Here is a 52610-nt window from a genome sequence, read left to right on the forward strand (position 1 = left end):
TTCTCCGGATGCGCGCTGTTGAAAGCCGGGCGATGCTCGCCTGTGCTCGAAGCCTTCGGCTGACCTCGCAAGCCAGGGTCGACCCCAAAACTGCCGGCCGCGCTCGCCGCAATGGAATACTGCCTAGTTTTTACGACTTCGAGCAAAAAGATGAGTTCTTCGATGACTGATGGGCTTGAAAGGCCGGGGTTCCAGCGCACGCCGAACCTTCCTCCGAGGGGCTTTCTGAAACCCGGTGAGAAGGCGGACGGCTCGCACCTCGATCCTGTCGATCGGGATGCACTGGAGAGGTCGATCGAAATGGCGAGCCAGTATGGGCACCCGGGCCGAGCGGAGCAGATCCAGTGGATGATCGCCAACAATGGTGGAGGCTGGTTCGAGGCCGCAATATTCGCCAGCTATTGCTGCCAGATAAAGGCGTTGCGGCTGAAGCCGTGGGAAAGCCCGCCGGTTCATGGCCGCAAAGAAGACCCTCAATCGTGGCGCCTTCTGCAGCGGATGTTGAAGGCAGGCATTTCACAATTCGAGCCAGACCCGCCAGCAGCATTGAGGGTCAAGCGATGACGGGCGAGCTTTACGGAGGGCTCGGCTAATGGGCTATAGGGGCGGCCACAAGGTTGCCCAGACGTTCAATCGCGATGTCGGCGGTGGTAACTACGAATACGCCCGATGCGTCGACGGTGCGGCCGCAGATACCCAGACCGTCGCTTATGCCGCCTCATGGACCGTCGACACGATGGCGATCGGGTCAGATGGCGCAGGCGGGCAACAGCTCGACCACGTCTACATCAAATCGATCACGCTCTATCCGGCGATGGACCCGGCCGACTTGCCAGCGCTGACAGCATGATCCCCTGGCTCGCTTTCGCCCTGTCCGCTGGCGTCGTGCTGGCGCTGGCTTGGTGGCCTGTGTGCGTAGACGGCCAGCTGCCGCACAGCTATGGGTGACACAGGGGAGCAGCAACCGGGCCTTCCGGGAATGGAGAACCCGGCCGTCAAAATATGCGCTCAAGCTAACGGAAGCGCAATCCGAAGCGCCCCCATCAGGCCTCGCAGCTTGAATTCGTCTATGCTAAATAAGCAATTGCGCGCATGGAGTCTCTATCCCACCAGCGCGCCTCTTAAGCGCCGGCGGGCCGTCGATCTTCCGGTAAGCCGGCGCCTTTTCACACCCAAGAACAGCCGGAGGGTTGCGGTCCGTGGGTCTTCCTTTCAGGTGACTGGTGGAGTAAAGACGCGGATCGAAACTGGGAGGGCGCGATGCACTCGACTACAGACAACGTCGCAGGCCACCGCGCGAAATACGAGCACCTCACCAGCCACATGCCGCTGGCTGAGGCGAAAAAACTGTTCGTAGGCGGAGGCGATCCTGACCTGATAGGCAGACGAGAATTGGACATTGTCGAATCGGTTCGACCGGTTGCAGGCGCTGATATAATCGATGTCGGTTGCGGTATCGGCCGACTGACGCGGCATCTCGTCAACGAACCGATTTCGTCTTACCTCGGCCTGGACATCATCGAAGAAATCCTCGACGAGGCGAGGAAGATTGCCACTGCCAATGCCCGGTTTTCATTCGCTGTGCCAAAACAATGCATAATCCCGGCCGCTGACGACACCGCCGATTTGGTCGTCGGCTTCTCCTTGATCACTCACCTCCTCAATGAAGAAATCATGGAATACTTGTGGGAGACCCGGAGGGTGTTGCGCGAAGGCGGAATAGCGATCTTTTCTTTCCTTGACCTTACCAATGAAGAGCACCGCGCGAGTTTCGCAGGCCACGCACGCCAGCATCGGCACGGACATGGTGATCTGCTCACCTTCACCACTCGAGAAACCGTTTCGATACTCGGAGGATTGGCGGGATTTAGAAGTGTTCGCTTCCTTGATGAGGCATCTTTTGGACAATCGGTCGCCGTCTTGAGTTGATCGCTTCAAGGGCACCCTGACATAACGCACGCGATAGAGCGCCCGGCTGGATTGCGGCAAGAACCCGGCGTTTGGGCTGGTTGCGGTGGCATGCCGCCACAGGCGGGCGCCTGGACGCGCGGGAGCCTTCGACGGCCTAGGAGAGCGGGCAGGCAGAACGCGCGCGGGCGGGGCTCGGTGAGGCCACCCTACAGGAGAGAAAAGTGAGAGCCGAGGAAGAGGAGGAATTGACCGGTGGTCAAGGGGATTCTCAAGATGGGCCCGTCCTCGCCCCGGTCTTGGATCGGCAAGCCTTTCACGCAAGGATGGCCGTTTAGCACGTTCTTCCAAATCGTCGGGAAATCCGTCCCCTTCGTCCTCTCGGCATTGCAGACTCGGAGGAGATCCGTAACGACTTCGGTCATCATGGGATGCGAATTTACATGCGTCGACGGGAATGAATTTGATCGGGATCAATTCGGAAAAAAGGCGGGCCGACGAGGCTGGCGACGGGGAACCTAATGCCGCCCGCCGGCTTATGGCGAGATGAGCACACGCGGCATCAACTTCCTGGACCAGTGGCTAGCGGACAACGTTCCCGAGACCACGAAAGGGGAGGTCATATCCGTTGACGAACTGACCAACCGGCTGTTGAACGACGCTGCGAGCGTTGGCATTAGGCGGATTGAGATCGATGAAGACGTGGACAGCCTCTATCGCACGATCCTCGATGCCATCGTCCACTACGACGCTGGCTTGCCGGAGTGAAACCGCTTGCCGACGCTTTCGGCGGCCCGGCAACCTTGGCGGTTGGGGGAACCAAGTACGCGCCGGGCCTAGCCGGGAGGCAAATTACTACGGGACGTCAACCCGGCTGGGAAGAATATGCGCTCCGTTGGTCATCGGCGAACCATACGAACGAATGACGGCGCAACGAGGCCCTGGGTTTATTGGCCAAAAATCAACCTTACTTTTTAGCCCTTCTTTCATGTATGCGTGGTTTCTAATCTATCTCATGACCCTCAGTTGCTTTACCCGAATTCGGCTTAGAGCGAACGGCATCTGCCGGGATCAGAACGCAAACGTCGCCACCCTCTTCGCCCTGACCTTGCCGATCGTCGTCGGCGCCGCAGGCTTCGGGGTGGAGACCTCCTACTGGTACTACAACAGCCTGAGACTGCAGGCGACCGCCGATGCTGCTGCCTATGCCGGCGCGCTCGAACAGATCTCAGGTTCCGACAAGCCGACGATTGTCGCGGCCGCAACCCAGTCGGCCGCATCAAATGGGCTGGGCTCGGGCACGATCGTCGTCAATACGCCGCCAGCATCCGGGCCGAACACGGCGAATAAGGCGGTCGAGGTGATCGTCAATCAGAACCTCGACCGGATGTTCACCTCGCTCTTCACGCAGGGCAAGGTTCCCGAACAGGCGAGGGCGGTGGCCCTCATCACCAATGCCTCGAAGGCCTGCGTGCTCGCGCTCGATCCATCCGCTTCGAAGGCGGCGCTGTTTTCCGGCAACACCAGCGTGAAGCTCACCGGTTGCTCGGTGATGGCCAATTCGATCGCCTCGGACGCCCTTAAGCTCCAAGGCTCGGCGACCCTCAAGGCCGATTGTGTGATTTCGGCCGGCGGCGTCGATCTCAGCAATCCCGTCACCACCATCTGCCCGGCCCCAATCACCCAGGCGCTGCCCGCCGCCGATCCTTTTGCCGGCCTGCCCTCGCCGGCGGCCTCGAACCCCTGCCAAAACGATAACCAAGCGACGCTGAGCGCAGGCACCTATTGCAGCGGAATGACGCTGAAGGGCAATGTCACCCTCTCGCCCGGCGTCTATGTCGTTCAGGGCAATCTCAAGATAAACGCCAACGCGGCCATCATCGGCAGCGGTGTGACCATCTTCATGTCGGGCAGTTCGACGGTCAGCATAAATGGCAATGCCTCCGTGCAGCTCAGCGCGCCGGCCTCGGGCACCTATTCCGGTGTGCTGTTCTACGGCGACAGGACCGGCAACAGCGCATCCAGCACATTCAACGGCACAGCAGATTCGCTGCTGACCGGGGCCATCTACTTCCCAAAACAGCAAGTGAGTTATCTTGGCAACTTCTCGGGCATCAGCGGCTGCACCCAGGTCGTCGCCAATACGATTCAATGGTCGGGCAATTCGAACATCAATCAGGACTGCTCGAGCCTCGGAATGCGTAACATTCCGGCCACGCAGTCGGTCCGACTCGTCGAGTAAAGCGGCCAAGGCCCAAGGCGCTGGCCTGGGCAAGGGAGATCGCCGACAAGGTTCGGGTCGAGGAGATCACGCCGAAGCCGAAGAGGCGCCAGGCTTCAGCGTGGTTTCGGTCTGTTGCTCATGTAATCTAAGGCCACGACCGCGACGAACGCCAAAACGACGATGGCCGTTCCACCTACCCAAAAAACAGACATTTTGCCTTCCCCCGAGCGGGACCATCCTACGCCCAGAGAGGTAGAGCCGCAATCCGGCCAGGAGCCCGATTTGTCCCGTAATGGGTCAATCCGACTGGCACCGCAATTGCACTGGTAGAAGTACTGTCGGGCAAACCAACACCCGGCAAGTCCCCAATTTCATCAAACCTCCCTGGGGGCGACCCGCCGCTGCCGTGAATGGAGCGGCGGGTTCTGTTTTGGAAATCTATCACCGTGAGATGATCGAAAACGCTCCTAAGATTGTCTGCCATTCATGCAGGGTGCCCCTTAGCAGCGTCAGTGAGCCGCAAGGGTCCGACCTCTTATCTTGCCCCAATTGCCGGATTTCCGAAACATACGACAACGTCATGCTTGAACTTGGCCAGCGCACTGCGGACGCACTTTCGCGCGCGCTCTACCGACCGGTTCCCTCAAGGATCTATCGTTTCGCCCTCCTCTTTTCGGCAGGAGCACACCCCAAGTCCACCAGGTCGCCCCTGATGAGCCCGACTAGTGAGTGGCGAGGATCACCGTATGCGAATGCGGGTCAGGCGGAAGAAGGATGGTCCCTCTCGTGGCTAGCACGTGGGTCTTTAGGGCCGGCAAGCCAAGGACTTCAGTCTCAATTGCGTGATCTCTAATGTAATATAGACTTATCACCAGCGAGCTTTTTCTCGTGATGGCGGCCCGGTGGTCATGGGCGGAGTTGGGGTAAGATCACCGGGCCTCACCGGCGCGGGGTTGGGGCCCGCCGGCTGGCGAATTATACGCCCTTCTCGCTTAGTCGACCATGTCCCGCAGCGATTTCTTGCGGGTCGGCGGCCGGTATTTCTCCACCAGCCTAACCTTGTCGATGGCAACCGTCACCAGCGGCCCCAGGGCGATCGTCACGCTATCCTCGTCGATACGGGTGACCTCGCCAGTCAACTCTAGCTCCTGGCCGCGCTTGACCTTGGACGAGTCGCGGATCGAATGCGGGAAATCGTAGGACGGAATCGACACGCTAACGGTGTCTTCATCGACCCGCCGTCTTACGGTAGCTGTTACCGCCACCACGTCTCCGATGCCAATGCCCCGGACCATGTAGAGGATTCTGGGGTGAACGACGGCTTAGTCAAGAGATCGCTAATTTATGTAAAAGGCGCGGAACAAAGTTTCGCATCCCTCGTTGGAAATGCCGGCCGGATGTGCGCGTTCCCCCAAATTCCTTGTCCGGCCTGTGTCCAAAGGCCCGTTGCCCGTGACCCTGGCAGCGGGCTTTTTTTGCGTCACTCGGCTGTATCCTTCAGATAGCCTTTGTCACGCAGGTACGTGGTCAGGATCTTCTCGACCATCGACGACACAGAACGCATGTCGTCCTTTGGCGAGGCCAAAGGCAGAGGGCTTTTCATATCGGTTGGTCAAGTCTACACACCATCGGTCGGGCGAAAACGCTGGTGGGGCGCCATGAAGCCGATCGCGATTGCAATTCCGTTACTCTTCCTCGTGGTGCAGGCTCAGGCGCAAGAGCGCAGGGATATCGCCGGCCTGAGTTGCGCCGAAGTTCAGGCGCTACTGAAGCAGGACGGCACCACCGTCATTCGCTACCGCTCCATATTCAACCTCAGCCTGACGCGCTACGACCTCTATGTCAGCGGGCAGAAGCAATGCGGTCCTGGCGAGGTGGCTGCTGGCGCAGGCGTGCCGACGACCGACACAGATTATTGCCCGGTCCATAAATGCATTGCGAGCAATCTCTTCGTGGCAAGGTAGCGGCCAGGTCGAGAAGCTGAAATGCACCAAGTGTGCAGAAGATTCTGGAGCGCGAGGGGCATTAGTCAAGCGCTTGCTAATATTCGACTGGAGGCGCAAACTCGCTTGCCGTCGCTCATAGCTGGACCGCGCTCGGAAAGCTCTTAGATTGAACATTTGTTTGTCAACCGATGGGAGGACTTCGATGCACAGTTTGCGTGTTGTGATCCTCCTGGCTGGCATCGTGGTCACCTCGTCATTTGCGCAGGCAGCAGGCGACAGCATCGCCGGTCAGAAAGTCATAGTGAAATGCCAAGGGTGCCACGGCACGAATGGCCTCGGCAGAGCTCTACCCACTGGTGGCGAAGCGCCCAATCTCGCCGGGCAGAAGTACGACTATCTCGTCCACTCGCTGATGGCTTACAAGGCCGGAGAGCGCAAGAGTTATATGATGTCGTTGGTCACCAAGAGCCTGAGCGATGAAGACATCGCCAATGCTGCGGCTTACTATGCCGCGATCAAGATTAACGTCGAAGCTCCGCAGTGACAGCGCAAAATAGGACCGTCAAACCTTCCTCAGCCTCACCCCGGCGCCGCCGCCATTCTCGGCGATGAACTCGACGCCGGCCACTTCCAAGGTACGGCGCACCGCTGCCACGTTGTTGGTGAGCCCAACCGCCGAAAACTCGCTCGCTTCCATTCTTCGGAGAGTTGCAACCGATATTGACGCGGCTGCCGCCAACTCGCTTTGCGCGAGCCCAAGCAAAGCCCTCGCTGCCGAGATTTGTCTGCCTGTGATTTGAGTGCTTTCGCTCATTTTGCGCCAATCCGTTGACAATCGCTTGATTTGAGCGAAAACTATCACAGTCAACTAAACCGCTCAATGGAGCAAACCAAATGCCGAAACTCACGTTTCCGGCTGCCGGCGAAGCCATGCTACAGCCGAAGTGATAGCAATCATCGGAAGGTTTTCCGGCCACATCCTGCTTGTCCAGCGGAGGCCGTCATGACCTTCGCCGCAATAGCCATGCTGCTGGCCGCGGCAGCCTTACGCACGCGCTTTGGCCGCGGCAGCCTCGCCTACCTGCTTCTGAAGACGTCCAACGTCCTGTACGACGCTGGCGCCCGCGTAATCGACAACCTGGAGGCCGACCTCCATGGATGATCTCAATCTCACCAAGAAGGGCGAAGCCTACGTTGCGGCTAATTATTCCCAGCCGGAAGAATTGCTGCCACCACTCCTCGTCGATTGTCAAAGCCGGCGCTCGATCGCCGACTCCATCGAAAAGCTGATCGACATGCTCGACGCCATGTCGCCGGATCCTGACCTTGAAGACACGGGCGACGACGAGCCATCGCTCGGCTGGGGACATCGGGGCGGGCAGCCATTCCTGTCTGGCACCGCTCCCAACCCCGCGCCCGGCGACACTTGTGATCTGGAGCTCGACAACGCTGACGACGAGGACAACGGCGACTTGGAGGGGTACTGTCCGGGAGACTACGGCGAAACAGTCATGTGGCCTGACGACATGGAATCGCAGGAAGTGCTGGTGTCGCCATGATCACTGTTCTCAATCCCAAGTATCCCGGATCGGAAGCGGTCGACGAGGTCGATCATGCGCTAGACCTGATCCGCGTCGCGCGGCTCGCGATCAACGCCTTTGAGGCCGATCCGACGACCGTGTCGGAACAGGAAATGGCCTCGATCGGCTATGTCCTGATCTACGCGATGGACATTCTCAAGCCTGTCCGCGAAATGCTCAACCGCGGCGTCGCCGAGGAAACCGAGGCCATGTTGCACACGGCCGGCCGAGCCTAATCATTCCGCACACGAAACGATCGAGCCTGCTGCTTCACGGCGGCGGGTTTTCGCTTGCTACTTTATTTCGGGAGCAGCTTCCTATTCGCGGTCACGAGTTCGATGCCGCAATTTATGAAATCAGCGTCGTGTGAGACGAGTACATACCCTTTCGCCAGGCAATGCTCTCGCACGACTATATCGGTAAGATCCATCTCACCTTTGCCGGCTTCTTCGACAATCGATTGGTAGCTGCCGCGATCAACGGCCGCTGGCTCATACTCGCAGTCGTCAAGAAAATTTAAGCAGGTGTCCCGGACCGATTCCACCATCAACCGGAAATCGCGGTTGGCTGAGCGGCGGGATTTGAACTGCCTCATCTCCGGATCATCGTCGAACATCAGCTTGTAATTGGTTTTGCATGTGCGGTTAAAAAACTCGCCAATCACATAATCGTTGATCACGATTACGTTGTCCGACTTGCAAATTTCTCCGTAAAAATCGCTGTAACAAGCTGAGGTTGGGCGCGGGTCGTTGCCGTCTATTGCAATCCAGACGTTCGTGTCGAAAAAGACTTTCCTCTTCGAAAATTTGCAGCCGGCCCGAACATCATGAATCTTTTTCATCATCTATGCCCGTACTTGCCACGTATGCCTTGTTCACACGGTCACTATCTTTGAAAAATTCTTTTGCTCGCTCAACAACAAGTTGTAGGCGGGACAGATGCCATGGCTCAGTATTGATCGGCGGCGCCAGATGGCTTTTGATGACGGACTCCGAAAATTCGCCGTACAGTTGCCCAACGGCGGCATTTAGGAAAGCCGTCGTCATTCTGGTGATTCCCGAAAACGAGAGTTGCGCGCGGTCACCGCGCACGACTACGGACTGCAATATCGCATAGACTTTTTGACCGTCCGACGCCGAGACGCAGATGCCGCTGCCAACAATCGACGAAATAGGTATGTTCACGAGTGCCATTGCGATCACCAAATGTCTTCGGGCCTAGGCGCCCGTGCAAGATCGTATTTGTTCTTATCGGAAGTCGAAATCTCGAGAATGACAGACGTGCCGGGAAAACGCTTCCTTAAGACGGATTTTTCGACGACAGAGCCATTCTGGCACCAGTAGCCGCTCCCTGACACGATGGTCAGGCGCCCGCCGTTCTTTCCAACAAACTCGCAAAGCAATTTCAGGCCAAGCCCCCCAGGAATGTCACCCTGCCGAGTCGTGTTGTTCATCGTCATCGCCCAGTTGATAGCGTCGGCCGCATTTCCATAGGGAATTCCAGCATGCTTCAGCGAGCCATCGATGCCGCGCCCGCCATCCGAAATTGAAAAAGCGAGGCGGTGGTTTCGAGGATAAAATTGGCCAGCCGCGACGACGTGAATAGGCGACTGAGAGTGCAAAGCGCAGTTCGCGAACAATTCGTCGATTGCCTCGAAAAACTTGCTCTTGAGCGGAGCAGACATAGTCGGCATCTCATTTCGAGCGAGGTGTTTTCTGGAATACTCAGCGAACGTTATCTCCTCATCAAGGCGAAAAAGCGTGACGGGAATCGAGGTGTGGAATGAGTCGTCGGCATGCTGATTAAGTAGGCGATTCTTTCGAAGGGCCAAGTGCACTTCGGGCTTCAATCCAACGAGCCTAAATGAGTTGCTACGAGATTGCCCATGCGACAAAACCGTCCTCAACGGCGCGGCGAGGTGCGCGTCGAACCAATGGAGCTTTCCGCAGTCAATTGCGATCTGCTTGGCGGAGTGGGTGTCGATCTGCTCATGAAGCGCTGCCAGCGCCTCAAAGCCGCGTGATTCTGTCCTTAGCTGGTAAGACGAGAAGGTGACCAATACGGGAGGCGGGCCTTCGGCCATCTCTTATGCTACTCCCCGTTTCCCTCATTGCTTTGCGGCAACCCAACGGACGCGGCGAGAATCAAATTGCAAGGGGGCAATTCAACTGAGTTACCCAACCTGTTACCCTCAAACCAAAAACGACCAAATCTAACGCTAGGGACTTTGGGGTTAAGTCCTTGTTTTAAAATGGTCGGAGTGGCCGGATTCGAACCGACGACCCCTTGACCCCCAGTCAAGTGCGCTACCGGGCTGCGCTACACTCCGGACCGGTCGCGATGTATCGTGATAACCCGGCCCGGGTCAACCGAAATTCGGCGACTTTCGCGCCGATGCGATCGCGGGGTGCCGGCGAACCCCTAAGCTAATCTTGGCAGTCATCGACCCATTTGGCCGCTGGTGAGATCAACCACGCGCTGCGGGCCGAGCCGCACGGCGGCGTGGTGGCGTCGGTGGCGGATAGCCGCGGGTTTCCCGCTTCGCTCTGAGGGTGCTGTAATCTGGCCCTCCCCCTCCGAGAGGGTTGTCCACCATATTAATCATGACTAATATAAAGGTCGGGAGGACCAAGGTGGAGAGGTTCTTGGCAAGCCCGTTGGCCGCGATGCTGGTAGCGTCGGCAGGACAATGCTGGTCCGAGGACGGCCCGCCTTACAAGCGTATCTCCGAAGAAACTGTGAGAGTTGTCAGCACCCAGATGTATTCCGACATTCTGAGGCGAGCTTGCTTGCAAGGTCGACGGTATCCGAGAAGCCAAATTGAGAGCGGTTTCAAAAGGCACTTCCAGGAAATGAGACTCGTGTTGGTGGAGCAAGGGTACACCATCGTGCCCAATGTCACCGAGAACAACTCGTCTTGGTCTCTGTCGGAGATGGAATTTGATACCAAACGGCGCCTTGGTCTCCCACCCCAATTTGGCTGTCTTGGTGCATACTGGCTCAACGAAAATCGGGGCTGGTGACATCTCCTCGCGCGGGAATTTGCCGGCGCGTCGAGGCCGAACCGATAGCGAGTCGAACGGAACCCACCAGCGCGCGTTTTCTGCCGCCCACTGTCCTGCAGCGCCGAAGCAGCTGCGTCGTTGGCTTCGCCAAGATCGTCCTTCAGACGGTTAAGCGGATCGGGGTTGGTTGTCCGTTCAGCTGCCGGCGCGCTTCGTCAGCGGTAACAGCTCTGCTGAACAGGAAACCCAGACCCTGCTGACAGCCCTCGTTCACGAGCATTGTTTGCTGCTGTTCGTTCTGAACACCTTCGGCGGCGACCGTCAGCCCCAGGCCAGAGCCGAGCCCGACCAGCGCGCGAACGATCGCCGCGCTCTCGGGATTCTCAGCCATCAACTGCACAAAGCTCCGATCGATCTTGATGGTGTCCAACTTGAAATTGCGCAAATGATAAAGGCTCGAATATCCCGTTCCGAAATTGTTGAGCGCGATTTTCACTCCGGTTTCGTGGATAGCGCCGAGAACGCGCTTGGCGGCTTCGAGGTCGGCAACCAAGGCGCTTTCGGTAATCTCCAATTCTAGACGGGATGCCGGCAGTCCGCTCTCCCCGAGAATGGCTACAATGCGCAGTCCAAATGTGTCGTCCTTGAGAAGCGCCGGAGGGATACCAAGGGACAGCGTGACATTCCCTCCCCAGCCGGGTGCATCCCGACAGGCGGTGCGCAGAAGGTCGTCCACAAGCGCCTGAACAAGACCCGTGGTCTCTGCGATGGCGACGAGGCGCGCCGTGTCCAACTCCCCACATTGGTCATGCATCCATCGCGCCGTGGCTTCGAAGCTGATGATCGCCCCACTCTTCAGGTCGATCCGCGGTTGGTAGACGACTTCCAGTTTGTTCGTATCGATCGCCGCACGAAGATCGCGCTCCAGGACGTCGCGCTCCCGGATACGGTGGTCCATCTCCTCCTCGAAGAAGCGGAGTGCGCTTCGACCGAGTGCCTTGGCGCGATAGAGCGCGACATCCGCTTTGCGCAGGAGCGTTTCAGCGTCCGTCCCATCGGTGGGTGCCAGCGCGATACCGATCCCGGCGCCGATCGCATGCTCACCCGCACCCGTGTGCACGGGATTTTTCAAGGCTTCGATTATCCTCAGAGCCAAGGTTGCGGCGGCCTCGGCACCAGCCAGATGGCGAGCCAGGATCGCGAACTCGTCACCGCCCAATCGCGCCACCATATCGTTGTCGCGAATTGCCCTGCGGAGGCGGATCGCTGTCTGGACCAGCGCCTCGTCACCGGTAGGATGATCATGAAGGTCGTTGATGCGCTTGAAACCGTTGAGATCGAGCATGAACACCGCATGCACGGCGTCGGCACCAGGAGGAGCCGCGAGAGCCGCGTTCAGCGCAGCGTCGAACTGGCGCCGATTGGGCAGGCCAGTCAGGGTGTCCTCGAAAGCAAGGGCGCGGGCTTGTTCTTCGGCGATGCGCCGGCGGCCAATCTCACGCCTCTGTGCGCGAAGACGCGACCATCCAAACAAGGCAAAGCCCAGCGCGCAGACGGCGAATATCTCGTCAAGCTCAAAGGTCAGATTCCGCTCGGCAGCGGATTCGTTCGGAAAGGCGTCAAATTGCCATATGCCGAACCCGGCTGCGATCACGACAGCGGCTATCATGGCGATATCGGTCAGAGTGAAGCGATACCGGATGATCATCTCCTTAAGCCAGAGCGAAAAGCGGAAATTCATGGTTGAGCTCCAGCCCGATATTGGCCTGGTTGGCTGAATGATCGCTTAACATCTTCTGGACGCAGCGGTGCAGGGCATTGCCAGATCGTTATTGGCAGACATCGACCCATTCGGCGCTGGTGAGCTCGACCATGCGCTGCGGGCCGAGCCGCACGGCGGCGTTGGTGGCGCCGGCGGCGGGCACGACCTCGTCGAATTCGCGCAGCGATACGTCGCAATAGACTGGCAGCGGCGCCGGCAGGCCGAACGGGCAGACACCGCCGACCGGGTGGCTGGTTGCTTCGACAACCTCCGCGGCGTCGAGCATGCGCGGCTTGCCGCCGAACTGGTCCTTGAACTTGCGGTTGTCCAGCCTGGCGATGCCGCTGGTCACCACCAGCATGGTGCGCTCGCCGACGCGCAGGCAGATCGTCTTGGCGATTTGCGCCGGCAGCACGCCATGTGCCTCGGCCGCCAGCGCCACCGTCGCCGAGCTCGCTTGCGTCACGATGACATCGATGTCGGGTGCCCGAGCGGCGAAGAAGGCACGAACGGATTCCAGGCTCATCTCGAAAACCCATAGTTCAGGACTTGATGGACAGCGGATCGGATCGGCGCGCGTATAAACACGTGCGACATACAAATCGGCAAGCCCCGGGTTGCGGCAGGGCGGCTGCCGCACCGCAAAAACAAACCCGCCAAGGCTAGCCTTGGCGGGTTGTCGGGCATGCCTGTTGTTGAATTATGCCAGGGATCGACCTTGCGCGGCCGGCGTGTGCACAGCCGAAGCGATCAAAGCGTCCTGGGGAAGTCGAAGCGCGGACACAATACGACGCAGCTTCGACGGATCGGTCACCTTACCGCTCTCGATATCCTCAATCTCGTCGGCAGCCAGACCGCATGTCAGGGAAAGCTTTTCCACACTGTAGCCGCGGGTCTCCCGCATCGCTCTGAGGGTGCTGTAATCCGGCCCGATCTCATTGGCTACCGATTCGGAGAGGGCTTCGCGTTTTGCAGTGTTGGGCATTGGCAACTCCGTAAGCTGAAAGAGTTTGATCAAATGACGAAGTTGCCTGAGACGATCGGGAACATGCCCGCTCGCCGGCGATTTGCCAAGTACCAATCTGACCGTCACGCTATCGTGAAGCGGCGCCTTGCGCGGTTGGCTCGCGCACACGTCACGATCAAGTTGTTTTGACCGTCCAATCGCGCTTTGTCCGGCAGTTTCGCCGCGCCCGTTCGTTATTTCCGAGTTGCTGGCCTGAAAACCATCCGGTTCCAGCCAGCCGTTCCCGGAAGGATCTCTGCAATGAACTTGAAGACACTCATCGTCGTGCTCGGCACGATTTCCAGCCTTTCCGCTGCCGCCGCGGGCAGTGCTCAAGCGGCGGACACGCTGCGCGTGCGCGGCACTGTGGCCAGTTTCGAGCCATCGCTGCTCACCGTGAAAACCCGCCAGGGTGACACCTCCGCCATCAAGCTCAATGCCGGCTGGACGATATCAGGCGTCGCCAACGCATCCGTGAAGGACATCAAGCAAGGCGATTTCCTCGGCATCGCCTCCGTTTCGAAAGCCGATGGCGGCAGCGGCGCGCTGGAGGTGGTGGTCTTTCCGGCAGCCATGAAAGGCACCGGTGAGGGCGACCGCCCTTGGGACCTGCAGCCAAACAGCCGCATGACCAACGGCACCGTGGCCGACGTCACCGATATAGACGGCCGAGCCGTCACGCTGACCTATGACAATGGGCAGACGAAGAAGATTTCGATACCCGACACCACGCCTGTCGTGACCTTCGCGCCGGCCACGCCGACCGACCTCAAGCCAGGTGCGACGGTCGTCGTCACCGCTGAGCGCGAGGCTGACGGCACGCTGAGTTCCGGCCGCGTGGTGGTCGGAAACAATGGCGTGGCCCCGCCAATGTAGGCAAAACAGGCGGAAAAGCATGGCCTTTCGGCCTTGGCGATGATGATGGTGGAAGCCCGGCTTGCGTAGAAACAGTTCAGAAACACGATTCTACAATCGGGAAATATCGAGGAAAAAAATCAGGAGCGTAATCCCATTCGCGGCGATCGGGTCATCGATCCGATCGACATGCTGAAAAAGGAAAACGACCCATGAAGAAGTCCCTCCTCTCGGCCCTCGGGCTTGCGGTTGCGCTTGCTTTCACGGCGCCAGTGATCGGCGCGACGAATGCGGATGCTGCCCCGGCCTCGATGGCAAAGCATCATCATCGTCATCACCATCATCCCTACCATCCTGTCCATCACCGGCATCACTACCATCATCACCACCACATGAAGCCGATGGTGAAGAAGGCCTAAGCATACCAGACTGCCAACGAGAAGACCGGCCTTGGCTTCTTGTTCAAGGCCGGTCTTCTCGTTGCAAGGCGATACGATTTAACGCCGGCTGAACAGCAGGCTGGCAACGAGACCGACCACCACAAGGCCGACCGCGGCGGCCGCCGCCGGATGGTCGCGCGCCGATTTCTCGATGACCCTGCCCTGCTTGCGGATGGCCGGCATCGCATCCCGTAGACGCCCTGCGAGATCGGAATAGGCGTCGAGCGCGGCGTCGCGACCGTCTTCGTAATAGGCGCCGCCCCGCCGGGACACCGCTTTCTTCAGGTTGGCCAATTCCCTGGTGAGAGCCGCGACCTGCTTGTCGAGGTCGATGTCCGAGAGGGTCGAATACGATGCCATGACGTGTTTCCTTGCATTGCTGAAAGGAAACGTAACGCCCCACGCCAAGGCGGGTTCCGGATTTCGAGAGGCCGATATTGATCTGACCGCGGTCAGCGCACCTGATCGAGCAGGCGCTTGCATTCCAGGAGGTCGAACAGCGCTTCCTGCAGCAAGGCGCGATTGTCTCGCGAGAGCTTCGAGGCGTCAGGCTGAACCGGACCGTCCTCATCGCCTTTGCCCAGGCCGAAAAAGCGGCGGCTCGGCTTGACGCGTGGCTGGCCAACCAGCTCGTCATCCATGCCGCGCGGCTGGGCCGCAGGCGTCAGCGGCACTTGATCGGCCTGCCGTCGCTGCGAGATCGCCTCGACGGCGGCCATGTCGCCATTGCCGATGGCGACCAGGAAATGATTGCCGTTCTCGCGCAGCAGCTTCTGCACGCCCTTGATGGTGTAGCCCTGGTCGTAGAGCATATGGCGGATGCCCTTGATCAGTTCGACATCCTGCGGCCGGTAGTAACGGCGGCCGCCACCGCGCTTCATCGGCTTGATCTGGTTGAAACGCGTTTCCCAGAAGCGCAGCACATGCTGCGGCAGGTCGAGATCTTCGGCCACCTCGCTGATGGTACGAAAGGCGTCGGGGCTCTTGTCCATGGGCGAATCCTCACGCTGGACGATGATCCGGCTTACCTGCCGAATCGGGCTTTATTTCAGCGGTTTGTGAAACAATATTCAAGCCCGGCGTCACGGCCCGGCGCCAGTTTTCAACCGCGCAGATGATAGAGCCTACTTGCCGCCCTTGGCCTTGCCGCTTTGATGGGACCGCAAGATGCGGCTCTTCAGCACGTTCGACGACTTGAAGGTCATCACCCGGCGCGGCAGGATCGGCACCTCTTCGCCAGTCTTGGGATTGCGGCCGATGCGCTCGTTCTTGGAACGGACGTGGAATGTCGCGAAGGACGACAGCTTCACCGTCTCGCCACGCACGATCGCTTCGCAGATCTCGTCCAGCACCGCTTCGACAAGTTCGGCCGATTCAGTGCGCGATAAGCCGACCTTCCGGTAAACAGCCTCGGCAAGGTCGGCGCGCGTAAGTGTCTTTCCCCCCATGCGACCGTCCCATCAGCTCAAAACATTAAATTCGGCACAACAACGGCAGAGCCTAAGTAATTGATCCGGCAAGGTCAAGGACCGAAACCGGACCGTTCGGCACTTACCAGCGAACCAGAACAGCACCCCAGGTGAAGCCACCACCCATGGCCTCCAGAAGCACGAGATCGCCCTTCTTGATGCGGCCGTCGGCCACGGCCACCGACAACGCCAGCGGCACGGAAGCAGCCGAGGTGTTACCGTGCAAATCGACCGTCACCACCACCTTTTGCTCGGCTATCCCGAGCTTCTTGGCGGAAGCGTCAATAATTCGTTTATTGGCCTGGTGCGGCACGAACCAGTCGAGATCATCGGCCGATATGCCGGCTTGCGAGAATGTCGCCTCGATGACGTCGGTGATCATCCCGACCGCGTGCTTGAAGACTTCGCGGCCCTCCATCCTGAGATGGCCGACCGTGCCCGTGGTCGACGGCCCGCCGTCGACAAAGAGCTTCTCCTTGTGGATACCGTCGGAACGCAGGCTGGCCGCGAGGACGCCACGATCGGCGATCGCGCCAGTCCCCTCGCCGGCCTCCAGGATCATGGCACCGGCGCCGTCGCCGAACAGCACGCAAGTCGAGCGATCGCTCCAGTCGAGGATGCGCGAGAATGTTTCCGAGCCGATCACCAGGACGCGCTTGGCCAGGCCGCCACGGATGTAGAGATCGGCGGTCGTCACCGCATAGACGAAGCCGGAGCAGACCGCCTGCATGTCGAAAGCAAAACCGTGATGCATTCCGAGCCGGTTCTGGATCTCGACGGCGGTCGCCGGAAAAGTGTTATTGGGCGTCGAGGTCGCCAGCACGATCACGTCGATGTCGGCGGGCGTCAGCCCGGCATCGGCGAGTGCGGAACGCGCCGCCGCTTCACCCAGCGAAGCCGTCGTCTCGTCATCACCGGCGATATGGCGCTGGCGGATGCCGGTGCGCTGGGCGATCCATTCGTCGGAGGTTTCCACCATGCCTTCGAAATCGGCATTCTTCATGATTCGGCGGGGCAGCGCGGCGCCCGTGCCGCGCACGACTGATCTGATCAAAGTTCTTTCCTATTCCTTTGCGTCGATAACGACGTCGGATTTCCTAGATGTCTGAGTATGCGGATTGCGCGCATGAAACAGGTCCAGATCCGCCTCGATGCGGTCGAGCAGATTGTTGCGAACCATATCGTAGGCCAGTTCGATCGCCGCGGCGAAACCATCCGAATCGGCTCCGCCGTGGCTCTTCACAACGATCCCGTTCAATCCCAGGAAAACGCCACCATTCGAGCGCCCGACATCCATCTTTTCACGCAATCGGTTGAAGGCACCCTTGGCGAAGACGTAGCCGATCCTGGCCATCAGGGTGCGGCTCATCGCGGCGCGCAGATAGCCCGCTATCTGGCGCGCCGTTCCTTCCGCCGTCTTCAAGGCGATATTGCCGGCAAAGCCCTCGGTCACCACAACGTCGACCGTGCCCTTGCCGATATCGTCGCCTTCGACAAAGCCATGATAATTCATCGAGGCCATGTTGGCCTCGCGCAGCATGCGCCCCGCTTCCTTGACTTCTTCCTGGCCCTTGATCTCCTCGACACCGACATTGAGCAGGCCAACCGTCGGTCGCGTGATGCCGAAGACCGAGCGCGCCATGCCGGTGCCGAGAATGGCGAAATCAATCAGCTGATGGGCGTCGGCACCAATAGTGGCGCCGACGTCGAGCACCACGCTTTCGCCACGCGTCGTCGGCCAAAGCGCTGCAATCGCCGGCCGTTCGATGGTGGCCATGGTGCGCAGGCAGAATTTCGACATCGCCATCAGGGCGCCGGTATTGCCGGCGGAGACACAGGCGTCCGCCGACGCTGCCTTGACAGCTTCGACAGCCTTCCACATCGACGACTTCCAGCGGCCGTGGCGCAGCGCCTGGCTAGGCTTGTCGTCCATCCTGACCGCGATCTCGCAGTGGAAGAATTCACTGATCTCGGCCAGCTTCGGGAATTTGGCCAGTTCAGGGCGCACCACCTCTTCACGTCCAAAGATGACGAAGCGGATGTCGGGACGGCGGGTCGCGACCGTCATGAGCGCCGGAATGACCACGGCTGGTCCGTGATCGCCGCCCATGGCATCGATGGAAATCCTGATCACGCGGTATTCATCTCACGGTTAGGCGGCAGATCGCTTTAGTGGTCGCGAAGGTTCGGCGAAAATAGCGGTTTTGGGCTGCCGCACAACCGACTTTTCCGTCGCGGGCGTGGTTTTCAGGATTTTCCCAGCAAGGATCGCAGTTTTTGCTGAAATTCATTCTCCGCCGGTTCGGTCTCGCCGCCGGCATCCAGAGACGCGCCCTGCTTGCGCGGATAAGGGTCGATCGCCAGTCCGAAGAACTGCTCGGCGAGCGCCCCGACATCGATGGTGTCGCCGGAAAATGTTTCGGGACCGTCCGGTCCGTCCGCGTCGAGCAGGATCTCGCCGCCGGCATCGAAACCCTGCCGTCCGAGCTTGGAGTCCTCGGGCAGCAACAGCGCTTCGACCGGCTCGTCGATATGCGCTTCGACAGGCTCGAGCGTGACGATGCAGGCCTGGGTGATGTCGGCTTCGACGCGACCGCTGACCTTCACGCCATTGCGCTTCCATGACGTCACCAGAAGCTCGGCGCGATAGGCTTCGACCGACAGCAGCCCGTGCTCCTCGGCCAGCGCCGCGCGCTGCGCCGCGTCGGCCTCGATCACCACCGGCAACCCCTTGTGCGGCAGACGGGCGATGTTTGCGCGAAACGATACCGGGCTTTGCGGGTCAATGTGTTTCATCGATCAACCTCCGTTGGCGACGGGAAACGCCACCGTGCCGGAGACAATCGATTCGGATGGCTGGGTGGCCAGCTGATCGCGGGCGGCGGTGACATAATTGGCCAGCAGCGACGCTTCCGGCCAGGCGCCGGCGTCGGGCCGGACATTGCGGGCAAGGGCCGCGGTGAGCCCGTCAAGGTCGTTTCTTTCCAGGGCATCATCGTAGGCGGCGGTTCGGCCATAGAACATCTTTGCCAGCTTTTTCATGCGTTTGGGCACGCCGACATCGCCGATGCCCAATTCCCGCAGCGAATGATCGACATCGAGGAAGAACTCGTCGATCAGCACCTGGGCAACCTCTTGCGCCACGCCGTTCTCGCCGCGCAAGCGGTGCTGGAACAGGAACATGTGCAGCGACACCATCTCGAAACGGCCAAGCGGCGTATCGGGCACATTCCAGTGGGAATAAAACACAGTCTGCCGCGCCGCCGCCACGATTTGTCCGTAAAGCGCCTCGGTGATAGCGCGGTTGGCATGGCGTTCGCGGCCAAAAAAGCGCTGGAACATTGGGGATGGTCTCCCGGGGACCGTTTGTTGAAGTGGCCTTGTTGCATCGGCCTGCAAGCTGGTTTACCGGTTTTGCGGCCCAGCGCAAGTTGCGGCCAGCTAATGGAGTTGTTGTTGCGCGCGCTGAATTTCAAGTCGACCTTCTCGTCCCGGCCCGCCGGTGCGATCTCGCTGCTGGTGATTGTTTCGGCTCTGTCCGCCTGCCACACCTCCAAGATGATCGGTGACCTCAGCCCGAGTGAAACCCTCACCCAGGGCTACGTCATCGACCAGCAGGCGATCGACCTGGTGCCGGTCGGCTCGAGCCGCGAGCAGGTGCTTTTGGCGCTCGGCACGCCATCGACGACGGCAACCTTCGACAACGAGGCGTTCTATTACATTTCGCAGACCCGCAAGCGCTACGTCGCCTTCGACAAGCCGCACCTCATTGACCAGCATGTGCTGGCGGTCTATTTCGGCCCCGACAGTCGCGTCACCCAGATCGCCAATTACGGCTTGAAGGACGGCAAGGTGTTCGACTTCATCTCGCGCACCACGCCGACGGGCGGCAAGGACCAGAACTTCCTCAGCCAGATCATCAACGGCGCCAGCAAGCTGGCCCCCGGCATCCCGGGCGGCGGCGGCACTCCCTAATCTCAGACCTGCCTTCCCCTCGAGGAGAGCAGCACCATCTCAGGCGACCAAAAACCCGTGGGAGCGATCCTGCGGGTTTTTGTTATGGACGATCGGTCAATGCAAGGCGACGGATGCTTTGCTGCAGGTCTCCTGCCGCCGAAACGTGAGCCGCGACCGCGAGGGCCCGGGCGAACAAAACCGCTGAAGAGTCGCCGTGTCATCGCCGCAACAAAAAACCCGCGGGGATCGCTCCCCGCGGGTTTTGTCTTGGGGCCAGTCGCTTAGCCGTGCGCGAGCACGGCCAGCAGCAGCAACGCGACGATGTTGGTGATCTTGATCGCCGGGTTGACGGCGGGACCGGCGGTGTCCTTGTAGGGATCGCCGACCGTGTCGCCGGTCACCGAAGCCTTGTGCGCCTCGGAACCCTTGAGATGCTTGACGCCGTCCTTGTCGACAAAGCCGTCTTCGAACGACTTCTTGGCGTTGTCCCAGGCGCCGCCGCCTGAGGTCATCGAGATGGCGACGAAGAGGCCGTTGACGATGACGCCGAGCAGCGAGGCGCCGAGGGCGGCAAAGGCTGACGCCTTCGAGCCCGAGATCAGCAGCACGCCGAAATAGACGACCAGCGGCGCCAGCACCGGCAGCAGCGACGGGATGATCATCTCGCGGATCGCCGCCTTGGTCAGCAGATCGACCGCGCGAGCGTAGTTAGGCTTCGAGGTACCGGCCATGATGCCCGGATCCTCGCGGAACTGCTTGCGCACCTCCTCGACGATGGCGCCGGCCGCACGGCCGACAGCCGTCATGGCGATGCCGCCGAACAGATACGGGATAAGGCCGCCGAAGATCAGGCCGGCAACGACGTAGGGATTGGAGAGATCGAAGGAGATCTCGCCCATGCCCTGGAAGTACGGATATTTGTCGCCATTGGCGGCAAAGAACTTCAGGTCGTTCGAGTAGGCGGCAAACAGCACCAGCGCGCCGAGACCGGCCGAACCGATGGCGTAGCCCTTGGTCACCGCCTTGGTGGTGTTGCCCACCGCGTCGAGAGCATCGGTGGAGTGGCGCACTTCCTTGGGCAGGCCGGCCATTTCGGCAATGCCGCCGGCATTGTCGGTGACCGGGCCGAAGGCGTCGAGCGCAACGATCATGCCGGCGAGGCCGAGCATCGTCGTGACCGCGATCGCCGTGCCGTAGAGGCCGGCGAGCTGATAGGTAGAGATGATGCCGGCGACGATGACGATCGCCGGCAGCGCCGTCGATTCCAGCGAGACCGCAAGGCCCTGGATGACGTTGGTGCCGTGACCGGTCACCGACGCCTGGGCGATGGAGTTGACCGGGCGCTTGTTGGTGCCGGTGTAGTATTCGGTGATCACCACGATCAAACCGGTCACCACGAGGCCGACCAGGCCGCAGATGAACAGGTTCTTGCCGGTGACGGCCATGCCGGCAACCACGCCGATCTCGCCCCAACCCAGGGTAACCGAGGTGGCGACGCCGAGGCCGACGATGGACAACAGGCCGGTGACGATCAGGCCCTTGTAGAGTGCGCCCATGATCGAGCCGTTGGAGCCCAGCTTGACGAAGAAGGTGCCGACGATCGAGGTCAGGATGCAGGCGCCGCAGATGGCGAGCGGATAGAGCATCGCCGCCCCCAGAACGGCGGTGCCGCCGAAGAAGATGGCGCCTAGGACCATGGTGGCGACGACGGTCACCGCATAGGTCTCGAACAGGTCGGCGGCCATGCCGGCGCAGTCGCCGACATTGTCGCCGACATTGTCGGCGATGGTGGCCGGGTTGCGCGGATCGTCTTCGGGAATACCGGCTTCGACCTTGCCGACCAGATCGCCGCCGACGTCGGCGCCCTTGGTGAAAATACCGCCGCCGAGACGGGCGAAGATCGAGATCAGCGAAGCGCCGAAGCCGAGCGAAACCAGCGAGTCGATGACGATGCGGTCATTGGGCTGAAGGCCCATGAAATGGGTGAGGATGAGGTAGTAGATCGACACGCCGAGCAGCGCCAGGCCAGCGACCAGCATGCCGGTGATGGCGCCCGACTTGAAAGCGATGTCGAGACCAGCGGCGAGGCTGTTGGAGGCCGCCTGCGCGGTGCGCACATTGGCCCGCACCGAAACGTGCATGCCGATGAAACCGGCGGCGCCCGACAGGACGGCGCCGATCAGGAAGCCAACCGCGGCGGTGATGGAAAGCAGCCACCAGGCGAGTATGAGCACGACGACGCCGACGAGGGCGATCGTGGTGTACTGGCGCGCCAGATAGGCCTGCGCGCCCTCGCGGATAGCCGCGGAGATTTCCTGCATGCGTGCATTGCCCTGATCGGCCGCGAGGACCGAACGTGTCGCCCAGATGGCGTAGAGGACAGAAAGCAGACCGCAGGCGATGACGGCGGAAATAATTGTCATTGCCGGATTTTCCTCGATTGATGGCCCAAAAGAACCCCTCCCTGGGCCGTTGAGACAAAGACGGACCCCGTGCACGGAATCCGCCTCTTCGCAGCGGTGTATGCGAAACAGGGCTGCGAACGTCAAGATATTGTTCGGTTTTTGCCCGGCTTTCGCCCAAAAGGCATAGGGCCACGAGACGGCGGCCATCGGCATTGTCCTATTAGATCGATTGAAATCGATCTAGACGTAGCGCGTGGCTACTCGACTTCGCGGCCCATGCGGCGGGCCGTGTAGCGTTCGACCGCCGAAAGACCGTCATAGATCAGCACGGCAAGGGCTGCCACGATCAGGCCGCCCTGCAGGATGAAGGCGAGGTTGTTGGACAACAGGCCAGCGATGATGACCTCGCCCAGCGTCTTGGCGGCGACGGTCGAGCCGATGGTGGCGGTGGCAAGGCTGATCACCACCGACAGCCTGATGCCGCCAAGGATGATCGGGGCGCTGAGCGGCAGTTCGACCTTGGTGAGCCTTTGCCAACCGGTCATGCCGGCACCGCGCGCCGCCTCCATGACATTGGCCGGCAATGTCGTCAGGCCGGTCAACGCATTCTCGAAGATCGGCAACAGGCCATAGAGAAACAGCGCGATCAGCGTTGGTTTTTCGCCGAAGCCAACCGCCGGCACGGCAAGCGCCAGCACCGCCACCGGCGGAAAGGTCTGGCCGATGTTGACCAGGCTGCGCGACAGCGGCAGGAACTCGGCGCCGGCCGGCCTCGTCACCAGGATGGCCAGTGCGACCGCGACGACGGTCGCAGCCACCGTGGCGATCAGCACGATGCGCAAATGCAGCAATGTCAGCGTCAGCAAGCTGCCCTGATTGTAGATCACCGGCGCATTGTTCTCGGTCAGCGGCTTCAGCAGCGGCTCGAACCACCCGGGACTGGTGACGAAGGCAACCAACAGCACCACCAAAGCCAGCCTGAGCAGCGATGGAAACCAGGCCTTCACGCCGGCCTCGCCGCGCGCTTGACCAGACCGTCGACGGTGACGCGGCCAAGTGGCTTGCCGTCGGCGCCCTTGACCGGCAGCGCCGGCCTGCCCGACCACAACAATTCGGCCAGCGCATCGCGCTGGCTGGCATCGCCCGGGATCGCCTCGCCTTCGGCGGAGCCGTTCTCGACGGCGTCGCGCACGCGGCCGAGCGACAAGAGCCGGAACGGCCTTTCGCTGGCGCCGACCAGGGTCTCGACGAAGTCACTGGCCGGATTTGCCAGGATCTCCGCGGGTTTGGCGTATTGCACAAGCTTGCCGGCATCCATGACGGCGATCTTGTCGCCCATATGGACGGCCTCTTCCATGTCGTGGGTGACGAGAATGATGGTGGTGCCGAAGCGCTTCTGGATCGCCAGCAGATCTTCCTGCGCCTTGTTGCGGATGATCGGATCGAGCGCGCCGAACGGTTCGTCCATCAACAGCACGTTGGGCTCGGCGGCGAGCGCGCGGGCAACGCCGACGCGCTGCTGCTGGCCGCCGGACAGTTCGTGCGGGTAGCGCGGCCCGAACGCTTCGGGATCGAGCTGGTAGAGCGTCATCAACTCGTCGACGCGGGCCTTGATGCGGGCCTTGTCCCAGCCGAGCAGCACCGGCACGGTGGCTATGTTCTGCGCCACCGTTCTATGTGGAAACAGGCCGTGGCCCTGGATGGCGTAGCCGATGCTGCGGCGCAGTTCGTAACCGGGCAGCGAGCTATTGTCCGCGCCATCGAACTTGATGACGCCAGCCGTCGGCTCGACCAGCCGGTTGATCATGCGCAATAGCGTCGTCTTACCGGAACCGGACGTGCCGACAATGACGCAAACCGTACGCGGCTCGATGACCATCGAGACGTCATCGACCACCGTTGTCGCATCGTAGCGCTTGGTAATGCCTTCGATCTCGATCATGCCGTTTCAACCCTGCGCTTGGTGGCGGTCATTTCGATCACCGCGTCGAGAATGATGGCAGCGGCGAACGCGAGTGCGACCGTCGGCACGGCGCCGAGCAGCACCAGATCCATCGCCGTCTGGCCAACACCCTGGAAAACGAACACGCCGAAACCACCGCCACCGATGAGCGCGGCAATGGTGGCGAGGCCGATGTTCTGGACCAGAACGATACGGATGCCGGTGAGGATCACCGGGAAGGCCAGCGGAAACTCGACGCCGAACAGGCGCTGCCTGTCGGTCATGCCCATGCCGCGCGCCGCGTCGTTGGCGGCGCGCGGCACGCCGGCGAGCCCGACCACGGTGTTGGCCACCACCGGCAACAGTGAATAGAGGAAAAGAGCGACGAAAGCCGGTGCCGTGCCGATGCCGCGAATGCCAAGCGCGGCAGCCCCCGGCACATGCGTCGCGACCCAGCCGAGTGGTGCGATCAGCAGGCCGAACAGTGCGATCGAGGGAATGGTCTGGATGATGTTGAGGACGTTGAGCACGCCGGCGCGCAGCCTTTCGACGCGATGGCACAGGATGCCGAGCGGCAGGCCAATGATCACGGCCGCAGCCAGGGAACCGAGCGCCAGCGTCACATGCTTGGAGCCTTCGGCCCAAAAACTGTCGGCGCGGTTGGCGTATTCCTTGAGGATCGACAGGCTATCCCAGCGTCCAGAAATCAACAGCAGGCCGATCGCCAAAGCCGCCACGACAAGCACGCCAATCCGTGCCAATGGCGACAGGTTCAGCCGTGTCAGCACGTCGGCCACAAGAAGCGTGAAGGCGAAGATCAGGATCCAGAAACCGGAGGCAGGCGACACTCTCGCAAAGGTGTCGCCGGCCGGCGTGAGAAATGTGCCGGCGACTCCGATCAGCAGCGCCAGCGCGGCAAGCACCACCACGCTGGCGGCAAGGCGCAGGACAAGCGGTGTCTTGAACAGCGCGATAAGTGCGGCGGCGACGATGATGGCGAGCAGCAGAGTGCCGGTCGCCGTCGGCAGCGCCTCGAGAATCGAGCGTGCTTGGCCGGGAACGATGCGGTTGGCGCGGAACGTGGCAAAAGGCGCGACGAACGCCGCGTATGCCACTATCGCGGCGATGACCACGCCGAGCTTGTCGAACCGGATCTGCACGCCCTCCCCCGTCAGTCGATCCGGCGCACCACGGATGCGGCGCGCCGGAATCGTCCTACTTCAGGAAGCCGTTCTTTTTCAGGAAGTCCTCGGCCACGCCCTTGACCGGCTCACCGCCGACCTGCACGCGACCGTTCAGCTCTTGCAGCGTCACCAGGTCGAGCTTGGCGAAGACCGGCTTCAGCAGCGTCTCGATCTCGGGATGTTCCTTGAGCACCTTTTCGCGGATGATCGGCGCCGGCTGGTAGACCGGCTGCACGCCCTTGTCGTCGTCGAGCACGACCAGGCCGGACGGTGCGATGCCGCCATCGGTGCCATAGACCATGGCGGCATTCGCCCCGCTGGTCTGATTGGCGGCGGCTGCGATGGTTGCCGCCGTGTCGCCGCCGGACAGCGTGATCAACTGGTCCGGCTTCAGCGTGAAGCCGTAAGCGGTCTGGAAGGCCGGAAGTGCGGCCGCCGAATTGACGAACTCGGCGGATGCCGCCAGCACAACCTGGCCGCCGCCCCCGACATACTTGCCGAAGTCGGTGAGCGTGGCGAGCTTGTTGGTCTCGGCGACATCCTTGCGCAGCGCGATCGCCCAGGTGTTGTTGGCCGGCGACGGCGACAGCCAAACGATCTTGTTGGCGTCGTAGTCGAGCTTCTTGGCCGTCTCATAGGCCTTGGCGGCATCCTTCCAGACCGGGTCGTCGGCTTTCTCGAAGAAGAAGGCGGCGTTGCCGGTGTATTCGGGATAGATGTCGATCTCGCCGGCGGTGATCGCCTTGCGGACCACCGGCGTGCCGCCGAGTTGGATACGGTCTGATGTCTTGATGTTGTTGGCGTTGAGAACGAGCTGGATGATGTTGCCGAGCACACCGCCCTCGGTGTCGATCTTCGAGGAGACTACCACCTGGGCACTGGCGGAAGCCGCCGTGATGCCGAGCGCCAATGCCGCGCTGGCCAAAACCTTGACTGAAAACATTGTGAAATCCCTTGCTGTGAACCGGAATGCGGCGGCCGCATATGAGCATGGCTTCAACGGCCAGTCGGGGCACACGGTTTCATAACATCTGGTACAGACGCAATAATTTTGTTCGAGCGCGGCAGATTCGACCCGCACCATGCTGACACGTCGTGTCAGGCATGCGGCGACCGGATCAGGCGTCGGCTTTGCGCAGACCCGTCAACTTGAGCGCGCCGAGGGCGACGAAGCACAGAACGGTGACAGGGAAGACCATCCAGTTCAGCATGGTCCAGCCCCAGGCGTTGTAAACCATGCCCGACATCAGCGACGCGCAAGCGACAGAGCCGAACAGGACGAAGTCGTGGAAGCCCTGCACCTTGCCCTTCTCCGACGGCCGGTAGCTGACCGCCACCATCGCCGTGGCGCCGATGAAGCTGAAATTCCAGCCAAGGCCGAGCAGGATCAGCGACGTCCAGAATTGCCACAGCGCCAAGCCCGACAGAGCGACAATGGCGCAGCCGATGAGCAGGATCAGCCCGATGGCGACGATCCGTTCGGCGCCGAAGCGATGGATCAGCGAGCCGGTGAAGAAGCTCGGCGCGAACATCGCCATGACGTGCCAGGAAATGCCGAGCGTCGCGTCGTCCTCCGACAGGCCGCAGCCGACCATCGCCAGCGGCGCGCCGGTCATGACGAAGCTCATCAGCGCATAGCTGCCGACGGCGCAGAACAGCGCCGCGACGAAGCGCGGGTGGGTAACGATTTCAACCAACGGCCTGGCATCGCCATCGGTGACCTCAACCTTGCCGGATACCTTCGCCGGCAAGCGCAGGAACGACAGGATGATGGCGCCGACCGCCGCCAGCGGCAGGATGGCGGCGAACGAACCGGCAAACATCACCGGCGCGAACGATTCACGGGTGAAGATGACGATTTGCGGCCCCAGCACAGCGGTGACAATGCCGCCGGCCAGCACGAAGGAGATGGCGCGCGCCTTGAATTGCGGCGGCGCATTGTCTGCGGCGGCAAAACGGAACTGCTGGACAAAGGCGCCGCCGACGCCGATCACCAGCAGGCCGAAGGCGAACAGCCAGAAACTGCCGTGGAAAAGCGCTGCTGTCGCAACCAGTCCGCCAAGCGCAGTGACGATCGTGCCGGTCATGAACCCGCCGCGCTGGCCCATGCCGCGGATGATGGCCGCTGCCGGCAGCGCGCCGAGCGCCACGCCGATGTTGAAGCCGGTGATCGGCGCCGTTGCCAGCGACTTGTCGGGACCGAGCAGGTATTGCCCAGCCAGCCCCCCCATGGAGATGGCGATTGGGGCCGCCGAACCGATGATCGCCTGCGATGCGGCAAGGATCAATGCGGTGCGCCGCGCATCCTTGCCTGCCTCGACGGCGATTGCCGTCATGATGCGTCCTTGCCGCGCCCCTCGCCACGCACCCGGCGAGACACACGGTCAAGCACAGCATTGACCAGCTTCGGCTCGTCTTCCTCGTAGAAAGCCTTGGCGATGTCGACATATTCGGAGACGATGACGGCGACGGGGACATCCTCGCGCTTCATCAGCTCGTAGACGCCGGCGCGCAGAATGGCGCGCAGCGTCGAATCGAGCCTCGACAGCGGCCAGTCCTCGGTCAGTGCCTGGCGGATGATCGGATCGACCGTCTTCTGGTTCTCGACGACACCGGCGAGGATAGCGCGAAACCATTGCGCGTCAGCCTCGCGGTAGAGCGCGCCGTCGACTTCCTTGCCAAGACGAAAGGCTTCGTATTCGGCGGTGATCTCGAAGACGCCGCTGCCGGCGACATCCATCTGATAGAGCGCCTGCACGGCGGCCAGCCGGGCAGCGCCGCGCTTGTTGGCCTGGCGCACCGGTGGTCGGTCGTTGTCTCCGGATTGCGTCACGCCGGTCAGGCTCCGAGCCGTTTCTTCACGGCGATCATGGACAGCGCGGCACGGGCCGCAAAGCCACCCTTGTCGCCTTCCGTGCGCCGGGCACGGGTCCAGGCCTGTTCGTCGTTTTCGGTGGTCAGGATGCCGTTGCCGATGCAGATCGATTCCTGCACGGACATATCCATCAGGGCGCGTGCGGATTCGTTGGCGACGATATCGAAATGATGCGTCTCACCGCGGATGACGGTGCCAAGCGCGACAAAGCCGTCATAATCGGTGCCCTCACCCTCGGCGGCATCGAGCGCGAAGGAGATCACGGCCGGAATTTCCAGCGCGCCCGGCACGGTGACGACATCGTACTTGGCGCCGGCTTCGTCGAGCGCACCCTTGGCGCCTTCGAGCAGCGCGTCCGCCAGATCATCATAGAAGCGAGCTTCGATGATCAGCAGCTTGAGTTTGTTGTTCCTTGGCATTTTGTATCACGTCTCCGGCGGAGCCGGTGACTTAGGCCGAAGCCCGTTTGATCGCAAGCAGAAGATGTTGCACGTGCCCAGTTTGCCGCTGAAGTCCGTCCGACTGTGACCGTCAAAGCCCCTCTTTCGCGGCCTCCACCAGCCGCGCCGCGTAGCGGGCCATGGAGTCGATCTCGAGATTGACGCGGTCGCCAACCCTGCGCTCGCCCCAGGTGGTCACGGTCAGCGAGTGGTGGATCAAAAGCACGTCGAAGCGCGTGCCTTCCACCTTGTTGACGGTGAGCGAGGTGCCGTCGAGCGCGACGGAGCCTTTCGGTGCAATGAACTTCGCCAAATCGCGCGGCGCTTCGAGGGTAAAACGTACCGCGTCCCCTTCATCCCTACGCTCGATGATCTCGGCCATGCCGTCGACATGGCCCGAAACGATGTGACCACCAAGTTCGTCGCCGATCTTCAGCGCTCGCTCGAGATTAATCCGCGTGCCCGATTTCCAATTCGTCGCCGTCGTCAGCCTGAGCGCCTCTTCCCAGGCCTCGACCTCAAACCAGCGTGCGTTCATGCCGCTGTCGGGCAACGCGGTGACCGTTAGGCAGACACCGCCGCAGGAGATCGAGGCGCCAATGGCGATGGTTTCGGGATCGTACGCGGTGTCGATGCGCAGCCCCACCCCTTCCCTCAGCGGCTTGACGGCCGCGACGCTGCCGACATCGGTGACAATTCCGGTAAACATCGGTGTTGATCCTAAATATCTCTGATCCACTCGGCGTAGCTATCTTCGCCGAAACGCATGTCGCGGAGTTTGCGAAATCCTGCCGGGATATGGTCGGCATCGATCGGCGATGCAATGCCGTCGGCGCCGATCGCTTCCGATCCCTGGAACAGCACGATGCGGTCGACCAGCCCCTCGGCCAGGAAAGCGCTGGCAACCTTGGCGCCGCCCTCGACCAGAACACTGGCCATGCCGAGCGCGGCCAGATCCTCGAGCAGTTCCGGCAGTGCGACGCCGCCCTCATGCGTTTCGGTGCCGATGAAGCGCACCCCGGCGCGCTCCAGCATGGTCCGCCGCTGCGGATCGGCCTCCAGGCAAGCGGCGACATAGAGCGGCACCCGGTCCACGCCCGATACCAGCTTTGAGGCCTCCGGCAACCTGATCTGCCGGTCGAGCACGATGCGGGCCGGCGACCGGTTCTCCAGCCCCGGCAAGCGCACCGTGAGAGCCGGGTCATCCTCAAGGGCGGTGCCGATGCCGACCAATATGCCGTCGGCCTCGGCCCGCATCAGATACACTTCGCGACGGGCGACATCGCCGGTGATCGACACTTGCCCGCCGCCTTGCCTGCCGATCTTGCCATCGCTGGAAAGCGCAAGCTTGAGAATCACTTCGGGGCGTTTCCTCAGCGACCTGATCAAATAGCCGGCCATCTGTTCGGCGGCTTCCGCCGCCAGGACCTTTTCGACCACCTCGACCCCGGCGGCGCGCAGGATCGCGTAGCCCTTGCCGGACACGCGCGGATCGGGATCGCTGGCGGCGCCGACGACGCGCGCGACACCGGCGCTGACCAGCGCATTGGCGCAGGGCGGCGTGCGGCCATGGTGGGCGCAAGGTTCCAGCGTGACATAGGCGGTGGCGCCGCGCGCCAGCGCGCCGGCCTCGGCCAGCGCCTCCGTCTCGGCATGCGGGCGGCCGCCGACAGCGGTGACGCCGGCGCCGACGATCATCGGGCCATCGCCGTCGTCGCGCACGATCAGCGTGCCGACGGAAGGATTCGTCGCGGTGCGCCCGGCATGCTTCCGCGAAAGGCGGAGCGCCGCCGCCATGAAACGGCGATCAAGGCCGGCCTGTCTGTTGCTTGCAGTCATGCTCAGCCGGCGTCCTCTTCGCCCTTGATTTCGTCCCCCTTGAGCTCGCCGAGCAATTCGTGGAAATCCTTGGCCTCGCGAAAATTGCGGTAAACCGAGGCGAAGCGGACATAGGCGACATCGTCGAGCGACTTCAGCGCGTCCATGACCAGCCGGCCGACCTCGCCGGAGGCCACTTCGGTCTCGCCGGAGCTTTCGAGCTGGCGCACGATGCCGGTCACCGCGCGGTCGATGCGTTCGGGATCGACATTGCGCTTGCGAACGGCGATCTCCACCGAACGCAGCAGCTTGTCGCGGTCGAATGGCACTTTGCGACCGGATTTCTTGACCACGACGAGGTCGCGCAATTGCACGCGCTCGAAGGTCGTGAAGCGGCCGCCGCAATCGGGGCAAACGCGCCGCCTGCGGATCGCGGCGCCATCCTCGGCGGGGCGCGAATCCTTCACCTGCGTATCTTCTGACTGGCAATAGGGACAGCGCATGGAGAAGCCTTTGGTTGGCGAATCTGGTGAAGCGAAAGGCTTAGAGGTTTTTGCAACGATGGCAAAGCAGCCCCTCGCCCCTCAGAGCCGCTCGCCCTGAGAGATAGCGAGCTGCAAGCAAGATTGCCAGCGCCGCCAAGCAGCCGGACAGCGATGCCGTCAGGGGGCGACGTCGGTGGTCGGAAACCCGCACGATGAGCCGAGGCTGCGATAGGCCTTGGTGAAGCCGTCCATGGCTATGCTTCCAACCGGCGCGTCGCCAAAGGAGACATCGAGCACCGATGCACGGCGCATGACGCGCAAGAGCGCCAAGCTGGTCTTGGCCTGATTGTCCACGGTCCAGCTGAGCCGGCCGCCCACGGCGGCGCCGGAATGGAGCTTGGCGGCGACGTGGCCTTTGTCATCGCCGAAGGTTGCCGCGACCGACTTGCCCGTTGGCAGCGCCGTGTTGCCGACCGCAATGGTCAGGGACGGGTAGGCGGCCGGCGGCAGCGCATCGCCGTTCGTGATGATGAGCGTTATGGTCCCGCTCTCGCCGCCGGCGCCGACAAAGGCGGTCGAGGCGGCGCAGGTCTTGCGCATATCCTCGCCGGTATCGACCTCGTCGACCAGGGTCGACCATCTGCCGAAGGTTTCAAGCTTGGGCGCCGCGGGGGCTGGTGCCGCGGGTGCAGCCTGGGCGGGTGCCGGTTGCACAGGCGCGGTTTGCGCCGAGGCGATGCCGGAGAGCGGCAAGACAATCGAAGCGGCCAGGACGCCGGCAATGACAAGGTCGGCGAGACGAACAATTCGCATCAACAAGGCTCCTGTCGCAGCCTTGCCGCGACGGCGCTTTTCCGTCGCGGCAAGGTGATGAGACCTCCTATCTCGTTAGCCGAGATAGGGATAGAGCGGGAAGCGGTCGGTCAGCGCCATAACCTTGGCCTTGACCGCCGCTTCGACAGCGGCATTGCCCTCGTCGGAATTGGCGACCTTAAGACCGTCCAGCACTTCGGCGATCAGCTTGCCGATTTCGCGGAACTCGGCCTGGCCGAAGCCGCGCGTTGTGCCGGCCGGGGTGCCGAGGCGCACGCCCGAGGTGACGAAAGGCTTTTCCGGGTCGAACGGAATGCCGTTCTTGTTGCAGGTGATGTTGGCGCGGCCGAGCGCTGCCTCGGCGCGCTTGCCGGTGGCGTTCTTGGGGCGCAGATCGACCAGCATCAGATGGTTGTCGGTGCCGCCGGAGACGATATCGAGGCCGGTTTCCTTGAGGCTGGAGGCGAGCGCCTTGGCGTTGGCGGCGACGCTCTCGGCATAGACCTTGAAGCTTGGCTTCAGGGCTTCGCCGAAGGCCACTGCCTTGGCGGCGATGACATGCATCAGCGGGCCACCCTGCAGGCCGGGGAACACCGCAGAATTCATCTTCTTGGCGATGTCCTCGTCATTGCACAGGATCATGCCGCCGCGCGGGCCGCGCAACGATTTGTGCGTGGTGGTGGTCACCACATGGGCATGCGGCAGCGGCGACGGATGCACGCCGCCCGCCACTAGGCCAGCGATGTGCGCCATGTCGACCATCAGGTAGGCGCCAACCGCGTCGGCAATCTCGCGAAAACGCTTCCAGTCCCAGACGCGCGAATAGGCGGTGCCGCCGGCCAGGATCAGCTTCGGCTTGGTCTCGTGGGCGGTCTTCTCGATAGCATCCATGTCGAGCAGATGATCGTCCTGGCGCACGCCATAGGACACGACCTTGAACCATTTGCCGCTCATGTTGACCGGCGAGCCGTGGGTCAGGTGGCCGCCCGAATTGAGGTCGAGGCCCATGAAGGTGTCGCCGGGCTGCAAGAGCGCCAGGAACACCGCCTGGTTCATCTGGCTGCCGGAATTTGGCTGGACGTTGGCGAAGTTGCAGCCGAACAGTTTTTTCGCTCGCTCGATGGCCAGCTCCTCGGCGACGTCGACGAACTGGCAGCCGCCATAGTAGCGCTTGCCTGGATAGCCTTCGGCGTATTTGTTGGTCATGATCGAGCCCTGCGCCTCCAACACGGCGCGCGAGACGATGTTTTCAGAGGCGATCAGCTCGATCTCGTGGCGCTGGCGACCGAGTTCGTTGCGGATGGCGCCGAAGATCTCCGGATCGGCATCCTCCAGCGTGGTTTCGAAGAAGGATTCGAATTTGTTCGAGGCTGCCGCTGCTGTTGCCATGGCCTGAAATCCTTGGGTTCGGGGGCAATTTTTGATTCATGCATGTCGCCCAAAACCGCTACACACTTTTGGGCGACATGCATTCGCCGCGCCATTAACACAGTTGTTTTCGCCCCGCCACGTTTACAGCGCGAAATTTGCTGGCCGGTTTGCGCCAGCGAGGCGACGAGCGTGCTATTTCCGCGCCTGTAGTCCCTTCAGCAAGGCCTCGGTAAGCGTGATCTCGGTGAACAGAGCCCGCGCCGCATGGTCGTTGATCTCGCCGCGGCGCAGCATGGTGCGGACGGCGCCGCGCTCGGCCTCGATGCCGGCGAGCCTGAGCTCGAGTTCCAGCCGGCCGGCTTCGCGCGCTTCGGCGCGCGCCTCGTCGGCTTCTTGGGAAGCGGCGATACGGCGCCGATAGGCTGCGACAATCGCATCGGCAGCGGCAAGCCGGGCGCCAGGTACTTCGCCTCCTTCTTCGGTATCGGTTGCGGCGAGCAACTCGATGCGGGCGATTGCCGCCTTGGCCGCACCGACACGCGCCAGGCGCTCCTCCGCGGCACCGGCATCCTTGCCGGGCTCGACCAGCCCCCTGGCGATCGTCGGCAAGGCGAGACTGGCGAAGACCAGCGAGCAGATGATGACACCGGCGGCGAGGAAGATGACCAGGTCGCGCGCCGGGAACGGCGACCCGTCCGGCATGGCGAGCGGCAGCGACAGGATGCCGGCCAGCGTGATCGCGCCGCGCACGCCGGCCACCGACCCGGCGAGCCGCACGCGCAGCCCGAACGGCTCAACCTTGCGCTTGCCCAGACGCGCCGCGATCCCAGCAGCGATATCGCCTATCCATATCCACAGGAAGCGCAGCGCGATCAGGCACAGCGTCAGCGTGATGACGGTCGCGACCGGCTGGATGATCGGGTGCATGCTCATGAGTTCCGGCGGCACATGACGGATGATGTCGGGAAGCTGCAGCCCGAGCACGATGAAGAGAGCACCGTTGAAAATGAAGGAAAGCGTCGTCCATAGCGACATCGTCTGAATGCGCGCCGAGACGCCGAGGAAACGAAACACGCCGGAGCCACCGGTGAGCAGGCCGGCGGTGACCGCCCCGAGGATGCCGGACGCTCCGATGTGCTCGGCGCCGAGGTAGGCGATGAACGGCAACAGGATCATCACCAGCACCTGCGCCTCGGCCGGCACGCCGCCGATGCGGTTGAGCAATTGCAGCACCTTGGCGGCGACGAACAACGCCGCCACGCCGATCAGGATGCCGGCGCCAACGGCATAGAGGAAACTCAGCGATGCGGCGGCCAAGGAAAAGCTGCCGGTCAGGGCCGCCGCGACGGCGAAGCGGAACATGACCAGCCCCGAAGCGTCGTTGAGCAGCGATTCGCCTTCCAGAATGTGCATCAGCCGCGCCGGAACCAGGTTCCTGTCGACGATCGAGGACACGGCCACCGCATCGGTCGGCGACAGCACCGCGGCGAGCGCGAAGGCGACGACCAGTGGGATGCTCGGCACCAGCCAGTGCAAGGCGTAGCCGAAGCCGACGATGGTGAAGAACACCAGCCCGATGGCGAGATCCAGGATCGGTCCACGCAGCGCGATCAATTCACGCTTCGGCGCGCCATAGGCATCGCCGAACAGCAGCGGCGGAATGAACACCAGCAGGAACAGTTCCGGATCGATCTCGACATGGATGCCGCGCACTGGCCAGGCGAGTGCGGCACCCGTGGCAATCTGCAGCACCGGTAACGGCACCCGCACCAGGCGCACCAACGCGCCGGAAACGGCGACGAAGACGAGCACAACCAGAATGAAGACGGCGACATCCATGGTCCGGTTCCAGACTTGTCCGCCGACCATGCGCAAAGCCGGCCGATCCGTCCAGCCGCCCTCCCGCGAAAAAGCGCCGGGAATCCCAAGCAACGAAAAGGCCGCCCTGATGGCGGCCTTTTCTAGTAGAAAATCAGTTGTTTAAAGCGAAGAGGTGATCTGCAGCTCGTTGGCGCCGTCGAGCGCGTAGACGTCGTCGCGGAACTGCACGACGCCCGGGCCAGTCGACCAGGCCGAGAGATAGAGGAAATGCACCGGCACCGGGTTGGTAACCTGGATCGGCGTGTTTTCGCCGGTCTTGATCGCCGCCTCGAAATGCTGACGGTCCCAGCCGGGCGTGTCGCGCAGGATCCAGGTGACGAGATCGCGCACATTCTGCACGCGCACGCAGCCCGAGGAATCGAAACGCATCATCTTGCCGAACAGGCTCTGCTGCGGCGTGTCGTGCATGTAGACGCCGTCCGGGCTCGGGAAATTGATCTTCACCGACGCCATGGCATTGCCCGCGCCGGGATCCTGGCGGAAGCGATACTTGGCGGCGTCGTCGGTCGACCAGTCGACATTGAGCGGGTCGACCTCGCTGCCGTCGGGAGCGAACAGCCGGATATGGCTGTCCTTCAAGTAGTTGGGATCCTTCCGCATCAGCGGAATGATGTCCTTGCGGACGATCGAGACTGGCGCGTTCCAGTAGGGATTGACGATGATCTCGTTGATTTTGGAATTGACGATCGGCGTCTGGCGATCGATCTTGCCGACGATCGCGGTGTGGCGAAGCACTACGCGGTCATTCTCGACGGCTTCGATCTGCGCCGCCGGAATGTCGACCAGCACGTAGCGGCTGCCAAGCGTGCCAGCCTTCTCCTTCAGCCGCTGCAGGTTGGTCTGCAGCTGGCCAAGCCGGATCTGCGCCGAAACGTTTATCGCCAAGTAGGTGTATTTGCCCATGGAGCCGTCGGCAGGCAGGCCGTGACGCAACTGGAAGCGCTTGACCGCCGAGTCGACATAGGAATCGAAGGCCGTCGAAATACCGGCACTTTGCGCCAGGTCGCCAGAGACCATCAGGCGCTTGCGCAACGGCACGACATCGGGGTCATCGACGCCGAGCTGCAATTTCTTGGTGGCGGGGACCTCTACCCAACCGCCCTGGCTGACGATGTTCTGATATTGCGCCACTGCCTGCTCGGTAAAGGCGACGGTCTGCGGGCTGAAGATCGGCAGCGTCGAGGCCACCTTGCCGCCCTCGCTGGCGCGGGCGTCGAATTGGTCATCCCAATTGCCGCGTGCCGAGGATTTCAGGATATCACCGATGACATCCTGCGCATTGGCGCCGCCGGCGACCATCGCGGCTGCGAGCGCGGAGGCTCCGGAAAGGAAAAAGCGGCGGCTGGTTCTCATGGACGTTCCAGACATTCTTGTAGCGTTCGATCTGCTGCATTCGGTTTTCAGGGCGATGTTGCCCACACTCTAAAGTTGGCAATCTTAACAATTAGCCAACCATGTCCGTATCGGTTCGGCCACAAACGCTTGAGCCGCGACACGGGTTCCGGGTGAACGCACGGCCTTCACCACAGCATCACCGGCATCCTCGGTTCCATTTGAATATGGCGGCAACGTGGCCTTGGCCCGCGATTTGCGTCGGGCGATGCAGCGAAATGAAAAGCCCGTGCTTTTTCGGCACCGATCCGCGGTTGCCGGCCGCGATATCGACCGGTTACCACGAGCCCTTGATGCTACACTGACAAGCCAGTCCAACGCGAGGAACGAGACCATGCCTGGTGTCCTTTCAGTCGTCGCGGCCTTCGCCTTGGCCGCAGGTCCGAACGGCGGCACCCCGACGCCGGAGGAAGCTGTTGCCTATTTCGTGCACGGCCTGGAACAGGGCGCGATCCCCAAATACGGGCAGCAGGCCGACGAACCAATGAAGCAAGTTTCCCGATCGCCGGCGATTTTCACCAGCACGGGCCCGAACGAGGTCGGCGACAGAACCGAAACGCTGAGGTTCATCGTCACCCGACTGGATGATTGCACCTACAGAGCCGAACAGCAGTTCGAAGAGGACGGTGCCATCTACTACCGCCTGACCTACGAACTGCGGCTTGGCGGCGTGACCGGCCTGTCGTTCGACAATCCGCCGGCGACCATCGCGCTGAAGGGGCTGGCGAAGACATGCACGACCGACACCGAGGGCAGTTGCGACCTGACGCGCGATCCCGAAACAATCGGTCCGTTCTTCGGCGAGCCCGGCCAGGCCGAACAGGCGCTTGCGTATTTCCACGAGAAATTCTGCCCGTTGCAGCCGTGATCCTATCCGGCTGACTATCTCACGATCTCATTGTGGATTTTCAACATTTGGGGCCGGACTTGACTGCGACCTCAATTCCGAACATCTCTGCAGCACCTCGCGCTGAGGATAGCGCAGGACCTTGTTGTCCTCCAGTTTGAGCAACAGTTCCCGTCTCTTGTCTGTGCTCTCACCATCGGTACACGACATATCCAGGATGACGACATCCAGGCGGTTGATCTTCTGAATTTTGTCCAACGTGCAGCCGACCTCCCACATCTCGACTGCCTTGTCGGTAAACGTCACTATCGAGTCATTGTTGTCGCATTGGGCGCTGCCTTCCGCAGCGAAAGAATCCTTCCACCACTCCTCGGCGAAAGCCGTTTGCGAGACCAGCAAAAGCGCGATGGCAACCCAGCAAATCTTCGAGCGTTTTCCCAGACCCATCATGCGCGCCCTCCGGGCCGTAACATTAGGCACTGCTACAACGAAAGCAAACCTGGCGGCATAGTGTCGACCGGTCGCCTGAGCTTCGGGACCAGGAAAAGAAAAGGGCCGATGCCTTTTGGCACCGGCCGTGACCAGAGGTCGACATTTCGGCCGCGCTTCTGTGGCGCGGGCCAGATCCGATGCCCGCTTACATCCGGTAGGCGATGGTGTCGTTCCAGAAGCGATCGAGCCGCTGCAACGCGCGGTTCATCTGCTTGAACTCGTCGGTGTTGATGCCGCCGACCTGCTCGATCGAGCCGACATGGCGCTCATAAAGGCCGGCGACGACGTCCGCCACCTCGTTGCCCTTCGGCGTCAGCGAGACGCGAACAGAGCGGCGGTCGATGCGCGAGCGCTGATGGTTTATGAAGCCGAGATCGACCAGCTTCTTCAGATTGTAGGAGACGTTCGAGCCGAGATAGTAGCCGCGCGAACGCAGTTCGCCCGCGGTCAGCTCCGAATTGCCGATGTTGAACAGCAGCAGCGCCTGGATGGCATTGATGTCGGAGCGACCGTTGCGGTCGAACTCGTCCTTGATCACATCAAGCAGGCGGCGGTGCAGCCGCTCTACAAGCTGCAGCGATTCCATGTACAGCGAGCGGATAGCCTCGCGGCGGTCGTCGGATACGTTGGCGGTCTTCGCCGCCGGACGCGAATTGATCATTGTCTTTGCCTCTCGTTTGTCGCCCTGGTGATTTTTTGTTTTTCACCTTGATCGCGACACTATCGAATACTCATAAAATTCGACTTAAACGCTAGGGCTAACAAGAGCTTACCGGTAAGAGGTTTCGAAAGAGGCTTAACGAACGGTCACGCAAGCAAGGATAATTAACCTAAAGATTTAGCCAACAATTGCGGGGCTGAATTGAGGCAGCCGCCAGGTCGCCAATGGGCTCAAGGGGTTAGTGCCGCACCGGTCGTTTCTGCAGCCAGATGATCACGCGAAAAGCGATATAAAGCAGCGCCACGACCGCATGCGAGACGACGATGAGCATGCGGTGGCCGAAAAGCTCGGGAAAACCGGCATACATGACAGTCTCGGTCACCGCGCAGATGAACCAGATCACCGGCCCCCAGGACGCCAGCATCCACAGGCCGGCGGCGGCGAAGGGGAAAAACACGGCGAGAACCACCGCCGCCACCTGCCAGTGCACCGGCATCAGGTCGAAGCGCCACAACGAGCCCGGATAGAAGCCGATCAGCTTGATCCAGTAGAGAATGCCGAACAGCAGGCAGTAGCCGGCGACGACGCGCTGGAACCAGGCGAATATCAGCTCCACGCCCGAGGGCTGGAGCACGGCGCGTCTGGAGGTCACCTCGCTCACAGGTGCAACTCCCGGTCGCCGAGCGAGGCGAAATAGGCGTCGACATCCGCCTCGCTGACCGCACCAAGGTCAGCGGGCCGCCATTGCGGCTTCGAGCCCTTGTCGATGATGGCGGCACGGATGCCTTCGTAGAAATCGTGGCCAGCCAGCATCCGGATGAGGATGCGGAACTCCATCTTCATGCAGGCGTCCATGGACATGGTCAGCCCGGCGCTGATCTGGCGCCAGGCGACGCGAAGGCTGGTCGGCGAACGCGTCCGGATCGTCGCCAGCGTCTTGGCCGCGAATTCGTCGGCGCCTGCCGCCCGTTCCAGGCTGTCGACGACGGCCTCGAGCGATGGTTGCGAAAAATGACGTACGATCGCCTCCAGCGTCGGCCTGTCGGTCTCACGTTTTGCCTGGACGAAGAAACCGCGCAGGACTGATTCCGGATCGCCGGTCAGCATCAGCCGGTCGAGGAAGCCACCCTGGTCCGCAGCCTTGATGGTGTGGGTGGCGAGCCCCGACCACAGCGCGTCGCCATAGCGGATGCGATTGCCGGTCAGCGCCAGATACATGCCGAAGGAGCCGCCGAGATCGGGCAGCAGATGGCTGGCGCCGACATCCGGGAAAAAACCGATGCCGACTTCCGGCATGGCGAACTGGGCATTTTCGGTCATCACCCGGTGCGAGCCGTGGAAGGAGATGCCGACACCGCCGCCCATGACGATGCCGTCGATCAGCGCGACGTAGGGTTTCTTGAAGCTGTGGATGCGGGCGTTGAGCCGGTATTCGTCGGCGAAGAACTCGACCGGCGGCTTTCCCGCCCGGCCGGCCTCGTAGATATGCAGGATGTCACCGCCCGCCGAAAATGCCCTGCCCTCGGCCTTGACGATGACGACATCGACGCCCTGGTCGGTCTCCCAGGCGCAAAGAGCAGCATTGAGCGCCCGGATCATGCGGTGCGTGACGGCATTGAGCGCTTGCGGCCGCGTCAACGTGACGACGCCGGCCCGGCCCAGATGTTCGAAGCGGATCTCGTCGCCTCCGCCAAAATCCATCGTGAAAGAATCCCTCCCCCGCGCCGGCGGGATTGAAGTGCTAAAGCGTGGCGCATGGGTGCGTCAATGCCAAGCCCAGTTCGGTGTCGGGTCAGTTTGCATTTCGAGAGAGGTCAGCGCCATCCTTTGCGTCGCGGCCAAATGGGTGCAACCATCCGTCGGTGAGGCTATTGGGAGGCTATTTGGCGATGCTGCGGGAGTTCGACCCGGACGATGTTCTAAGTCGCCCGCTGATGGCGAATTTGGCGACCGTCGGCGTGGACGGCGCGCCGCGCAACGCGCCAGTATGGTTCATCTGGGAAGACGGTGCGATCTGGCTTCTCGGATCATCGGATGGAAGCGCGGTAAAGCATCTTGAAAGAGACCCACGCTGCGCGGTGGAAATTGTTCACTTCGACAACAATGGCGGCATCTTGCTGCACCTCGGATTGCGCGGCACCGCCACCATCGAACAGATGTCGCCAGACCGCTTCAAACGGCTCCTTCACAAATATCTCGGTCCCGAAGCAAGCTGGAACGAGTGGTTCATCGACAACGTGGCGCAGATCGAACATCCCGATGGGCGCATGATCAGGCTTGCCCCAGTCAGCATTTTCACCAACAACGTATCGTTCTTCAGAACCGGCCCTGACCTTGCATGGCCGGCCCTATTTCGACGACGGGTCTAGAAGCGAACGGTGAGCCATGCCGCGGTATTTGCGCCTCGCCCTTTTTCTGGGTGGCCTGCTGGCCATCTGCGCCATCAATGGTCCGGCCAGGGCAACCGATGTCGAGGATCTCTATCAGTCGCAGACCATCGTCAACGGTAAGTATGAAAAGCACCGCGAGGTCGGCTTCAAGTTCTGCCTCGACGCGGTCCTGGTCCGGGTTTCCGGCGATCAGCGCCTGCCGGCGAAACCTGAGATGACGGCACTGCGCGACAAGGCCGGCAGCTTCGTCGCCAGCTTCAGCTACCGCGACCGCATGGAAGGCATTCCCAACCATGACGATCAGGGCACGTATGATCGGCCTCACAATCTCTATTGCCAGTACAAGCCGGAGGTGATCGACCCGGTGCTGGCCTCGCTCGGCAGCAAACCGTGGCTGACCGAGCGGCCACGGCTGGCGGCGTTTTTGGCGACCGAGCGCGCCATCAGGCATTTCGCGCTCGATGCCGCTGACGAGCGCGGCGTGCTGATGCGCGAGTCGTTTGGCAACGCCGCTGCGCCGCTCGCCATGCGGGTGACTTTTCCGACAGCAGTGCTGCTGTCGCAGGCGGGACTGGACGACAGGACGCTGCGCGACGCCGACATGGCAGTGCTGGACACCACCGCGAAGAAGGCCGGCGCCGATCAGGCGCTTTCCGGCACCCTGGTGTGGAGCGACAAGGAGTTCGGCTGGATTGCCGACTGGCGGCTGGCAATGGCCGGCAAGACCTATACCTGGCAGGTTCGCGGCGTTTCCTTCGACGAAGCTTTCCGCTTTGCCATGAGGGGCGCGGCGCAAATCCTGTCGGGCAATGGGCAACCGGAATAGGGCTCTGTCTGATCGCTGGCACAAACGTGTCGCATTGGTCAGCGGCAAGGGCTCGTGGTAAAAGCCGCCGAACGAGAGTTTTGGCGATGAACAAATTCACCCCGACGGCGATGAACAAATTCACACCGGCAAAGCCAGCCGGCGCGCGCAGCGTCGACGACATCACCGGCAGCCGCCGCTTGCGCCGCATGCGCAAGGCCGACTGGTCACGTCGCCTCGTCCAGGAGAACCGGCTTACGGTCGACGATTTGATCTGGCCGATCTTCGTCGTCGACGGCAGACAAGTGCGCGAGCCGATCGCCGCCATGCCGGGCGTCTTCCGCCTGTCGATCGATCTCGCCGTCAAGGAGGCCGAACGCGCGGCAAAGCTCGGCATTCCCGCGCTCGCCACCTTCCCCAATGTCGATATCTCACTGCGCGACCAGACCGGCTCGCACATTCTCGACCCCGACAACGTCATCAACCGCGCCACCCGGGCGATAAAGGACGCGGTGCCTGAGATCGGCATCATCACCGATGCCGCGCTCGATCCGTTCACCAGCCACGGCCATGACGGCATCCTGCGCGACGGCATCATCGTCAATGACGAGACGGTGGAACAGGTGTCCGCCGCGGCCGTCATCCAGGCGGCGGCCGGCGCCGACATCATCGCGCCGTCCGACATGATGGACGGCCGCATCGGCGCCATCCGCGATGCGCTCGATGCCAACGGTTTCCAGGAGGTGGCGATCATGTCCTATGCGACCAAGTTCGCCTCGGCCTTCTATGGTCCCTATCGCGAGGCGGTCGGCACCGCCGGCCTGCTCAAGGGCGACAAGAAGACCTATTACATCGACCACGCCAATTCCGACGAAGCGGTGCGCGAAGCCGAACAGGACATCGCCGAGGGCGCCGATATGCTGATGGTCAAGCCCGGCCTGCCCTATCTCGACATCATCCGGCGGCTGAAGGATGAATTCCAGATGCCGACCTTCGCCTACCAGGTGTCAGGCGAATATTCGATGATCAAGGCCGCCGGCGCCAATGGCTGGATCGATGGCGAAAAGGCGATGCTGGAATCCTTGCTCGCCTTCAAGCGTGCCGGGTGCGACGGCATTTTGACCTATTTCGCGCCCGAAGTGGCAACGATGCTGAAGGGATAGTTTTCTCTTCCCACCGATGGCCGGTCGCAGCAGGCAAGGCCGGCGACCTCCTCGATATCCATGAACAATTTCCGGCTTCCGGACGGGCGCCCGCGCGAGGGTCGTTGGACCAATCGCCGGGGTTTGCTGCATCCAAATAAACCGCTTGCATTTCGCAATCAGTTTGCTACTGCTAGCGCAACTGGTTATGGAGGAAGCTTTCATGTCCAAACTTCGCGTCAATGCTTTCACCCTGTCGCTCGACGGCTACGGCGCCGGGCCGGATCAGGATCTGCAAAATCCGCTCGGTGTCGGCGGGGAAGCTCTGCACAAATGGGCCTGGAGCACCCGCACCTTCCGCACGATGTTCGGCGAAGAGGGCGGCGCGACCGGCACTGACGAGGACTTTGCAGCGCGCAGCTTCGAGAATGTCGGTGCCTGGATCCTCGGCCGCAATATGTTCGGACCGATCCGGGGCGAATGGCCTGACGATAGCTGGAAGGGCTGGTGGGGTGATAACCCGCCCTACCATGTGCCGGTTTTCGTGCTGACACACCACAAGCGGGCATCCCTGCCCATGGAAGGCGGCACAACCTTCCATTTCGTCACAGACGGTATCCATTCGGCACTTGAACAAGCCAAAGCGGCGGCAGATGGCAGGGACGTGCGGGTTGGCGGCGGCGTCGCCACCATCCGGCAATATCTGCAGGAGAAACTGATCGACGAGATGCATCTGGCGATCTCGCCGCTGCTGCTCGGTGCCGGCGAGAACCTTTTTGCCGGCCTGAACATGCCCAAGCTTGGCTACCAATGCAGCGAACAAGTGGCGACAGCGCTCGCCACTCATGTGGTCATCAAGCGGGTTTAGGCCAGGCGCCACCTTCTCCCCCTGTGGGAGAAGGTGGCGTTGGCGTTCTCAATACTTCTCCGGCACGTAGAGTTCGCGAGGCAGCGTCTGGCGCTCGTATTCGGGATTGAAGACGCGCTCGGGCAGTGTGATCTCCTCGTGCGGCACCTCTTCATACGGCATCTGCTTGAGCAGATGGTCGATGCAGTTCAGCCGCGCCCGCTTCTTGTCGTTGCCCTCGACGATGAACCAGGGCGCTTCGGGAATGTTGGTGCGAGCGAAGGTCTCTTCCTTGGCCTTGGTGTACTGTTCCCAGCGCACGCGCGACTGCAGGTCCATCGGCGACAGCTTCCACTGCTTCATCGGATCATGGATGCGCATCAGGAAGCGCATTTGCTGCTCCTCGTCGGTGATCGAGAACCAGTATTTGACCACGGTGACCCCCGAGCGGACCAGCATGCGCTCGAACTCCGGCACGTCGCGGAAGAATTCTTCGACCTGATCGGGCTCGGCAAAACCCATCACCCGTTCAACACCGGAGCGGTTGTACCAGGAGCGGTCGAACAGCACGATTTCGCCGCCGGCCGGCAGATGCGGCACATAGCGCTGGAAATACCATTGCGACTTCTCGCGCTCGGTCGGTGCCGGAAGGGCGACGACGCGGCAGATCCGCGGATTGAGCCGCTGGGTGATGCGCTTGATGACGCCACCCTTGCCGGCGGAGTCGCGGCCCTCGAAGATCACCACCAGCTTCTTCTTGTGATAGGCGACCCAGGACTGCAGCTTGATCAGTTCGGACTGCAAGGTGATCAGGTCGCGAAAATACTGCATGCGATCGATCGATGGCGGATGCGAGTTCTTGTAGATCTTGGCGATCTCCATCGACAGCGCCGGCTCCGACATTTCGAGCTCATAGTCCTCGTCGAGCGTGTCGGCGAGCTCGGCTTCGAGCCAGTCCCTGGCAGGAGAATTCTGTTTTAGCTCGGTCATATCAGCTGCTCCGCTTGCAAGCCCCGTCAATCCACGTCCGGCGCCCCCCCCTGGCCTGCTTCCCGGAGTGGCAACACCTGAGCCGACTTCAATATAGGCCGGCAGTGACGGTTTTATTGCAGTGTGGGGGGAGACTGCCGCCACTACAATTCCGCGAGGCATGCTCGATCCATCGTCGTGGCATGGCGACAGACGGCTTGAATTGTCCTACAAATGTGGCGAGCCCGTTCGGGCACTGCCTTTCAACAACAAATCGCGAGGACTGACATGGAATACCGCACCCTCGGCCGTTCCGGCTTGAAAGTTTCGACCCTGACCATGGGCACCATGACCTTCGGCGGTGCCGGCGCATTTTCGGCTGTCGGCAAGACCGACCTCGACGAGGCGCGCCGGATGATCGACATCTGCATCGATGCCGGCATCAATGTCATCGACACTGCCAATGTCTATTCAAACGGCATTTCCGAAGAGATCATCGGCGAAGCGCTCGGCGGCAAGCGCAAGGGCGACGTGCTGATCGCCTCCAAGGCGCGTATGCGGATCGGCAAAGGCCCCAACGACGAAGGCCTGTCGCGCTATCACCTGATCCGCGAATGCGAGAAGAGCCTGAAGCGGTTGAAGACCGATGTCATCGACATCTACTTCCTGCACGAATGGGACGGTACGACACCGCTCGAGGAAACCATCGCCGCGCTCGACACGCTGGTTGCCCAGGGCAAGGTCCGCTATGTCGGCTGCTCCAACTATTCCGGCTGGCAGGTGATGAAGGCGCTGGGCATCAGCGACAGCCATCAACAGCCGCGCTTCGTCACCCAGCAGATCCACTACACGCTGGAAGCGCGCGAGGCGGAATATGAATTGCTGCCGATTTCGGTCGACCAGGGGCTGGGTGTGCTGGTCTGGAGCCCGCTTGCAGGCGGATTGCTGTCCGGCAAATACCGCCGCGACAGCCCGACCGCCCGCCAGCTCGCCGGCTGGTCGGAACCGCCGATCCGCGACGAGGACCGGCTCTGGCGGATCGTCGATGTCCTTGCCGAGATCGGCGCGCAGCGCGGCGTGTCGGCGGCCCAGGTGGCCCTGGCCTGGCTGCTCGGCCGGCCGGCGGTCAGTTCGCTGGTGATCGGAGGCAGGACCGAAACGCAGTTCCTGGACAACATCGCCGCGGCAAGCCTGGTGCTGACCGGCGAAGAGCGTGGCCGCCTCGATGCGGTCAGCCGGCCGCCTTTGCTCTATCCCTACTGGCATCAGCAACTGACGGCAAAGGACCGCTTCGGTGCCGCCGATCTGGTGATTGACCGCAGCGGCGTGTGACAACAGGAGGTTTCCGGGCGGAGCTCGGCGGACGAAGTCCGCACTTAACCCGTGATATAGCGCCTGCGGCGCGATATCGCGCACGACGTTTCGCGCGTAATAAAAAAACCCTTGCGGTCGTTCGCTGTATGGTGGCCATGGTTCACTTGATCAAACAAACGCGGGATCTTGATGCGTTGGCGCGCTGGCCCCCTACACCATTGTGCCGCGCATCTTGCAAGCCGGACCATCATTGACGCGAACGGCCGGGCACGATCGCTTCAGCTGTTGTGTTTGACGGCTAATGCTCCTAGGCAGGGTCAGAGCCGCAAGGCAGTGAAAAGGAGCCGATATGGCGCGACCACCAAACTACGATCAGGAACGCAAGGAACGCGACCGCCAGAAGGCGGCCAAGAAGGCTGAAAAGCTGGCGGCCAAGGTTGCCGCGCGCGAGCGTTCGAAGCCCGAAGACGAGACTGAAACCGAAACCGAAACGGCAAAGTGACGGCAAAAGGCCCGCGCATGCGGGCCGTGCCTCATTCCAGATTGTCGCCTTGGATCAGGCCGGGGCCTTGTCGCTGACAAAGACGTCCACTTCGCGCGCCGCCGCAATGAAGGCGCGCCTGGCGTTCATCGCCGGCTTGTCGCCGGCCAGCGCATCGTGACAGGCCTGCAGGGCCGCGCGATGCTTGGGGCTGCGTTTGCCGGGCCAGCTGTTGAGCAAGTAATCGGAAGCTTCACGAGCCGTACGCAAGAGCTGAGTGCTCCCCGCTGTGACTGACTTGACGGTCACGGGTGTTTCAAATCGGTTGTTTTCCATCGCCGCTCTTACGCCATCGGTGTCCGCGAAGCGAGGCCGAAAGTGGACGGCGCGCCCAGACGCCGCCTTTTGCGCAGCACATACCGACATGCCTTAAGCGGCGATGACAGCAAAACCCCTGGCGCGAAGACCGCGCCTGTCGTTGGCGAGCGACGTCACCAGGCGGTCGCGGCTACCGACGATGTGGGCCGAAAGCAGGCGCGCGGCCTGATCGGCGTCGCCGAGGCGTGCCGCTGCCAGAATTGCGCGATGTTCGGCCCAGGCGCGTGCAAGGGCCGCCTCGTCGCGAACCTCCAGCCAACGGGCCCGCGACAGGCGCGTCATGGCATCGCGGACCGCCCGGAACAGGAATTCGTTGCCTGATAAGCGCGCCAGTTCGATGTGAAAATCCATGCCAATACGATGCCATTCCTCGCGTGGCGTGTCGGTGTCGCAGGAATCGAGCATCGCCTCGATCACATCGACTGCGCTGCGGTCCGCCAGGGTACATGTCAGGCGAAGGGCTGCAACCTCGACCGCCTCCCGGTAGACGGCAATCTGCTCGAGCTCGGCCAGGTTGATCGGCGACACGGTCCAGCCACGGCCGTCCCTGCCGACCAAGCCCTCGGTCTCGAGCCGGAGCAGCGCGGCCCTGACCGGGGTTCGCGACGCGCCGAAGCGGCTTTCGATCCAGCGCTCGGTGAGTTTCTCGCCGGGACCGATCTCGAGGCCCAGGATCATCTGGCGAAGCTGTTTTTCGACGCTCTGCATCTGCGACATTGTCGTTCCCGTTTTCTGACCGTTGGATGGCGATCGGTTTCTGGCCGCGCTTCCCGGTCACGTTTGAGAGGGTCGCATTGACAGCACCCACGCTTGCGTCCATGACGGATACCATCTTGGTATCCCAAAACGGTATCCGCAGCAACCGCCAACACGGCATTGCTCGGACAGGACGCATGACATGCAGAACACGCCCCCGACGACCGACAGCACCTACAACATCCACTGGCGGCGTAATCTGTTCGTTTGCTTCGCCGGTTCGTTCTCGACACTTATCGCCATGACGCTGCTTTTGCCGTTCCTGCCGCTCTATATCGAGCAGCTCGGCGCTGAAGGCCACGCGGCCATCGTGCAATGGTCGGGGATCGCCTATGGCGCGACCTTCTTCGCGGCGGCACTCGTGGCGCCGCTGTGGGGACGTCTGGGCGACCGCTACGGCCGCAAGGTGATGTTGGTCCGCGCCAGCTTCGGCATGGCCATATGCATGTCGCTGACCGGCATGGTGCAGACCGTCTGGCAGCTGGTGCTGCTGCGGCTGCTGATCGGCTTTGCCGGCGGCTATTCCTCGGGATCGACCATCCTGGTCGCCATGCAGACGCCCAAGGAGCGCTCCGGCTGGGCATTGGGCCTGCTGTCGGCCGGTATCACCGGTGGGGCACTGGTCGGCCCGCTGGTTGGCGGCGCCCTGCCGCCGCTGATCGGCATCCGAGCCACCTTCCTGCTGTCCGGCGGCGTCATCTTCCTGGCATTCCTGGCGACCACGTTTCTGATCAAGGAGAACCCCCGGCCGAAAGCGACGGCCGCCGCATCGAAGGACAAGCCGAAAGGCGGCTGGGCGCAAATCCCCGACAAACGGCCTGTCATCGCCATGCTGGCGACCGGCATGCTGTTGAGTTTCGCCACCATGTCGATCGAGCCGATCATCACCGTCTATGTGCAGCAGTTGATCGAAGACCAGAGCCGTGTCACGCTGATATCTGGCGTCGTCATGTCGGCGGCGGCGCTTGGCGCCATCCTGTCGGCTTCACGCCTGGGGAAACTCGCCGACCGCATCGGCCATTGGAACGTCATCATCGGCGCGCTTGCCGTCTCGGCGCTGCTGCTGATCCCGCAGGCCTTCGTCACGCAGAGCTGGCAACTCATCGGCCTGCGCTTCCTGATGGGCCTGGCGCTGGGCGGGCTCCTGCCCTGCATCACCAGCGTCATCCGCCACAATGTTCCCGACGGCGTCGGCGGCAATGTGCTCGGTCTCTCGATCTCAGCCCAGTATGTCGGACAGGTCGCCGGCCCCTTGCTCGGCGGATTTGCCGGCGGCCATTTCGGCATGCGCTCGGTGTTTCTGGGCACATCGGTCTTGATGGCCGGCGGCGCGGTGTATAACTGGCTGGCACAATCGCGCCGCGAGCAGGACATGCTCGCCAATGCCGGCAAGCCCTGACCGAATTGGGTCGCATGCCTTGAACGTCACGGAGCCCCAGACATGAGCACGGCCGAGCAATCTTCCGTCAACAGCGGCCGGTTCCTCGTCCTGGCTGGCGGCCTCTGTGGCGCCGCCGGCGTGGCGCTGTCGGCCGCGGCGGCGCATCTGGGCGGTGCCTTTGTCGGCACTGCCGCATCCTTCTTGCTCATGCACGCGCCGGTCTTCCTCGCGACCGGATTGCTTGGCGCGAACCGGGCGCTGCGCATCGGCAGCCTGATCCTGCTGGTTGGGCTTTTGTTGTTCTGTGGCGATCTGCTGGCCCGCGACTTCCTCGGTTCGCGACTGTTCCCGCTGTCGGCGCCGATCGGCGGCACCTTGCTCATCGCCGGCTGGCTGGTGATCGCCGGCTCGGCGCTGGTGCGCGCGCGTTCCTGATCGGACTGCGCCAGCAGCCTTGGGTCGATGTCTCCGGGGGTCGATGTCTCCGGGCGCCCTGTCTGGGACCGGTCCCATTCGCGAAAACCTACGCAAGCATCGCAAACCTCGTCTGTGGAACAATCAATCCTGTCGGCGCTCAGGCTGATCGAGCACTTCGCGATTGTGCCGCCGCAGCTTGGCCAATAGACGCCTCTCCGGTCGCCTGGACGCCGGCGCGATGCCCCAGTAGTTGCGGTAGATGTCTTCGAACAGATAGCTCACGGGATGCATGATGCACTCCTTTCAATTTTGAATCGATCCAATCGGCGCGCACGTAAAGGCAGTCCGATCAGCTCCGTTTGCGCTCCAGGAGTGACCGCAGTTCGCGAACCCATGGGCTGTCCCTCTCGCGGCGCTTCTGCGTCGTGACTGTCGAGCCGATGCTCCAGTCGTTGCCGTAAATGTCCTGGAAGAGATAGTTGACGGGATGCATGACACATCTCCCTTTCCTGATATTGAATCGATCCAATCATATGAGCAAACGCCCTCTTGGATCGATTCAAAGATACACCTCGTCAGCTCACGGTTCAAGCAAAATTTGAACCGATCCAACGAAAGTGTTAGATAGGATGAATTCAGGAGACGAAGATGGCCCCATTGAACTCTGGAAAGACAAGACCGATCCGGCTGGCAGACATTGCCAAAGCGGCCGGCGTGTCGCACGGCACCGCGTCCAACGTGTTCGCCCGCCCGGAGATCGTGCGCGAGGAGGTCCGCGAACGGGTCAAGGCGGCAGCCGAGGCGATGGGATATGGCGGCCCCGATCCCAAAGGTCGGCTGCTGCGCGCCGGCAAGGTCAATGCCATCGGTGTCGCGACCGCGGAACCGTTGTCCTATTTCTTCAACGACCCTTTCGCCCGAGTAATGATGGCCAGTATCTCGCAGGCTTGCGACGCGACTGGTGCGGGGATATCGCTGGTCTCCGCCGCCAACAACGAACAGCTCGCATGGAACATCCAGAGCGCGCTGGTCGACGGCTTCATCGTCTTCTGCATTGAGGGCGGCTCAAGGCTGGTCGAACTGGCGCGCGAACGCAAACTCCCCTTTGTCGCGCTCGATCTCGATTCGGACGACGAAGAGGCGGTGGCGGCGATCGGTGTCGACAACGTCGCCGGCGCCAATCTCGCGGCGCGCCATCTGACCGAGCTCGGGCATCGTCGCTTTGCCGTGCTTGCCCTGCCCTGTGCCGACGCCGGATTCGGCCCGACCACGCAGGTGCAGGTGGAGAAGGCCCTGTATTCCGGGACGCGTGACCGCCTGCGCGGCTACTTCGCCGAACTCTCCCGCTTCGACATCGACGTCTCGAAGGTGCTTATCTACGAAACCGTCAATGACGAGGAGAGCGTCTGGGCCGGCCTCGATCATATTTTCGCCGGCGCCGAGACACCGACCGCCATCCTGGCCATGTCGGACAGGATCGCTTTGCATGCGCTGGACTGGCTGCGCCAGCACGACATCGCCGTTCCGGGCGACGTTTCGATCGTCGGCTTCGATGGTGTCCCGGAAGCAGCGGCTTCCAAGCCGCCGCTGACCACAATCGTCCAGCCGATTGCCGAGATGGGCCGCCTTGCCGTCAAGGCAATCCTCGAAAACGACGGCACATTCAGTCGGCAATCACTGCCGGTCGAGCTCGTGGTGCGGGCCTCATCCGGCCCCTCGCCCGCCTGACCACTCAACGCCCCATTCTTGTTGCCATCGACGACATGCCGAAGGACGCCTGGACCGGCAGTGCGGCATCGCGGACCGGTCTACTTTTGCCGGACCAGCCAAGGCTCGCAAGCCATTCGAGATAGTAGGCAACCGCAAACTGCATCGCGATGCCGGCGGCAATCAACAGGCTGTCATAGGCCAGCCCGCCCGGGTTGATCAGCTTCAGCACCTGCGCCGTCAAGGCGAGCACCGTACCGACAATGAAAACCGGCAGCGATCGTTTGCCCAATATGGCAAGCGGATGATCGCGCCCGGTGCGGAACAGGTTCGAGACGGCGGGGAATGCCACAATCAGGTAGCTGACCGCCAGGATATGCAGCAGCCTCGGCAGTGCCAGGAAGGTCTTGTCGAAGCCGGTCAGCACCGGAGGCAGGCCCAACCAGGAGATCTGCCCCCAGAGCGGACTATGCACCCACACCAGCGCCGTGGCGGTGTAGGTCAATGCCGCGCCAACCAGCCAGCGATTGACCGGGACGGTGCCACCGCGACGCACATGCAGCGTGCCCGCCAGGCCGATGTTGAACAGGAACTGCCACGACAGCGGGTTGAGAAACCAGAAGCCGGGTTCGGGATAGTTCGGCGGCGCGATCTGGTAGATCCCTGCGACCAGCCACAGTGCGCCGGATGCGATCAGCGCCGGCAATGGCCGGTAGCTGACGAAGAGCAGGAAGACCGGCGCCAGCAAGAGCAGCACTGCGTAGACCGGCAGGATGTTGTTGTAGCCGAGCTGGTGGCCGAGGGTCACGATGCCGACCAGCACTTGCGGCGTATTCTTGATCAACGGCTCGATGTTGATCATCGTCAGCAGCTCCGGTCGCCGGGCGAACACCGCCGCCGCGCAGAAGATCGCCATCACCACCATGGTGGTGACGATGTGGGCGGCATAGAGCACGCCAGCGCGGCGCCACATCTTCAACGTTACCAGCAGCCGGTTTCCAGGCTGGAATTTCTTGCCATAGGCAAGCGCGACCGAGATTCCGGAGATCAGGACGAAGACCTCAGCCGCGTCTGAAAAGCCGAAATTCTTGTAGGTCAGATACTCGAAGGCGGTACCCGGCACGTGGTCGACAAAAATGGTCAGCAAGGCGAGAGCGCGGAGCACATCGATGCGCGTGTCACGGTCCGGGACACGCGCATCGCGGTCCGCGATACGCGTGCCGCGATCGGGGGAAAGTTGGGTGGTCATCGACAAAAGGCCTCAA

General features: G+C 62.0%; 65 protein-coding genes and 1 tRNA gene (1 of these 66 running past the window's edge). 24 read left to right on the top strand and 42 right to left on the bottom strand.

Features of this window, described 5'->3' with window-relative positions; all coding sequences use genetic code 11:
• From HNQ71_RS01460 to HNQ71_RS01485, 6 genes are all read left to right on the top strand, one after another.
• Positions 1-170 carry the 3' portion of a hypothetical protein gene (locus HNQ71_RS01460; protein WP_184870848.1) on the top strand. The gene continues 247 nt to the left of window position 1, outside the view, so the window shows 170 of its 417 coding nt (coding positions 248-417); its start codon lies off the left edge, out of view; it ends in the stop codon at positions 168-170.
• 178 nt (positions 171-348) lie between these two features.
• A complete protein-coding gene (locus HNQ71_RS01465; protein ID WP_184870849.1) occupies positions 349-564 on the top strand; it encodes a hypothetical protein in 216 nt (71 codons plus the stop codon).
• A 28-nt stretch (positions 565-592) separates the two neighbouring features.
• The gene (locus tag HNQ71_RS01470; RefSeq protein WP_184870850.1) at positions 593-850 is read left to right on the top strand and encodes a hypothetical protein; all 258 of its coding nucleotides are present in this window, start codon (positions 593-595) and stop codon (positions 848-850) included.
• A 410-nt stretch (positions 851-1260) separates the two neighbouring features.
• The gene (locus tag HNQ71_RS01475) at positions 1261-1929 is read left to right on the top strand and encodes a class I SAM-dependent methyltransferase (RefSeq protein WP_184870851.1); all 669 of its coding nucleotides are present in this window, start codon (positions 1261-1263) and stop codon (positions 1927-1929) included.
• A 525-nt stretch (positions 1930-2454) separates the two neighbouring features.
• Positions 2455-2676: a DUF768 domain-containing protein gene (locus HNQ71_RS01480; RefSeq protein WP_184870852.1), complete on the top strand. Its 222-nt coding sequence runs from the start codon at positions 2455-2457 to the stop codon at positions 2674-2676.
• Positions 2677-2923: 247 nt separating this feature from the next.
• The gene (locus tag HNQ71_RS01485) at positions 2924-4150 is read left to right on the top strand and encodes a pilus assembly protein TadG-related protein (RefSeq protein ID WP_184872194.1); all 1227 of its coding nucleotides are present in this window, start codon (positions 2924-2926) and stop codon (positions 4148-4150) included.
• Positions 4151-5124: 974 nt separating this feature from the next.
• On the opposite strand, the gene HNQ71_RS01490 is transcribed toward HNQ71_RS01485, so the two are convergent.
• Complete coding sequence (locus HNQ71_RS01490) at positions 5125-5397, bottom strand: preprotein translocase subunit YajC (RefSeq protein WP_343067995.1); 273 nt, start codon at positions 5395-5397, stop codon at positions 5125-5127.
• 215 nt (positions 5398-5612) lie between these two features.
• A complete protein-coding gene (locus tag HNQ71_RS35440) occupies positions 5613-5735 on the bottom strand; it encodes a hypothetical protein (RefSeq protein WP_281391348.1) in 123 nt (40 codons plus the stop codon).
• 55 nt (positions 5736-5790) lie between these two features.
• Here HNQ71_RS35440 and HNQ71_RS01495 point away from each other — a divergent pair, with 55 nt between their 5' ends.
• Entirely contained in the window at positions 5791-6096 is a 306-nt protein-coding gene (locus HNQ71_RS01495; protein ID WP_184870854.1) for a hypothetical protein, read from the top strand.
• A gap of 184 nt (positions 6097-6280) precedes the next feature.
• Positions 6281-6622, top strand: a complete 342-nt coding sequence (locus HNQ71_RS01500) for a c-type cytochrome (protein WP_184870855.1) — start codon at positions 6281-6283, stop codon at positions 6620-6622.
• Positions 6623-6640: 18 nt separating this feature from the next.
• On the opposite strand, the gene HNQ71_RS35790 is transcribed toward HNQ71_RS01500, so the two are convergent.
• The gene (locus tag HNQ71_RS35790; RefSeq protein WP_425492156.1) at positions 6641-6775 is read right to left on the bottom strand and encodes a hypothetical protein; all 135 of its coding nucleotides are present in this window, start codon (positions 6773-6775) and stop codon (positions 6641-6643) included.
• A 306-nt stretch (positions 6776-7081) separates the two neighbouring features.
• Between HNQ71_RS35790 and HNQ71_RS01510 the strand changes: the two genes are divergently transcribed.
• The 3 genes from HNQ71_RS01510 to HNQ71_RS01520 are packed head-to-tail and all read left to right on the top strand — an operon-like array spanning position 7082 to position 7894.
• A complete protein-coding gene (locus HNQ71_RS01510) occupies positions 7082-7240 on the top strand; it encodes a hypothetical protein (protein ID WP_184870857.1) in 159 nt (52 codons plus the stop codon).
• A complete protein-coding gene (locus HNQ71_RS01515) occupies positions 7233-7637 on the top strand; it encodes a hypothetical protein (protein WP_184870858.1) in 405 nt (134 codons plus the stop codon). The genes HNQ71_RS01510 and HNQ71_RS01515 overlap by 8 nt, the downstream gene beginning before the upstream one ends.
• Positions 7634-7894 carry a hypothetical protein gene (locus HNQ71_RS01520; protein WP_184870859.1) on the top strand — a complete coding sequence of 87 codons (261 nt, stop codon included), beginning with the start codon at positions 7634-7636 and terminating at the stop codon, positions 7892-7894. The genes HNQ71_RS01515 and HNQ71_RS01520 overlap by 4 nt, the downstream gene beginning before the upstream one ends.
• Positions 7895-7956: 62 nt before the next feature.
• On the opposite strand, the gene HNQ71_RS01525 is transcribed toward HNQ71_RS01520, so the two are convergent.
• From HNQ71_RS01525 to HNQ71_RS01555, 7 genes are all read right to left on the bottom strand, one after another.
• Positions 7957-8502, bottom strand: a complete 546-nt coding sequence (locus HNQ71_RS01525) for a hypothetical protein (RefSeq protein WP_184870860.1) — start codon at positions 8500-8502, stop codon at positions 7957-7959.
• The gene (locus HNQ71_RS01530; RefSeq protein WP_184870861.1) at positions 8483-8851 is read right to left on the bottom strand and encodes an STAS-like domain-containing protein; all 369 of its coding nucleotides are present in this window, start codon (positions 8849-8851) and stop codon (positions 8483-8485) included. The genes HNQ71_RS01525 and HNQ71_RS01530 overlap by 20 nt, the downstream gene beginning before the upstream one ends.
• Before the next feature lie 5 nt (positions 8852-8856).
• Positions 8857-9741: an ATP-binding protein gene (locus HNQ71_RS01535; protein ID WP_184870862.1), complete on the bottom strand. Its 885-nt coding sequence runs from the start codon at positions 9739-9741 to the stop codon at positions 8857-8859.
• 169 nt (positions 9742-9910) lie between these two features.
• Positions 9911-9987: transfer RNA gene (locus tag HNQ71_RS01540), tRNA-Pro, on the bottom strand.
• Between the two features lie 836 nt (positions 9988-10823).
• Positions 10824-12404, bottom strand: coding sequence for a putative bifunctional diguanylate cyclase/phosphodiesterase (locus tag HNQ71_RS01545; RefSeq protein WP_184870863.1), 1581 nt, complete (start codon positions 12402-12404; stop codon positions 10824-10826).
• Between the two features lie 88 nt (positions 12405-12492).
• Entirely contained in the window at positions 12493-12951 is a 459-nt protein-coding gene (locus HNQ71_RS01550; RefSeq protein ID WP_184870864.1) for a YbaK/EbsC family protein, read from the bottom strand.
• Positions 12952-13125: 174 nt separating this feature from the next.
• Positions 13126-13410 carry a helix-turn-helix domain-containing protein gene (locus tag HNQ71_RS01555; RefSeq protein WP_184870865.1) on the bottom strand — a complete coding sequence of 95 codons (285 nt, stop codon included), beginning with the start codon at positions 13408-13410 and terminating at the stop codon, positions 13126-13128.
• A 282-nt stretch (positions 13411-13692) separates the two neighbouring features.
• On the opposite strand from HNQ71_RS01555, the gene HNQ71_RS01560 reads away from it, so the two are divergent.
• Together HNQ71_RS01560 and HNQ71_RS01565 are read left to right on the top strand one after the other, a co-directional pair.
• Entirely contained in the window at positions 13693-14307 is a 615-nt protein-coding gene (locus HNQ71_RS01560; RefSeq protein WP_184870866.1) for a hypothetical protein, read from the top strand.
• Between the two features lie 191 nt (positions 14308-14498).
• Complete coding sequence (locus tag HNQ71_RS01565; protein ID WP_184872295.1) at positions 14499-14705, top strand: hypothetical protein; 207 nt, start codon at positions 14499-14501, stop codon at positions 14703-14705.
• A gap of 78 nt (positions 14706-14783) precedes the next feature.
• On the opposite strand, the gene HNQ71_RS01570 is transcribed toward HNQ71_RS01565, so the two are convergent.
• The 7 genes from HNQ71_RS01570 to HNQ71_RS01600 form a co-directional block, all read right to left on the bottom strand.
• Positions 14784-15086 (bottom strand): hypothetical protein, encoded by a 303-nt coding sequence (locus HNQ71_RS01570; protein WP_184870867.1) that lies wholly within the window; start codon positions 15084-15086, stop codon positions 14784-14786.
• A gap of 92 nt (positions 15087-15178) precedes the next feature.
• Positions 15179-15718, bottom strand: a complete 540-nt coding sequence (locus HNQ71_RS01575) for a MerR family transcriptional regulator (RefSeq protein ID WP_184870868.1) — start codon at positions 15716-15718, stop codon at positions 15179-15181.
• Between the two features lie 132 nt (positions 15719-15850).
• Entirely contained in the window at positions 15851-16174 is a 324-nt protein-coding gene (locus HNQ71_RS01580) for an integration host factor subunit alpha (RefSeq protein WP_111545727.1), read from the bottom strand.
• A 103-nt stretch (positions 16175-16277) separates the two neighbouring features.
• On the bottom strand, positions 16278-17249 hold the full coding sequence (locus HNQ71_RS01585) for a beta-ketoacyl-ACP synthase III (protein ID WP_184870869.1): 972 nt from the start codon (positions 17247-17249) through the stop codon (positions 16278-16280).
• Between the two features lie 9 nt (positions 17250-17258).
• A complete protein-coding gene (gene plsX, locus HNQ71_RS01590; RefSeq protein ID WP_095081177.1) occupies positions 17259-18329 on the bottom strand; it encodes a phosphate acyltransferase PlsX in 1071 nt (356 codons plus the stop codon).
• A gap of 113 nt (positions 18330-18442) precedes the next feature.
• Positions 18443-18991, bottom strand: coding sequence for a YceD family protein (locus HNQ71_RS01595; protein ID WP_184870870.1), 549 nt, complete (start codon positions 18989-18991; stop codon positions 18443-18445).
• Between the two features lie 3 nt (positions 18992-18994).
• Positions 18995-19537 (bottom strand): ubiquinol-cytochrome C chaperone family protein, encoded by a 543-nt coding sequence (locus tag HNQ71_RS01600; protein ID WP_184870871.1) that lies wholly within the window; start codon positions 19535-19537, stop codon positions 18995-18997.
• Positions 19538-19651: 114 nt separating this feature from the next.
• On the opposite strand from HNQ71_RS01600, the gene HNQ71_RS01605 reads away from it, so the two are divergent.
• Positions 19652-20170, top strand: coding sequence for an outer membrane protein assembly factor BamE (locus HNQ71_RS01605; RefSeq protein ID WP_184870872.1), 519 nt, complete (start codon positions 19652-19654; stop codon positions 20168-20170).
• 263 nt (positions 20171-20433) lie between these two features.
• Here HNQ71_RS01605 and HNQ71_RS01610 read toward each other — a convergent pair whose 3' ends face one another.
• From HNQ71_RS01610 to HNQ71_RS01680, 15 genes are all read right to left on the bottom strand, one after another.
• Positions 20434-22575, bottom strand: coding sequence for a sodium-translocating pyrophosphatase (locus HNQ71_RS01610; protein ID WP_184870873.1), 2142 nt, complete (start codon positions 22573-22575; stop codon positions 20434-20436).
• A 239-nt stretch (positions 22576-22814) separates the two neighbouring features.
• Complete coding sequence (locus HNQ71_RS01615; protein ID WP_184870874.1) at positions 22815-23564, bottom strand: ABC transporter permease subunit; 750 nt, start codon at positions 23562-23564, stop codon at positions 22815-22817.
• Positions 23561-24499, bottom strand: a complete 939-nt coding sequence (locus tag HNQ71_RS01620; RefSeq protein WP_184870875.1) for an ABC transporter ATP-binding protein — start codon at positions 24497-24499, stop codon at positions 23561-23563. The genes HNQ71_RS01615 and HNQ71_RS01620 overlap by 4 nt, the downstream gene beginning before the upstream one ends.
• The gene (locus HNQ71_RS01625; RefSeq protein ID WP_184870876.1) at positions 24496-25659 is read right to left on the bottom strand and encodes an ABC transporter permease subunit; all 1164 of its coding nucleotides are present in this window, start codon (positions 25657-25659) and stop codon (positions 24496-24498) included. The genes HNQ71_RS01620 and HNQ71_RS01625 overlap by 4 nt, the downstream gene beginning before the upstream one ends.
• Before the next feature lie 55 nt (positions 25660-25714).
• On the bottom strand, positions 25715-26626 hold the full coding sequence (gene osmF, locus HNQ71_RS01630; protein WP_184870877.1) for a glycine betaine ABC transporter substrate-binding protein OsmF: 912 nt from the start codon (positions 26624-26626) through the stop codon (positions 25715-25717).
• A 175-nt stretch (positions 26627-26801) separates the two neighbouring features.
• Entirely contained in the window at positions 26802-28019 is a 1218-nt protein-coding gene (locus tag HNQ71_RS01635) for an MFS transporter (RefSeq protein WP_184870878.1), read from the bottom strand.
• Positions 28016-28516: a transcription antitermination factor NusB gene (nusB, locus tag HNQ71_RS01640; RefSeq protein WP_095081158.1), complete on the bottom strand. Its 501-nt coding sequence runs from the start codon at positions 28514-28516 to the stop codon at positions 28016-28018. The genes HNQ71_RS01635 and nusB overlap by 4 nt, the downstream gene beginning before the upstream one ends.
• A gap of 5 nt (positions 28517-28521) precedes the next feature.
• A complete protein-coding gene (gene ribH, locus HNQ71_RS01645) occupies positions 28522-28977 on the bottom strand; it encodes a 6,7-dimethyl-8-ribityllumazine synthase (protein WP_184870879.1) in 456 nt (151 codons plus the stop codon).
• Between the two features lie 112 nt (positions 28978-29089).
• Positions 29090-29707 carry a riboflavin synthase gene (locus HNQ71_RS01650; protein ID WP_184870880.1) on the bottom strand — a complete coding sequence of 206 codons (618 nt, stop codon included), beginning with the start codon at positions 29705-29707 and terminating at the stop codon, positions 29090-29092.
• 11 nt (positions 29708-29718) lie between these two features.
• A complete protein-coding gene (gene ribD / locus HNQ71_RS01655; RefSeq protein ID WP_184870881.1) occupies positions 29719-30837 on the bottom strand; it encodes a bifunctional diaminohydroxyphosphoribosylaminopyrimidine deaminase/5-amino-6-(5-phosphoribosylamino)uracil reductase RibD in 1119 nt (372 codons plus the stop codon).
• 2 nt (positions 30838-30839) lie between these two features.
• On the bottom strand, positions 30840-31319 hold the full coding sequence (gene nrdR / locus HNQ71_RS01660; protein WP_095081151.1) for a transcriptional regulator NrdR: 480 nt from the start codon (positions 31317-31319) through the stop codon (positions 30840-30842).
• 159 nt (positions 31320-31478) lie between these two features.
• On the bottom strand, positions 31479-32114 hold the full coding sequence (locus tag HNQ71_RS01665; RefSeq protein ID WP_184870882.1) for a hypothetical protein: 636 nt from the start codon (positions 32112-32114) through the stop codon (positions 31479-31481).
• Between the two features lie 75 nt (positions 32115-32189).
• Positions 32190-33503: a serine hydroxymethyltransferase gene (glyA, locus tag HNQ71_RS01670; protein WP_184870883.1), complete on the bottom strand. Its 1314-nt coding sequence runs from the start codon at positions 33501-33503 to the stop codon at positions 32190-32192.
• A 174-nt stretch (positions 33504-33677) separates the two neighbouring features.
• Complete coding sequence (locus HNQ71_RS01675) at positions 33678-35324, bottom strand: Na+/H+ antiporter (RefSeq protein ID WP_184870884.1); 1647 nt, start codon at positions 35322-35324, stop codon at positions 33678-33680.
• A gap of 141 nt (positions 35325-35465) precedes the next feature.
• A complete protein-coding gene (locus HNQ71_RS01680; protein WP_184870885.1) occupies positions 35466-36719 on the bottom strand; it encodes a L,D-transpeptidase family protein in 1254 nt (417 codons plus the stop codon).
• Positions 36720-37092: 373 nt separating this feature from the next.
• Here HNQ71_RS01680 and HNQ71_RS01685 point away from each other — a divergent pair, with 373 nt between their 5' ends.
• Positions 37093-37626 carry a hypothetical protein gene (locus tag HNQ71_RS01685; RefSeq protein ID WP_184870886.1) on the top strand — a complete coding sequence of 178 codons (534 nt, stop codon included), beginning with the start codon at positions 37093-37095 and terminating at the stop codon, positions 37624-37626.
• Positions 37627-37653: 27 nt separating this feature from the next.
• On the opposite strand, the gene HNQ71_RS01690 is transcribed toward HNQ71_RS01685, so the two are convergent.
• From HNQ71_RS01690 to HNQ71_RS01705, 4 genes are all read right to left on the bottom strand, one after another.
• On the bottom strand, positions 37654-38055 hold the full coding sequence (locus HNQ71_RS01690) for a hypothetical protein (protein WP_184870887.1): 402 nt from the start codon (positions 38053-38055) through the stop codon (positions 37654-37656).
• A gap of 187 nt (positions 38056-38242) precedes the next feature.
• Positions 38243-38758 carry a transcriptional regulator LdtR gene (ldtR, locus tag HNQ71_RS01695; RefSeq protein ID WP_013896002.1) on the bottom strand — a complete coding sequence of 172 codons (516 nt, stop codon included), beginning with the start codon at positions 38756-38758 and terminating at the stop codon, positions 38243-38245.
• A 238-nt stretch (positions 38759-38996) separates the two neighbouring features.
• Complete coding sequence (locus tag HNQ71_RS01700) at positions 38997-39419, bottom strand: DUF6163 family protein (protein ID WP_184870888.1); 423 nt, start codon at positions 39417-39419, stop codon at positions 38997-38999.
• On the bottom strand, positions 39416-40459 hold the full coding sequence (locus HNQ71_RS01705; RefSeq protein WP_184870889.1) for an enoyl-CoA hydratase/isomerase family protein: 1044 nt from the start codon (positions 40457-40459) through the stop codon (positions 39416-39418). Before HNQ71_RS01705 ends, HNQ71_RS01700 begins: the two co-directional genes overlap by 4 nt.
• Before the next feature lie 188 nt (positions 40460-40647).
• Here HNQ71_RS01705 and HNQ71_RS01710 point away from each other — a divergent pair, with 188 nt between their 5' ends.
• From HNQ71_RS01710 to HNQ71_RS01725, 4 genes are all read left to right on the top strand, one after another.
• Complete coding sequence (locus HNQ71_RS01710; protein WP_184872195.1) at positions 40648-41127, top strand: pyridoxamine 5'-phosphate oxidase family protein; 480 nt, start codon at positions 40648-40650, stop codon at positions 41125-41127.
• Between the two features lie 16 nt (positions 41128-41143).
• Complete coding sequence (locus HNQ71_RS01715) at positions 41144-41974, top strand: DUF2066 domain-containing protein (protein ID WP_184870890.1); 831 nt, start codon at positions 41144-41146, stop codon at positions 41972-41974.
• 110 nt (positions 41975-42084) lie between these two features.
• On the top strand, positions 42085-43116 hold the full coding sequence (gene hemB / locus HNQ71_RS01720; RefSeq protein WP_184872196.1) for a porphobilinogen synthase: 1032 nt from the start codon (positions 42085-42087) through the stop codon (positions 43114-43116).
• Positions 43117-43318: 202 nt separating this feature from the next.
• Complete coding sequence (locus HNQ71_RS01725) at positions 43319-43963, top strand: dihydrofolate reductase family protein (RefSeq protein ID WP_184870891.1); 645 nt, start codon at positions 43319-43321, stop codon at positions 43961-43963.
• Positions 43964-44011: 48 nt separating this feature from the next.
• Here the strand turns inward: HNQ71_RS01725 and ppk2 are convergent, their stop codons facing one another.
• Complete coding sequence (gene ppk2 / locus HNQ71_RS01730; RefSeq protein WP_184870892.1) at positions 44012-44932, bottom strand: polyphosphate kinase 2; 921 nt, start codon at positions 44930-44932, stop codon at positions 44012-44014.
• 267 nt (positions 44933-45199) lie between these two features.
• Between ppk2 and HNQ71_RS01735 the strand changes: the two genes are divergently transcribed.
• Together HNQ71_RS01735 and HNQ71_RS01740 are read left to right on the top strand one after the other, a co-directional pair.
• Positions 45200-46243, top strand: coding sequence for an aldo/keto reductase (locus HNQ71_RS01735; protein ID WP_184870893.1), 1044 nt, complete (start codon positions 45200-45202; stop codon positions 46241-46243).
• A 331-nt stretch (positions 46244-46574) separates the two neighbouring features.
• A complete protein-coding gene (locus tag HNQ71_RS01740; RefSeq protein ID WP_095085720.1) occupies positions 46575-46727 on the top strand; it encodes a hypothetical protein in 153 nt (50 codons plus the stop codon).
• 54 nt (positions 46728-46781) lie between these two features.
• Here the strand turns inward: HNQ71_RS01740 and HNQ71_RS01745 are convergent, their stop codons facing one another.
• The gene (locus tag HNQ71_RS01745; protein WP_027028494.1) at positions 46782-47042 is read right to left on the bottom strand and encodes a DUF982 domain-containing protein; all 261 of its coding nucleotides are present in this window, start codon (positions 47040-47042) and stop codon (positions 46782-46784) included.
• A 93-nt stretch (positions 47043-47135) separates the two neighbouring features.
• Positions 47136-47801 (bottom strand): GntR family transcriptional regulator, encoded by a 666-nt coding sequence (locus HNQ71_RS01750; RefSeq protein WP_184870894.1) that lies wholly within the window; start codon positions 47799-47801, stop codon positions 47136-47138.
• A gap of 181 nt (positions 47802-47982) precedes the next feature.
• Here HNQ71_RS01750 and HNQ71_RS01755 point away from each other — a divergent pair, with 181 nt between their 5' ends.
• Both HNQ71_RS01755 and HNQ71_RS01760 read left to right on the top strand, forming a co-directional pair.
• Positions 47983-49239 carry a multidrug efflux MFS transporter gene (locus HNQ71_RS01755; protein WP_184870895.1) on the top strand — a complete coding sequence of 419 codons (1257 nt, stop codon included), beginning with the start codon at positions 47983-47985 and terminating at the stop codon, positions 49237-49239.
• A 42-nt stretch (positions 49240-49281) separates the two neighbouring features.
• Complete coding sequence (locus HNQ71_RS01760) at positions 49282-49656, top strand: DUF423 domain-containing protein (RefSeq protein WP_184870896.1); 375 nt, start codon at positions 49282-49284, stop codon at positions 49654-49656.
• Between the two features lie 123 nt (positions 49657-49779).
• Here the strand turns inward: HNQ71_RS01760 and HNQ71_RS01765 are convergent, their stop codons facing one another.
• Positions 49780-49929: a hypothetical protein gene (locus HNQ71_RS01765; RefSeq protein WP_184870897.1), complete on the bottom strand. Its 150-nt coding sequence runs from the start codon at positions 49927-49929 to the stop codon at positions 49780-49782.
• Positions 49930-49987: 58 nt separating this feature from the next.
• Positions 49988-50131 (bottom strand): hypothetical protein, encoded by a 144-nt coding sequence (locus tag HNQ71_RS01770; protein ID WP_184870898.1) that lies wholly within the window; start codon positions 50129-50131, stop codon positions 49988-49990.
• Between the two features lie 155 nt (positions 50132-50286).
• On the opposite strand from HNQ71_RS01770, the gene HNQ71_RS01775 reads away from it, so the two are divergent.
• Positions 50287-51366, top strand: a complete 1080-nt coding sequence (locus HNQ71_RS01775) for a LacI family DNA-binding transcriptional regulator (protein ID WP_184870899.1) — start codon at positions 50287-50289, stop codon at positions 51364-51366.
• A gap of 4 nt (positions 51367-51370) precedes the next feature.
• On the opposite strand, the gene HNQ71_RS01780 is transcribed toward HNQ71_RS01775, so the two are convergent.
• Positions 51371-52594 carry an OpgC family protein gene (locus tag HNQ71_RS01780; RefSeq protein WP_184870900.1) on the bottom strand — a complete coding sequence of 408 codons (1224 nt, stop codon included), beginning with the start codon at positions 52592-52594 and terminating at the stop codon, positions 51371-51373.
• Positions 52595-52610: the final 16 nt, after the last annotated feature.

The sequence above is a fragment of the Mesorhizobium sangaii genome (assembly GCF_014207355.1).
In the GTDB taxonomy this organism is placed as follows: domain Bacteria; phylum Pseudomonadota; class Alphaproteobacteria; order Rhizobiales; family Rhizobiaceae; genus Mesorhizobium; species Mesorhizobium sangaii.

Excerpts from the sequence above, each read along its gene's own strand:
- HNQ71_RS01780 (WP_184870900.1), bottom strand. The coding sequence starts at position 52,594 with ATGACCACCCAACTTTCCCCCGATCGCGGCACGCGTATCGCGGACCGC.
- HNQ71_RS01495 (WP_184870854.1), top strand. The coding sequence starts at position 5,791 with ATGAAGCCGATCGCGATTGCAATTCCGTTACTCTTCCTCGTGGTGCAG.
- HNQ71_RS01685 (WP_184870886.1), top strand. The coding sequence starts at position 37,093 with ATGCCTGGTGTCCTTTCAGTCGTCGCGGCCTTCGCCTTGGCCGCAGGT.
- HNQ71_RS01715 (WP_184870890.1), top strand. The coding sequence starts at position 41,144 with ATGCCGCGGTATTTGCGCCTCGCCCTTTTTCTGGGTGGCCTGCTGGCC.
- HNQ71_RS01555 (WP_184870865.1), bottom strand. The coding sequence starts at position 13,410 with ATGCCCAACACTGCAAAACGCGAAGCCCTCTCCGAATCGGTAGCCAAT.
- glyA (WP_184870883.1), bottom strand. The coding sequence starts at position 33,503 with ATGGCAACAGCAGCGGCAGCCTCGAACAAATTCGAATCCTTCTTCGAA.
- HNQ71_RS01600 (WP_184870871.1), bottom strand. The coding sequence starts at position 19,537 with ATGTTCCAGCGCTTTTTTGGCCGCGAACGCCATGCCAACCGCGCTATC.
- HNQ71_RS01765 (WP_184870897.1), bottom strand. The coding sequence starts at position 49,929 with ATGCATCCCGTGAGCTATCTGTTCGAAGACATCTACCGCAACTACTGG.
- HNQ71_RS01775 (WP_184870899.1), top strand. The coding sequence starts at position 50,287 with ATGGCCCCATTGAACTCTGGAAAGACAAGACCGATCCGGCTGGCAGAC.
- HNQ71_RS01475 (WP_184870851.1), top strand. The coding sequence starts at position 1,261 with ATGCACTCGACTACAGACAACGTCGCAGGCCACCGCGCGAAATACGAG.
- HNQ71_RS01705 (WP_184870889.1), bottom strand. The coding sequence starts at position 40,459 with ATGGATTTTGGCGGAGGCGACGAGATCCGCTTCGAACATCTGGGCCGG.
- HNQ71_RS01510 (WP_184870857.1), top strand. The coding sequence starts at position 7,082 with ATGACCTTCGCCGCAATAGCCATGCTGCTGGCCGCGGCAGCCTTACGC.
- HNQ71_RS01575 (WP_184870868.1), bottom strand. The coding sequence starts at position 15,718 with ATGGACAAGAGCCCCGACGCCTTTCGTACCATCAGCGAGGTGGCCGAA.
- HNQ71_RS01755 (WP_184870895.1), top strand. The coding sequence starts at position 47,983 with ATGCAGAACACGCCCCCGACGACCGACAGCACCTACAACATCCACTGG.
- HNQ71_RS01530 (WP_184870861.1), bottom strand. The coding sequence starts at position 8,851 with ATGGCACTCGTGAACATACCTATTTCGTCGATTGTTGGCAGCGGCATC.
- HNQ71_RS01535 (WP_184870862.1), bottom strand. The coding sequence starts at position 9,741 with ATGGCCGAAGGCCCGCCTCCCGTATTGGTCACCTTCTCGTCTTACCAG.
- osmF (WP_184870877.1), bottom strand. The coding sequence starts at position 26,626 with ATGTTTTCAGTCAAGGTTTTGGCCAGCGCGGCATTGGCGCTCGGCATC.
- HNQ71_RS01665 (WP_184870882.1), bottom strand. The coding sequence starts at position 32,114 with ATGCGAATTGTTCGTCTCGCCGACCTTGTCATTGCCGGCGTCCTGGCC.
- HNQ71_RS01485 (WP_184872194.1), top strand. The coding sequence starts at position 2,924 with ATGACCCTCAGTTGCTTTACCCGAATTCGGCTTAGAGCGAACGGCATC.
- HNQ71_RS35440 (WP_281391348.1), bottom strand. The coding sequence starts at position 5,735 with ATGAAAAGCCCTCTGCCTTTGGCCTCGCCAAAGGACGACATGCGTTCT.
- HNQ71_RS01500 (WP_184870855.1), top strand. The coding sequence starts at position 6,281 with ATGCACAGTTTGCGTGTTGTGATCCTCCTGGCTGGCATCGTGGTCACC.
- ribH (WP_184870879.1), bottom strand. The coding sequence starts at position 28,977 with ATGCCAAGGAACAACAAACTCAAGCTGCTGATCATCGAAGCTCGCTTC.
- nrdR (WP_095081151.1), bottom strand. The coding sequence starts at position 31,319 with ATGCGCTGTCCCTATTGCCAGTCAGAAGATACGCAGGTGAAGGATTCG.
- HNQ71_RS01760 (WP_184870896.1), top strand. The coding sequence starts at position 49,282 with ATGAGCACGGCCGAGCAATCTTCCGTCAACAGCGGCCGGTTCCTCGTC.
- HNQ71_RS01610 (WP_184870873.1), bottom strand. The coding sequence starts at position 22,575 with ATGACAATTATTTCCGCCGTCATCGCCTGCGGTCTGCTTTCTGTCCTC.
- HNQ71_RS01725 (WP_184870891.1), top strand. The coding sequence starts at position 43,319 with ATGTCCAAACTTCGCGTCAATGCTTTCACCCTGTCGCTCGACGGCTAC.
- HNQ71_RS01680 (WP_184870885.1), bottom strand. The coding sequence starts at position 36,719 with ATGAGAACCAGCCGCCGCTTTTTCCTTTCCGGAGCCTCCGCGCTCGCA.
- HNQ71_RS01770 (WP_184870898.1), bottom strand. The coding sequence starts at position 50,131 with ATGCATCCCGTCAACTATCTCTTCCAGGACATTTACGGCAACGACTGG.
- HNQ71_RS01545 (WP_184870863.1), bottom strand. The coding sequence starts at position 12,404 with ATGAATTTCCGCTTTTCGCTCTGGCTTAAGGAGATGATCATCCGGTAT.
- HNQ71_RS01650 (WP_184870880.1), bottom strand. The coding sequence starts at position 29,707 with ATGTTTACCGGAATTGTCACCGATGTCGGCAGCGTCGCGGCCGTCAAG.
- ppk2 (WP_184870892.1), bottom strand. The coding sequence starts at position 44,932 with ATGACCGAGCTAAAACAGAATTCTCCTGCCAGGGACTGGCTCGAAGCC.
- HNQ71_RS01710 (WP_184872195.1), top strand. The coding sequence starts at position 40,648 with ATGCTGCGGGAGTTCGACCCGGACGATGTTCTAAGTCGCCCGCTGATG.
- HNQ71_RS01595 (WP_184870870.1), bottom strand. The coding sequence starts at position 18,991 with ATGAAACACATTGACCCGCAAAGCCCGGTATCGTTTCGCGCAAACATC.
- HNQ71_RS01735 (WP_184870893.1), top strand. The coding sequence starts at position 45,200 with ATGGAATACCGCACCCTCGGCCGTTCCGGCTTGAAAGTTTCGACCCTG.
- ldtR (WP_013896002.1), bottom strand. The coding sequence starts at position 38,758 with ATGATCAATTCGCGTCCGGCGGCGAAGACCGCCAACGTATCCGACGAC.
- HNQ71_RS01480 (WP_184870852.1), top strand. The coding sequence starts at position 2,455 with ATGAGCACACGCGGCATCAACTTCCTGGACCAGTGGCTAGCGGACAAC.
- HNQ71_RS01635 (WP_184870878.1), bottom strand. The coding sequence starts at position 28,019 with ATGACGGCAATCGCCGTCGAGGCAGGCAAGGATGCGCGGCGCACCGCA.
- HNQ71_RS01570 (WP_184870867.1), bottom strand. The coding sequence starts at position 15,086 with ATGGCATCGTATTCGACCCTCTCGGACATCGACCTCGACAAGCAGGTC.
- HNQ71_RS35790 (WP_425492156.1), bottom strand. The coding sequence starts at position 6,775 with ATGGAAGCGAGCGAGTTTTCGGCGGTTGGGCTCACCAACAACGTGGCA.
- HNQ71_RS01740 (WP_095085720.1), top strand. The coding sequence starts at position 46,575 with ATGGCGCGACCACCAAACTACGATCAGGAACGCAAGGAACGCGACCGC.
- HNQ71_RS01675 (WP_184870884.1), bottom strand. The coding sequence starts at position 35,324 with ATGGATGTCGCCGTCTTCATTCTGGTTGTGCTCGTCTTCGTCGCCGTT.
- HNQ71_RS01520 (WP_184870859.1), top strand. The coding sequence starts at position 7,634 with ATGATCACTGTTCTCAATCCCAAGTATCCCGGATCGGAAGCGGTCGAC.
- HNQ71_RS01525 (WP_184870860.1), bottom strand. The coding sequence starts at position 8,502 with ATGATGAAAAAGATTCATGATGTTCGGGCCGGCTGCAAATTTTCGAAG.
- hemB (WP_184872196.1), top strand. The coding sequence starts at position 42,085 with ATGAACAAATTCACACCGGCAAAGCCAGCCGGCGCGCGCAGCGTCGAC.
- HNQ71_RS01470 (WP_184870850.1), top strand. The coding sequence starts at position 593 with ATGGGCTATAGGGGCGGCCACAAGGTTGCCCAGACGTTCAATCGCGAT.
- HNQ71_RS01750 (WP_184870894.1), bottom strand. The coding sequence starts at position 47,801 with ATGTCGCAGATGCAGAGCGTCGAAAAACAGCTTCGCCAGATGATCCTG.
- HNQ71_RS01565 (WP_184872295.1), top strand. The coding sequence starts at position 14,499 with ATGAAGAAGTCCCTCCTCTCGGCCCTCGGGCTTGCGGTTGCGCTTGCT.
- HNQ71_RS01550 (WP_184870864.1), bottom strand. The coding sequence starts at position 12,951 with ATGAGCCTGGAATCCGTTCGTGCCTTCTTCGCCGCTCGGGCACCCGAC.
- HNQ71_RS01745 (WP_027028494.1), bottom strand. The coding sequence starts at position 47,042 with ATGGAAAACAACCGATTTGAAACACCCGTGACCGTCAAGTCAGTCACA.
- HNQ71_RS01690 (WP_184870887.1), bottom strand. The coding sequence starts at position 38,055 with ATGATGGGTCTGGGAAAACGCTCGAAGATTTGCTGGGTTGCCATCGCG.
- HNQ71_RS01465 (WP_184870849.1), top strand. The coding sequence starts at position 349 with ATGATCGCCAACAATGGTGGAGGCTGGTTCGAGGCCGCAATATTCGCC.
- HNQ71_RS01560 (WP_184870866.1), top strand. The coding sequence starts at position 13,693 with ATGAACTTGAAGACACTCATCGTCGTGCTCGGCACGATTTCCAGCCTT.
- HNQ71_RS01620 (WP_184870875.1), bottom strand. The coding sequence starts at position 24,499 with ATGATCGAGATCGAAGGCATTACCAAGCGCTACGATGCGACAACGGTG.
- ribD (WP_184870881.1), bottom strand. The coding sequence starts at position 30,837 with ATGACTGCAAGCAACAGACAGGCCGGCCTTGATCGCCGTTTCATGGCG.
- HNQ71_RS01580 (WP_111545727.1), bottom strand. The coding sequence starts at position 16,174 with ATGGGGGGAAAGACACTTACGCGCGCCGACCTTGCCGAGGCTGTTTAC.
- HNQ71_RS01515 (WP_184870858.1), top strand. The coding sequence starts at position 7,233 with ATGGATGATCTCAATCTCACCAAGAAGGGCGAAGCCTACGTTGCGGCT.